Origin of the sequence: Amorphoplanes digitatis (assembly GCF_014205335.1) — a bacterium.
Taxonomy (GTDB): Bacteria; Actinomycetota; Actinomycetes; order Mycobacteriales; family Micromonosporaceae; genus Actinoplanes; species Actinoplanes digitatus.
Genome location: NZ_JACHNH010000001.1, coordinates 1541209 through 1598879, shown reverse-complemented (window position 1 = coordinate 1598879; position 57671 = coordinate 1541209). Strand labels below are relative to the sequence as shown.

Annotated in this window: 47 protein-coding genes and 1 pseudogene (2 of these 48 only partly in view); 27 read left to right on the top strand and 21 right to left on the bottom strand. The window is 71.7% G+C overall.

The window, feature by feature from the left end; genetic code table 11:
* Window positions 1–285, top strand: the 3' end of a protein-coding gene (locus tag BJ971_RS07315) for a peptidoglycan recognition protein family protein (protein WP_184990990.1). Its footprint begins 1725 nt before the window's first position; only the last 285 of its 2010 coding nucleotides appear in the window; its start codon lies off the left edge, out of view; its stop codon occupies window positions 283–285.
* Here BJ971_RS07315 and BJ971_RS07310 read toward each other — a convergent pair.
* Entirely contained in the window at window positions 273–881 is a 609-nt protein-coding gene (locus BJ971_RS07310; RefSeq protein ID WP_184990988.1) for a sigma-70 family RNA polymerase sigma factor, read from the bottom strand. The genes BJ971_RS07315 and BJ971_RS07310 overlap by 13 nt on opposite strands.
* A gap of 162 nt (window positions 882–1043) precedes the next feature.
* Between BJ971_RS07310 and BJ971_RS07305 the strand changes: the two genes are divergently transcribed.
* From BJ971_RS07305 to BJ971_RS07295, 3 genes are all read left to right on the top strand, one after another.
* Window positions 1044–1271: a DUF5999 family protein gene (locus tag BJ971_RS07305; RefSeq protein ID WP_221478744.1), complete on the top strand. Its 228-nt coding sequence runs from the start codon at window positions 1044–1046 to the stop codon at window positions 1269–1271.
* A gap of 36 nt (window positions 1272–1307) precedes the next feature.
* Window positions 1308–3695 (top strand): ATP-binding protein, encoded by a 2388-nt coding sequence (locus BJ971_RS07300; protein ID WP_184990986.1) that lies wholly within the window; start codon window positions 1308–1310, stop codon window positions 3693–3695.
* A 78-nt stretch (window positions 3696–3773) separates the two neighbouring features.
* The gene (locus BJ971_RS07295) at window positions 3774–4139 is read left to right on the top strand and encodes a VOC family protein (protein ID WP_184990984.1); all 366 of its coding nucleotides are present in this window, start codon (window positions 3774–3776) and stop codon (window positions 4137–4139) included.
* Between the two features lie 81 nt (window positions 4140–4220).
* On the opposite strand, the gene BJ971_RS07290 is transcribed toward BJ971_RS07295, so the two are convergent.
* Together BJ971_RS07290 and BJ971_RS07285 are read right to left on the bottom strand one after the other, a co-directional pair.
* Entirely contained in the window at window positions 4221–4703 is a 483-nt protein-coding gene (locus BJ971_RS07290; protein ID WP_184990982.1) for a TspO/MBR family protein, read from the bottom strand.
* Window positions 4704–4733: 30 nt separating this feature from the next.
* Window positions 4734–5360 carry a TetR/AcrR family transcriptional regulator gene (locus BJ971_RS07285; protein ID WP_203709388.1) on the bottom strand — a complete coding sequence of 209 codons (627 nt, stop codon included), beginning with the start codon at window positions 5358–5360 and terminating at the stop codon, window positions 4734–4736.
* 13 nt (window positions 5361–5373) lie between these two features.
* Here BJ971_RS07285 and BJ971_RS42465 point away from each other — a divergent pair.
* The 3 genes and pseudogenes from BJ971_RS42465 to BJ971_RS07275 all read left to right on the top strand — a co-directional run.
* Window positions 5374–6240 (top strand): annotated as a pseudogene (locus BJ971_RS42465) (CocE/NonD family hydrolase); the annotation flags it as partial.
* A gap of 163 nt (window positions 6241–6403) precedes the next feature.
* Window positions 6404–7024, top strand: coding sequence for a CocE/NonD family hydrolase (locus BJ971_RS40490; protein WP_203709382.1), 621 nt, complete (start codon window positions 6404–6406; stop codon window positions 7022–7024).
* Window positions 7025–7091: 67 nt separating this feature from the next.
* The gene (locus BJ971_RS07275) at window positions 7092–7241 is read left to right on the top strand and encodes a hypothetical protein (protein WP_184990980.1); all 150 of its coding nucleotides are present in this window, start codon (window positions 7092–7094) and stop codon (window positions 7239–7241) included.
* Here the strand turns inward: BJ971_RS07275 and BJ971_RS07270 are convergent.
* Window positions 7228–8928, bottom strand: a complete 1701-nt coding sequence (locus BJ971_RS07270) for an alpha-glucosidase (RefSeq protein WP_184990978.1) — start codon at window positions 8926–8928, stop codon at window positions 7228–7230. The two genes, BJ971_RS07275 and BJ971_RS07270, sit on opposite strands and share 14 nt — an antisense overlap.
* Window positions 8929–8969: 41 nt before the next feature.
* Here BJ971_RS07270 and BJ971_RS07265 point away from each other — a divergent pair, with 41 nt between their 5' ends.
* From BJ971_RS07265 to BJ971_RS07250, 4 genes are all read left to right on the top strand, one after another.
* Window positions 8970–9971 (top strand): glycosyltransferase family 4 protein, encoded by a 1002-nt coding sequence (locus BJ971_RS07265; RefSeq protein ID WP_184990976.1) that lies wholly within the window; start codon window positions 8970–8972, stop codon window positions 9969–9971.
* 145 nt (window positions 9972–10116) lie between these two features.
* Window positions 10117–11268 carry a glycosyltransferase gene (locus BJ971_RS07260; protein ID WP_184990974.1) on the top strand — a complete coding sequence of 384 codons (1152 nt, stop codon included), beginning with the start codon at window positions 10117–10119 and terminating at the stop codon, window positions 11266–11268.
* Window positions 11265–12347, top strand: coding sequence for a glycosyltransferase (locus tag BJ971_RS07255; RefSeq protein WP_184990972.1), 1083 nt, complete (start codon window positions 11265–11267; stop codon window positions 12345–12347). Before BJ971_RS07260 ends, BJ971_RS07255 begins: the two co-directional genes overlap by 4 nt.
* The gene (locus BJ971_RS07250; protein WP_184990970.1) at window positions 12344–13882 is read left to right on the top strand and encodes a glycoside hydrolase family 130 protein; all 1539 of its coding nucleotides are present in this window, start codon (window positions 12344–12346) and stop codon (window positions 13880–13882) included. Before BJ971_RS07255 ends, BJ971_RS07250 begins: the two co-directional genes overlap by 4 nt.
* Here the strand turns inward: BJ971_RS07250 and BJ971_RS07245 are convergent.
* Together BJ971_RS07245 and BJ971_RS07240 are read right to left on the bottom strand one after the other, a co-directional pair.
* Complete coding sequence (locus tag BJ971_RS07245) at window positions 13879–14541, bottom strand: response regulator transcription factor (RefSeq protein ID WP_184990968.1); 663 nt, start codon at window positions 14539–14541, stop codon at window positions 13879–13881. The genes BJ971_RS07250 and BJ971_RS07245 overlap by 4 nt on opposite strands.
* The gene (locus BJ971_RS07240; RefSeq protein ID WP_203709381.1) at window positions 14529–15632 is read right to left on the bottom strand and encodes a sensor histidine kinase; all 1104 of its coding nucleotides are present in this window, start codon (window positions 15630–15632) and stop codon (window positions 14529–14531) included. The genes BJ971_RS07245 and BJ971_RS07240 overlap by 13 nt, the downstream gene beginning before the upstream one ends.
* Before the next feature lie 129 nt (window positions 15633–15761).
* On the opposite strand from BJ971_RS07240, the gene BJ971_RS07235 reads away from it, so the two are divergent.
* Window positions 15762–16430, top strand: a complete 669-nt coding sequence (locus tag BJ971_RS07235) for a YqeB family protein (protein WP_184990966.1) — start codon at window positions 15762–15764, stop codon at window positions 16428–16430.
* On the opposite strand, the gene BJ971_RS07230 is transcribed toward BJ971_RS07235, so the two are convergent.
* Window positions 16427–17248, bottom strand: coding sequence for a methyltransferase domain-containing protein (locus BJ971_RS07230; RefSeq protein WP_184990964.1), 822 nt, complete (start codon window positions 17246–17248; stop codon window positions 16427–16429). The two genes, BJ971_RS07235 and BJ971_RS07230, sit on opposite strands and share 4 nt — an antisense overlap.
* Before the next feature lie 152 nt (window positions 17249–17400).
* Between BJ971_RS07230 and BJ971_RS07225 the strand changes: the two genes are divergently transcribed.
* Window positions 17401–18420 (top strand): Gfo/Idh/MocA family protein, encoded by a 1020-nt coding sequence (locus tag BJ971_RS07225; RefSeq protein WP_184990962.1) that lies wholly within the window; start codon window positions 17401–17403, stop codon window positions 18418–18420.
* Here BJ971_RS07225 and BJ971_RS07220 read toward each other — a convergent pair.
* Genes BJ971_RS07220 through BJ971_RS07205 form a run of 4 tightly spaced genes read right to left on the bottom strand, consistent with a single transcriptional unit; the run spans window position 18410 to window position 21938 of the window.
* Entirely contained in the window at window positions 18410–19384 is a 975-nt protein-coding gene (locus tag BJ971_RS07220; protein WP_239087522.1) for an amidohydrolase family protein, read from the bottom strand. The genes BJ971_RS07225 and BJ971_RS07220 overlap by 11 nt on opposite strands.
* On the bottom strand, window positions 19381–20610 hold the full coding sequence (gene kynU, locus BJ971_RS07215; protein ID WP_184990960.1) for a kynureninase: 1230 nt from the start codon (window positions 20608–20610) through the stop codon (window positions 19381–19383). The genes BJ971_RS07220 and kynU overlap by 4 nt, the downstream gene beginning before the upstream one ends.
* Complete coding sequence (gene kynA / locus BJ971_RS07210; RefSeq protein ID WP_184990958.1) at window positions 20607–21464, bottom strand: tryptophan 2,3-dioxygenase; 858 nt, start codon at window positions 21462–21464, stop codon at window positions 20607–20609. Before kynA ends, kynU begins: the two co-directional genes overlap by 4 nt.
* Window positions 21465–21512: 48 nt before the next feature.
* On the bottom strand, window positions 21513–21938 hold the full coding sequence (locus BJ971_RS07205) for a YchJ family protein (protein ID WP_184990956.1): 426 nt from the start codon (window positions 21936–21938) through the stop codon (window positions 21513–21515).
* A 136-nt stretch (window positions 21939–22074) separates the two neighbouring features.
* On the opposite strand from BJ971_RS07205, the gene BJ971_RS07200 reads away from it, so the two are divergent.
* Window positions 22075–22563, top strand: coding sequence for a hypothetical protein (locus BJ971_RS07200; protein ID WP_184990954.1), 489 nt, complete (start codon window positions 22075–22077; stop codon window positions 22561–22563).
* Here BJ971_RS07200 and BJ971_RS41975 read toward each other — a convergent pair.
* Complete coding sequence (locus BJ971_RS41975; RefSeq protein ID WP_184990952.1) at window positions 22529–23047, bottom strand: methyl-accepting chemotaxis protein; 519 nt, start codon at window positions 23045–23047, stop codon at window positions 22529–22531. The genes BJ971_RS07200 and BJ971_RS41975 overlap by 35 nt on opposite strands.
* Before the next feature lie 192 nt (window positions 23048–23239).
* Between BJ971_RS41975 and BJ971_RS07190 the strand changes: the two genes are divergently transcribed.
* From BJ971_RS07190 to BJ971_RS07160, 7 genes are all read left to right on the top strand, one after another.
* A complete protein-coding gene (locus tag BJ971_RS07190; protein WP_184990950.1) occupies window positions 23240–24250 on the top strand; it encodes a LacI family DNA-binding transcriptional regulator in 1011 nt (336 codons plus the stop codon).
* A gap of 218 nt (window positions 24251–24468) precedes the next feature.
* Window positions 24469–25830, top strand: a complete 1362-nt coding sequence (locus BJ971_RS07185; RefSeq protein WP_184990948.1) for an ABC transporter substrate-binding protein — start codon at window positions 24469–24471, stop codon at window positions 25828–25830.
* A 61-nt stretch (window positions 25831–25891) separates the two neighbouring features.
* A complete protein-coding gene (locus tag BJ971_RS07180; RefSeq protein WP_184990946.1) occupies window positions 25892–26806 on the top strand; it encodes a carbohydrate ABC transporter permease in 915 nt (304 codons plus the stop codon).
* Window positions 26807–26816: 10 nt separating this feature from the next.
* Window positions 26817–27785: a carbohydrate ABC transporter permease gene (locus BJ971_RS07175; protein WP_184990944.1), complete on the top strand. Its 969-nt coding sequence runs from the start codon at window positions 26817–26819 to the stop codon at window positions 27783–27785.
* Window positions 27786–27882: 97 nt separating this feature from the next.
* The gene (locus BJ971_RS07170) at window positions 27883–29484 is read left to right on the top strand and encodes a glycoside hydrolase family 13 protein (RefSeq protein WP_184998702.1); all 1602 of its coding nucleotides are present in this window, start codon (window positions 27883–27885) and stop codon (window positions 29482–29484) included.
* Between the two features lie 102 nt (window positions 29485–29586).
* Window positions 29587–32358: a galactose-binding domain-containing protein gene (locus BJ971_RS07165; protein WP_184990942.1), complete on the top strand. Its 2772-nt coding sequence runs from the start codon at window positions 29587–29589 to the stop codon at window positions 32356–32358.
* Between the two features lie 46 nt (window positions 32359–32404).
* Window positions 32405–36250, top strand: a complete 3846-nt coding sequence (locus BJ971_RS07160; protein WP_184990940.1) for a discoidin domain-containing protein — start codon at window positions 32405–32407, stop codon at window positions 36248–36250.
* 358 nt (window positions 36251–36608) lie between these two features.
* Here BJ971_RS07160 and BJ971_RS07155 read toward each other — a convergent pair whose 3' ends face one another.
* From BJ971_RS07155 to ppdK, 5 genes are all read right to left on the bottom strand, one after another.
* Window positions 36609–37403, bottom strand: coding sequence for an MFS transporter (locus tag BJ971_RS07155; protein ID WP_203709762.1), 795 nt, complete (start codon window positions 37401–37403; stop codon window positions 36609–36611).
* Between the two features lie 175 nt (window positions 37404–37578).
* Window positions 37579–38052, bottom strand: coding sequence for a hypothetical protein (locus BJ971_RS07150; protein WP_184990936.1), 474 nt, complete (start codon window positions 38050–38052; stop codon window positions 37579–37581).
* A 95-nt stretch (window positions 38053–38147) separates the two neighbouring features.
* Window positions 38148–40277: a SulP family inorganic anion transporter gene (locus tag BJ971_RS07145; RefSeq protein WP_184990934.1), complete on the bottom strand. Its 2130-nt coding sequence runs from the start codon at window positions 40275–40277 to the stop codon at window positions 38148–38150.
* A gap of 105 nt (window positions 40278–40382) precedes the next feature.
* Window positions 40383–41078, bottom strand: coding sequence for an SDR family NAD(P)-dependent oxidoreductase (locus BJ971_RS07140; RefSeq protein WP_184990932.1), 696 nt, complete (start codon window positions 41076–41078; stop codon window positions 40383–40385).
* Between the two features lie 54 nt (window positions 41079–41132).
* Window positions 41133–43826: a pyruvate, phosphate dikinase gene (ppdK, locus tag BJ971_RS07135; protein ID WP_184990930.1), complete on the bottom strand. Its 2694-nt coding sequence runs from the start codon at window positions 43824–43826 to the stop codon at window positions 41133–41135.
* Between the two features lie 289 nt (window positions 43827–44115).
* Here ppdK and BJ971_RS07130 point away from each other — a divergent pair, with 289 nt between their 5' ends.
* The 3 genes from BJ971_RS07130 to BJ971_RS07120 all read left to right on the top strand — a co-directional run bounded on the left by BJ971_RS07130 (window position 44116) and on the right by BJ971_RS07120 (window position 50406).
* Entirely contained in the window at window positions 44116–46737 is a 2622-nt protein-coding gene (locus tag BJ971_RS07130; RefSeq protein ID WP_260414863.1) for a carboxylate--amine ligase/circularly permuted type 2 ATP-grasp protein, read from the top strand.
* A gap of 95 nt (window positions 46738–46832) precedes the next feature.
* Complete coding sequence (locus tag BJ971_RS07125) at window positions 46833–48605, top strand: N-acetylglutaminylglutamine amidotransferase (protein ID WP_184990928.1); 1773 nt, start codon at window positions 46833–46835, stop codon at window positions 48603–48605.
* Window positions 48606–48624: 19 nt separating this feature from the next.
* On the top strand, window positions 48625–50406 hold the full coding sequence (locus tag BJ971_RS07120; RefSeq protein ID WP_184990926.1) for a S9 family peptidase: 1782 nt from the start codon (window positions 48625–48627) through the stop codon (window positions 50404–50406).
* Here the strand turns inward: BJ971_RS07120 and BJ971_RS07115 are convergent.
* The gene (locus tag BJ971_RS07115) at window positions 50396–51556 is read right to left on the bottom strand and encodes an RCC1 domain-containing protein (RefSeq protein ID WP_184990924.1); all 1161 of its coding nucleotides are present in this window, start codon (window positions 51554–51556) and stop codon (window positions 50396–50398) included. The two genes, BJ971_RS07120 and BJ971_RS07115, sit on opposite strands and share 11 nt — an antisense overlap.
* 182 nt (window positions 51557–51738) lie before the next feature.
* On the opposite strand from BJ971_RS07115, the gene BJ971_RS07110 reads away from it, so the two are divergent.
* The 3 genes from BJ971_RS07110 to BJ971_RS07100 are packed head-to-tail and all read left to right on the top strand — an operon-like array spanning window position 51739 to window position 54367.
* Window positions 51739–53064, top strand: coding sequence for an MFS transporter (locus BJ971_RS07110; protein ID WP_184990922.1), 1326 nt, complete (start codon window positions 51739–51741; stop codon window positions 53062–53064).
* A gap of 39 nt (window positions 53065–53103) precedes the next feature.
* Window positions 53104–53832 (top strand): hypothetical protein, encoded by a 729-nt coding sequence (locus BJ971_RS07105; protein WP_184990920.1) that lies wholly within the window; start codon window positions 53104–53106, stop codon window positions 53830–53832.
* A 28-nt stretch (window positions 53833–53860) separates the two neighbouring features.
* A complete protein-coding gene (locus BJ971_RS07100; RefSeq protein WP_184990918.1) occupies window positions 53861–54367 on the top strand; it encodes a mycothiol transferase in 507 nt (168 codons plus the stop codon).
* A gap of 41 nt (window positions 54368–54408) precedes the next feature.
* Here the strand turns inward: BJ971_RS07100 and BJ971_RS07095 are convergent, their stop codons facing one another.
* The 3 genes in view from BJ971_RS07095 to BJ971_RS07085 are tightly spaced (at most 11 nt apart) and all read right to left on the bottom strand, a layout consistent with a single transcriptional unit that may run on beyond the window.
* On the bottom strand, window positions 54409–55845 hold the full coding sequence (locus BJ971_RS07095; RefSeq protein ID WP_184990916.1) for an ATP-binding protein: 1437 nt from the start codon (window positions 55843–55845) through the stop codon (window positions 54409–54411).
* 2 nt (window positions 55846–55847) lie between these two features.
* Window positions 55848–57506 carry an NAD(P)/FAD-dependent oxidoreductase gene (locus BJ971_RS07090; protein ID WP_184990914.1) on the bottom strand — a complete coding sequence of 553 codons (1659 nt, stop codon included), beginning with the start codon at window positions 57504–57506 and terminating at the stop codon, window positions 55848–55850.
* 11 nt (window positions 57507–57517) lie between these two features.
* Window positions 57518–57671, bottom strand: partial view of a UBP-type zinc finger domain-containing protein gene (locus BJ971_RS07085; protein WP_184990912.1) — the 3' portion only. Its footprint extends 143 nt past the window's final position; only the last 154 of its 297 coding nucleotides appear in the window; its start codon lies beyond the right edge, outside the window; it ends in the stop codon at window positions 57518–57520.

Genomic DNA, 57671 nt, shown 5'->3' with positions numbered 1-57671 from the left:
GGCGCCCTGCGCAGCACCGCCGCGAACGCGTCGCTGAGCTGGTCTTTCACCGGCCGGTCGGCGTCGCTCGCGGTGAGCCGCACGGCGGCCTCGGGCCGGGTGCAGGTCTACGTGGACGGCCGGCCGGCCGGGATGATCGATCTCCGCTCGCCGCGGACGCTGAACCGGCGGGCGGTGTGGACCCGCGCCTGGAACGACAGCACGCGGCACACCGTGCGGATCAGGGTGGAGGGCACCGCGGGCCGGCCGGGCGTCATCGCCGACGGGCTGGTCTACCTGCGGTAGTCGTCGTCCGGGTCGTGCCCGTCGGCGAGCTGCTGATCGAGCACGACCCGCAGGGACCGCATGGCGAAGTAGAGCCGCGACTTGAGCTCCCCGACCCCGACCGCGCGGGCGGCCGCGGCGTCCTCGAGCGAGACGCCGCGGTAGAAGAGCTCGACGAGGATCTCGCGGTGCGACGCGGCGAGGTCGTCCATGGCCGCGACGATCGTCGTGGCGGGCCGGGGACCCCGGTCGGGCACGACGACCTGAGGCCTGTCGTCGTGCCCGGCCGGGGCGAACCGCTCACCGTCGCGCAGCACCTTTCTGGCGGTCAAGACGAGCCACGGACGTATCGCCGACGCACGCTGGGGGTAGCGGGCCGGATCCTGAGCGGCGCGGTAGAAGGTCTCCTTGAGCACGCTGCGGGCGGCCACCTCGTCGCCGCCGGTCAGCCGGCGCACGTACGCGGCCAGCTCCTCGCGGTGCGGCTCCACCAGCGTGTCGAACGCCGCCTCGGCACGGGCCTGCGCGTAGCGCTCGGCCGCGCTGCCCGGCGTCGGCGAGAACAGGTCGGCGTGCAACGGCGGTCGGCCCGGCCGGTCGGCCGCGTGGCGGCCCATGTGTGCCCCCCTCACTTTGTCGATCGGCGTCCATGGTGATCCACCGAATCGCCGCCGGACACGGGAGAAGTACCCGCGAGCGGCTATTCGGGTACGGGTCGGGTAGTTCCCCGGTGTCTCACGTGGCGGTTGCGACGAACTCTTGGTCGCTGGAGGACCAACATGCTGTGCATGCACGTGCCGCCCTGTCCCGCGGCTTCCCAGACCGACCACCACGCCGCGCGGGTGGTAGCCACCCACCCTGAGCAGGGCTGGAGCCTGCTCTGCAACGGCGTGGTGACCTTTGATGACGATGGCGAGCTGCTACCGGACGGCCGGGCGGTGGCACCGCGGGTCGGTGCCGGGCTCGCCCTCGTCCGCCGACTCGATGCATCGTTGGGCATCCGGTAGCCCACTTTCGGAGGTCACACCTACTAACGTGCTCCTATGAGCGCCGCCACAACCTCGCGCGGTCCCGTCGGCAACCTGCCCGCCGAAGTGACCAGCTTCGTCGGCCGGCGGCACGAGATGACCGCCGTCCGGCGAATGCTCTCCACCAGCCGGTTGGTCACCCTGACCGGCGCCGGCGGCGTCGGCAAGACCCGGCTCGGCATGCGCGTCGGGCGGGAGATGCGGCGCGCGTTCACCGACGGCGTGTGGCTTGTCGAGCTGGCCGAGCTGCGCGATCCGGACCTGGTCGCGGTCACCGTCGCCGAGGCGCTCGGGGTACGCGAGGAGGCGGTCAGCCCGGACGCGCCGGGCCTGGCCACGTTCCTCGCCGGCCGGCAGGCGCTGCTGATCCTCGACAACTGCGAGCACCTCGTCGGCGCCTGCGCGGACCTCGCCGAGACCCTGCTGCGCGCCTGCCCCGACCTGCGGATCCTGGTGACGAGCCGGCAGGCGCTGCGGATCTCGGGCGAGGCTACGCTCACCGTCCAGCCGCTCTCGGTGCCGGAGCCCGACGCCGCCTGCACCCCGGCCGACCTGCCCCGCTACGAGTCGGCCAGCCTGCTGGTCGAGCGCGCGACCGCGGTGCTGCCCGGCTTCGCGGTCACGGACGCGAACTGCGCCACGATCACCGCGCTCTGCCAGGCGCTGGAGGGCATGCCGCTGGCGATCGAGCTGGCCGTCGCCCGGCTGCGGGTGCTGTCGTTGCAGCAGATCCTGGAGCGCCTGACGGACCGGTACCGCCTGCTCACGGCGGGTGCCCGCAACGCGCCGGCGCGGCAGCAGACGCTGCGCGCGCTCATCGACTGGAGCTGGGAACTCTGCTCCGAACAGGAGCGGGTGCTCTGGTCCCGGCTGTCGGTCTTCTCGGGCGGCCTCGAACTGGACGCGGCCGAGCAGATCTGCGCGGACGAGAAGCTGTCCGCGGAGGCGATCCTCGACCTGATCGCGTCCCTGGTGGACAAGTCCGTCATCTCCCGCATCGGCGACGGCCCCCGGGCCCGCTACCGGATGCTCGAGGTGGTCCGCGAGTACGGCGCCGCCCGGCTGGCCGACGCCGGGGAGCAGCCCGCGATCGCACGCCTGCACTGCGACTGGTTCGCCGAGCTGGCCGCGTACGGCGACGCGCACTGGGCCAGCCCCGACCAGGCGGCGCTGATGCTGCGGCTGCGCCACGAGCAGGCGAACCTGCGGGTGGCGCTGGAGTTCTCCGTCACCGAGGGCCCGCCCGAGACGGCCCTGCGTTTCGCCGCGGACCTGCAGAACCACTGGTTCGTCCGCGGCTTCCTCTCCGAGGGCCGGCACTGGCTCGACCGCGCCCTGGCGATGCCGGCGCCGCGGCACTGGACCCGGGTGAAGGCGCTGCGGGTGGCGTCGTGGATCGCCTGCGTGCAGAACGACCGGCCGCGCGCCGAGGCGCTGCTGGCCGACGCCCGGTCGCTGGCCGCGCGCCTGCCGCCGTCGGCGTCGCCGTCGCCGGAGTCGGCGTTCATCCCGCTGGTCGAGGGCAACATCGCGATGTTCGGCGGCGACCACGCGCGGGCGGTGCCGCTGTTCGAGCAGGCGCAGGCCGTCTTCCGCGACATGGGCGCGCTCAGCGGGGAGATGTGGACGCTCGCGGTGCTCGGGCTCGCCCGAGGCCTGTCCACCGACGACCCGGCCCTGGGCTACCCGGACCTGATGGCCTGCCGCGACCTGGCCGCCGCCAACGGCGAGGTGTGGTGGCGCTCGTTCGCGCTGTGGGCGCTGAGCGTGCTGCGCTGGCGTGCCGGCGACACCGCGGGCGCGGCCGAGGCGGCGAAGGAGAGCCTCGAGGTCGGCAAGCTCGTCGAGGACGAGCAGTTCGGCATGGGCCTGGCGCTGGAGGCGCTGGGCTGGGCGGCCGGCAGCGAACGCCGGGACCAGCACGCGGCGCAGCTGCTCGGCGCCTCGGAGCGCGTGTGGCGGGCGATGCAGGCGTCGCTGTCGTCGTTCCGCAGCCTGCGCGACTTCCACGAGGAGTCGATCCTGGAGGTCCGCGGCCGGCTCGGCGACCGGGCGTTCGACGCGGCGTTCCGGCGCGGCGCGGAGCTGACCACGGCCGAGGCGGTGGAGCTGGCCCTGGACCGGGCGCCCCGCACCGCCGCGGCGGCGGTGCCGGCTCCCCGCGCCGAGACGCCCGCGCCGCCGCCGGCCTCCGACGCGCGCCTCGCCGACCTGGGGCTGACCCCCCGCGAGCGCGAGGTGATCAAGCTGATCGCGGAGGGCCTGAGCAACCGCGAGATCGCGGCCCGCCTGGTGGTGGCGCAGCGCACCGCGGAGGGCCACGTGGAGAACATCCTGAGCAAGCTGAGCTTCACCTCCCGGGCGCAGGTGGCGGGCTGGCTGGCGGCGCGGCGAGATACCTGACAGGAGGTGTCAGTCTCTTCCGGCAGGATCGGTGCTGACGGCGGCGATCGGCGCCGCCCTCCGGAGAGAGGTTCTGCCATGCCCGGATTCGCGTCCCTGGCAATGATCAACCTGGATGCCGAGGACCCCGCGGCCCTGGCCACGTTCTACTCGCAGGTGCTGGGCTGGGAGCTCCAGCACAGCGACGCGGAGTACGCCATGATCGGCGACGGCTCGACGACCATCGGCTTCGGCAAGGTGCCGGGCTACTCGGCGCCGGGCTGGCCGAAGGAGGCCGCGCCGAAGCGCTACCACCTGGATCTCTACGTCGACGACCTGGACAAGGCGGAGGAGCAGGCCCTGGCCCTCGGCGCGACCAAGCCGGCGGAGCATCCGACGCCGGATCGCTGGCGCGTCCTGCTCGACCCGGCCGGCCACCCGTTCGACATCTGCCTGCGCTCCTGATCAAGTCGCTGAGTGACGGAGGCCCGCCTCCGTCACTCAGCGGGATCACAGCGACCGCCCGCGACCATGTCCGGCGTGGCGTTAGTTGGCGTGCCAGATGGCGGCGTTCAGGGCGGTGGCGAAGGTGACCCACATCCAGTACGGCACCAGCAGCCACGCGGCGGTACGCGAGATCGGCCGGAACAGGTAGATCGTGGCGCCGATCAGCACCCAGAGCACGACGATGTCGGCCAGCGCCAGCCCGTAGCGGCCGAAGCCGAAGAAGATCGGCGTCCAGGCGGCGTTGAGCACGAGCTGCGCCGCGTAGACGCTGAGCGCCGACGTCCAGCCCGCGCGGCGCCACGCCAGCCAGCCGGCGACGGCGATCATCGCGTACAGAATGGTCCAGACCGGGCCGAACACCCACGACGGCGGCGCCCACGACGGCTGTTCGAGGCTCTGGTACTCGCCTGCCGTGCCCGCGACGCCGAGGCCGCCGATCAGCGCGGCGGCGAGGGTGGCGGCCGCGAACGGGATCAGGCTCCACCAGGCCGTACGGCCACCGTGCCGGGCGTGAGCGGTCATGGTCGACAGGTACCCGCGACGCCGAGGCGGCTAACCTCCGAGCAGGCCGGCGATCATCCGGGCCGCGATGGCCTCGAAGGTCGGCGGCGGCGCGGTCGTGCCCTCGCTCATCACCCGGGCGAGCTGCGGATAGGCCCCGCTCGACACCGCCGCCATCAGCCGCGCGACGTGCTCCGCCACCTGCTCGGAGTCGGTGATCCCGGCCCGGGCCTGCGCCAGCTCGTTCGTCACGTAGCTCGCCACGAACCCGGTGAGCAGCGCCAGGATCTCCATCTTCGCCGGGCCGGGCAGGCCGGTGTCCTTGAGCGCGACCAGCCCGCGTTCCAGGTAGCCGAGCGTGTTGGGGCCGCCGAGCCGGCGGTTCGGCAGCGCGGCGGGCATCCACGGATGCCGCAGCATCAGCGCACGCTGCCAGCCGACCAGGCTCAGCAGGTCGTCGCCGCCGAACGCCGGGTCGAACTCACCGACCTGCTCGACCATCAGGTCGAGCAGCTCCTCCTTGTCCCGCACGTAGGTGTAGAGCGACATCACCCCCGTGCCGAGGTCGGCCGCGAGCCGCCGCATCGTGAGGGCGTCCAGCCCGTCGGCGTCGGCGACGGCGATCGCGGCCGCGACGACCTCTGGCCGGGTGTGCGCGGGCGGGCGGCCTCTGGGCACGGGCTCCTCCGGGATGCTATTTTCAGTACAACGTACGGGAACGAGGTCGGTGATGGAACGTCTGCCATTTTTCCTTCGGCTGATGCAACGCCGCGCGCGGGCGACGGCGAAATTCGACGTCGAGTGGGAACCGGGCCTCGAGGTGCCCGCCGCCGACGGCAGCACGCTGCTCACCGACCACTACGCCCCGGTCACCGACGAGCCCTGCCCGGTGCTGCTCGTGCGCAGCCCGTACGGGCGCGGCTTCCCCTGGAACGCGCTGTTCGGCGCGGGATTCGCGGCGCAGGGCTTCCGCGTGATCGTGCAGAGCACCCGCGGCACCGGCGGCTCGGGCGGCACCTTCCACCTGTGGCGCAACGAGGCCGCCGACGGCCAGGCCGCGGTCGAGTGGCTGCGTAAGCAGGAGTGGTTCCCCGGCGCGTTCGCGACGATCGGCCCGAGCTACCTCAGCTACGTGCAGTGGTCCCTCGGGCTGGACCCGCCGCCCGAGTGGCGCGCCGCCATCCTCCAGGTCCCGGCGCACGACTTCTACCAGGGCTTCTACCCCGGCCGGCAGGGCGCCTTCCGGCTCGAACTCGCCCTGATCAGCGGCACGGCGTTCTTCCACCAGTCCGCCGGCCCGGCCGCCTACGCCCGCGCGATGCTGCGGCTCGCCGTGCACCTGCGGCGCGCCGTCCGTGGGGTGCCACTGCTCGACTCCTACCGGCGGGCGCTCGGCGGCAGGCGGCAGGAGTTCGAGGACTGGGTGAACCACCCGTACCAGGACGATCTGTTCTGGGCCTCCTCCGACGCCGGGCCGGCGGCGGACCGGATGACCGTGCCGGTGAGCCTGGTCAGCGGCTGGCACGACCTCACCCTCGAACAGACCCTCGACCAGTACGCCCGGCTGCGCGCCGCCGGGCAGGAGCCGACGCTCATGATCGGTCCGTGGACGCACACGTCGGCGTTCGACAAGGGCTGGCCGGAGCTGTTCGCGGACGCCCTCGAACACCTGCGGGTGCACCTGCTCGGCGAGGGCGAGCGGACCACCCGCGTACGGGTGCATGTCAACGACGAGTGGCGCGAGCTGCCGGAATGGCCGCCGCCGAGCACGGAGCTGCGCCTGCACCTGCGCCCGGACGGCGCGCTCGGCGAGCCGGCCGACGGCGCAACCAGCTTCGACTACGACCCCGCGGACCCGACGCCGTCGTTCGCCGGCCAGCTCCAGTCGCGCACGCAGGGCGCCCGCGACAACAAGCCCCCTCGAATCGCGCGCGGACGTCCGGACCTTCACCACCGAGCCGCTGCCCGAGGCCGTCGAGATCATGGGTACGCCGTCCGCCGACCTCTACGCGACCGGCAGCACCGGCCACTTCGACCTGTTCGTGCGGCTGTGCGACGTGGATCCCGGCGGCCGCTCGGTGAACGTGTGCGACGGCTTCGTCCGGCTCACCCCCGACCACGCGGACGAGGACCCGGTGCGCATCGCGCTCGGCGCGGCCGGCCACCGCTTCGCCGCCGGCCACCGGATCCGGCTACAGGTCAGCGGCGGTGCGCACCCGCGCTTCGCCCGCAACCCCGGCACCGGCGAGCCGCTCGGCACCGCCGTGCGGATGGTCGCCACCCGCACGACGGTGCATCACGATCCGGTGCACCCCTCGGCGCTGGTGCTGCCGATGGTTTGACGCACCTCGATCACGGGGTAACAGGCCCGCCGCCGGACTGTTCCCCCCACAGAATCGAGGCTCTCCGATGTCAGTTCAGGGAATCTTCTACCTCATCGCCGTCATCCTGCTCGTGCTCGCCGCCCTGCCGATCGGCTCGCGCGGTGTCTCCCTGGCCCTGCTCGGCGCCGCGTTCGCGCTGCTGGGGTTCTCCTGGGACGCGATCACGGCCGGCTGACCCGCCGGTAGATCACGACCTGCCAGGGTTCGAGGACCAGGTCGCGCGGTGCCGCGGCGTTGGTGAGGAGCAGTTCCGCTCCCGCCCACGCCGCGGCGTCGTCGATCTCGGCCCGGACCGTCTCTGCCGTGAAGTTGCCGATCACCAGCAGCGTCGTGCCGTCGAGCGCGCGGGTGAACGCGTACAGCCGCTCGTCATGGGGCAGCAGCATGGTGAAGTCGCCGTGCACGACCGCCGGCTCGGAGTGCCGCAGCTCGATCAGGGCGCGGTAGAAGTGGTAGACCGAGTCGGGGTCCTTCACCGCGGCGGCCGCGTTGAGCTCGGGATAGTTCGGGTTGACCGGCAGCCACGGCGTGCCGGTGCTGAAGCCGGCGTTCGGGGTGGCGTCCCACTGCATCGGGGTGCGCGCGTTGTCACGCCCCCGCGCCCGCAGCACGGTCAGCACGTCCTCCGGTGCCCGGCCCTCGTGGGTGACCGCCTGCTCGTACTGGCCGAGCGCCTCGATGTCGCGGAAGTCGGCGATGGTGGCGAACGGCGCGTTCGTCATCCCGAGCTCCTCGCCCTGATAGATGTACGGCGTGCCGCGGTGCAGGTGCAGAACCGCGCCCAGCATCTTGGCCGAGCGCTCCCGGTAACGCGGGCCGTCGTCGCCGAACCGCGAGACGACCCGCGGCTGGTCGTGGTTGTTCCAGTAGAGACTGTTCCAGCCGACCTCGGCCAGCCCGGCCTGCCAGCGGCCGAGGATGCCCTTGAGCGTGGTGAGCTTCAGCGGGTACAGCAGCCACGGATCGGCGCCGCGGTCCACCCAGACGTGGTCGAAACCGAAGACCATGTCGACCTCGCGGCGGGCCGGATCGGTGTAGAGCACCGCCTCCTGCACGGTGACGCCGGGCATCTCGGCGACGGTCAGCATGGCGTGGCGGCCGGCGAAGACCCGCTCGTTCATCTCCCGCAGGAACTCGTGGTTACGCGGCCCGTTGAGCCAGTACGGCCCGCCGTCGCCGTACGCCGAGCCGGGCCGGGGCACACCGTCCGGCAGCGACGTGTCCTTGGAGATGTGGTCGATGACGTCCATCCGGAAGCCGTCGACGCCCCGGTCCAGCCACCAGTTCATCATCGTGTGGACCGCGTCGCGGACCTCCGGGTTCTCCCAGTTGAGGTCCGGCTGCTTGCGGCTGAAGATGTGCAGGAAGTACTCGCCGCTGACCGGGTCGTACTCCCACGCGGAGCCGCCGAAGACCGAGCCCCAGTTGTTCGGCTCGGCGCCGGGCGTGCCCGGCGTCATGCCCTCGCGGGCCGGGCGCCACCAGTACCAGTCCCGCTTGGCGCTGTCCTTGCCGCCGCGGCTCTCCACGAACCACCGGTGCTCGTCGGAGCTGTGGTTGACGACCAGGTCCATTACCAGTTTCATGCCGCGCTCGTGCACGCCGGCGAGCAGCTCGTCGAAGTCCGCGAGCGTGCCGAAGACCGGCTCGATGTCCTGGTAGTCGCTGACGTCGTAGCCGTTGTCGTCCTGCGGGGACGGATAGACCGGCGACAGCCAGACCACGTCGACCCCGAGTCCCGCGATGTGGTCCAGGTGATCGATGATGCCCCGCAGGTCACCCATGCCGTCGCCGTCGGCGTCGGCGAAGCTGCGCGGATAGATCTGATAGACGACTGCACTGTGCCACCAGGGGTTCTCCATATTCACTCTCTAACACGGGAACCACATCCATACTGGGCACCATGAAGATCGCCCTGCTCGGACCGGTCGCCTGGCGGACTCCGCCGCTCCACTACGGGCCCTGGGAGCTGATCACCAGCCTGCTCGCCGAGGGCCTGACCGCGCGCGGCGTCGACGTGACGCTCTTCGCGACGCTCGACTCGGTTACCAAGGCGGCCCTCGACGGCGTCTGCCCGAGCGGGTACGAGGAGTCCCCCGAGCTCGACGGCCGGGTGTGGGAGGCGCTGCACATCGCGTACGCGCTGGAGCGCTCCGGCGACTTCGACCTCGTGCACAACCACCTCGACTGGCTGCCGCTGGCGTTCTCCGGGCACTGCCGGGCGCCGATGCTCACGACCGTGCACGGCTTCTCGGGGCAGAACATCCTGCCGGCGTACCGGCGGGCCCGGTCGCACTTCGTCTCGATCTCCGACGCCGACCGCTCACCCGACCTTGACTACGTCGGCACCGTCTACCACGGCGTCGACCTGGACGGACTGCCGTTCGACCCGGCCGGCGGCGAGGACCTGGTCTGCTTCGGACGCATCCATCCGGACAAGGGCACGCACAACGCCATCGAGATCGCGCGCAAGGCCGGGCGCCGGCTGACGCTCTGCGGCATCGTGCAGGACCGGCGCTACTTCGCCGAGCGGGTGGAACCGCACATCGACGGCGAGCGGGTGGTCTACCTGGGCTCGGTCGGCCCGGCGGACCGGGCCCGGATCCTCGGCGGCAGCGCCGCGCTGCTGCACCCGATCCTGTTCGCCGAGCCGTTCGGGCTGTCGGTGGTGGAGTCGATGGTGTGCGGCACGCCCGTCGTCGCGTACCGGAAGGGCTCGATGCCCGAGGTCGTCGACGAGGGTGTCACCGGCCACCTGGTGGACGACGTGGACCAGGCGGTCGCGGCCGTGGCGGGCATCGACCTGCTGGACCGGGCGGCGTGCCGGGCCCGCGCCCGGGCCCGGTTCGGCGCGGACCGCATGGTCGAGGACTACCTGCGGATTTACCGTGAATTGGGTAGCTGAATTGGCCGATCTTGTTAATGTCCTATTACCGAATTGCGGCATTTCCTTAGTCGCCGCTGAATAGCTGAGGTGCGCGCCACGCTGTCTGCCCACGCGCGCCGGTTCGTGCTGCGGGGAGGCAGCCGCCTGATCAGAAAGGCCCTTCATGCCCGCCACGTATGGCTTCTTGAGCACATATCCCCCCACGCAATGCGGTTTGGCGACGTTCAATGCGGCGCTCGCGAGCCACCTGACGGGTGGCGCGCCCGGCAGCGGCGTGGTCCGGCTGCTCTCGGCCGACGCGACCGGGGGCGGGCTGGAGGTCGACCGTACGGCGCCGCGGATCGTGCACACCTGGCACACGGACACGTCCGGCGGCTGGGCGGCCGCGGCCAACGCGCTGAACCGCTTCGACGTGGCGGTCCTCCAGCACGAGTACGGCATCTACCCGGGCGACGGCGGCGACGAGGTGCTGCCGCTGCTGCGCGCCCTCAAGGTGCCGACGATCGTCGTGCTGCACACGGTGCTGAGCAACCCGTCGCCGCTGCAGCGCACGGTGCTCGAACGGATCGTCGCGGCGGCCGACGCGGTCGTCACCATGACCGACACCGCGCGCCGGCGGCTGACCACCGGCTACCGGGTCGACCCGGAGAAGATCACTGTCATCCCGCACGGCGCGGGCAGCCACTCCGGCACGCCGCGGGCGGCGAGCGCCACCCCGCACCTGCTCACCTGGGGGCTGCTCGGTCCGGGCAAGGGCATCGAATGGGCGCTGCGCGCGGTGGCCCTGCTCGGTGACCTCGACCCGCATCCGCTGTACACGGTCGCCGGCCGGACCCACCCGAAGGTGCTCGAGCAGCACGGTGACGTCTACCGCGAGTCGCTGCGCAAGCTCGCCGCGGAGCTCGGCGTCACCGACCAGGTCACCTGGGACGACGTCTACCACGACCAGGCGACGCTGAGTCGGCTGATCCGCTCGGCGGACGCGGTGGTGCTGCCGTACGACTCCACCGAGCAGGTCACCTCCGGCGTGCTGATCGAGGCGGTCGGCGCGGGCGTGCCGGTGGTCGCGACCGAGTTCCCGCACGCCGTCGAGCTGCTCGCCGACGGCCCGGGTCTGCTGGTGCCGCATCAGGACCCGGAGGCGATGGCCGCCGCGATCCGGCACGTGCTGGCGTTGCGGGACTCGCCAAACCACCTTGCCGGACTCACCGGTGGGCCGACGCTGCGCTGGCCCGCCGTCGCCGCGCGCTACCAGGCGCTGACCACCCGGCTGCTACAGGACCGCACTCGCGTCGCGACGTCGGTTCCGGCGTGAGCATCTCGTTGCGGCTCGTACCGCCGCCCATCCGCCTCGTCGACGCGCCCGAGCCCAACTGGGCGCAGATCGCCCGGCTCACCGACGACACCGGCCTGCTCGAACACGCCCGCAACGCGATTCCCCGGCGCTGGCACGGCTACTGCGTGGACGACGTGTCCCGGGGCCTGCTCGTCGCCGCCCGCGAGCCGCAGCCCACCGCGCAGGTGGTCCGGCTCGCCGAGCGGTACCTGGCGTTCCTGATGCACGCGCTGGCGCCGGACGGCACCTGCCACAACCGCATGGGCTACGACCGGGTCTGGCACGACGAGCCTAGCCTCGGCGACTGGTGGGGCCGGCTGGTGTGGGGGCTCGGCACGGCCGCGGCCCGCTGCCCCGTCCCGTGGATCCGGGCCGGTGCGGCCGAGTCGTTCGCCAGGGCGGCCCGGCAGCGCTCGCCGTGGCCCCGGGCCATGGCCTTCGCCGGGCTCGGCGCGGCGGAGGTGCTGCGGGCCGACCCGCGGTCCAGCGCCGCGGCCTCCCTGCTCGGCGACGCCGCGACGGTCATCGGCCCACCCGGTCCCGATCCGGAGTGGGTCTGGCCGGAACCCGAGCTGACCTACGCGAACCCGGCGCCGGCCGAGGTGCTGATCCAGGCCGGCGATCTGCTCGGCGACGAGCCGCTGCTCGCCGACGGCCTGCGGATGCTCTCCTGGCTGTGCCGCATGCAGGAGCACCAGGGTCACCTCTCCACCGTCCCGGTCGGCGGGTGGCGTCCCGGCGTCCCGAAGCACCGGCACGACCAGCAGCCGATCGAGGCCGCCGCGACCGCCGACGCCTGCGCGACCGCGGCGGCGGTGACCGGGGACGAACGCTGGGACGCGCCGCTGTTCATGTCGATCGCCTGGTTCCTGGGCGACAACGACACCGGCACGGTGATGTACGACCCCCTGACAGGTGGTGGATTTGACGGTCTGAAGCCGGATGGCCCTAATCTGAACCAAGGCGCCGAATCCACTCTCGCGCTCGTCTCCACGTTGCAGCACGCACGCGCGTTGGCGAGCAGGAGCACGACCCGACCGTCAGGCGGACTGGCATGACCGCAATCATGGATCCCGACGACATCGATTCCACGTCGACCACCTCCCTGGCCCTGCGTCACGCGCTGACGATGCAGCCGGACGGCCGCCGGGTCGTCATCAAGCTGTTCGTGCCCGGCGAGGACGCCCAGATCGGCCAGAACCGCGCCTCCGCGATCATCGAACGGGTCCTGCTGCTCAACGAGCAGGAGACCGCCCGGCTGCTCGAGGACGTGCTGGCCCGCTTCGCCGGGCGCCATCACGACATCTGCGCGACCTTCCAGCACCACTACGACCTGGTGCACCACCGGGTGCCGCCGGACATCGAGCTGTCGCCGACGGCCCGGGCGCTGATCGGCGCCTACTTCAGCCACGAGTTCTCCGTCGAGGCGGCGGCGCTGTGCAACCCGTCGATGGTCCCGCACCCGGACCAGAGCGACCTGGCCCCGGGCGAGCTGCGCACCGCGATCAGCCTCCGGCAGATCGGCGAGGGGCACATCTCCTCGATCGGCTTCTGCTCCGCGATCCTCGGCCCGGACGACACGATCCGGCTCGAGGACCGCTCCGGCCCGCTGATGATCGGCCCGCGGGTCGGCGCCAAGCACCGGCGCGACCTGCTCGCCGCCGGCCTTGCCGAGGAGGACCTGGACAACGAGATCACCGCCACCGTGCTGTCCTCGCTGCCCGAGCGCTACGACGACGAGGCGTTCGAGGACATCCTGCACCACCTGCCCGGCGAACTGCTGGCCCGGACCAAGGCCAACGAGACGCTGGAACTGATCCGGCGCATCGTGGCCAGCGACTACGCGGTGACGTTCCCGGCCACCGCCCCGCTGCACCAGCGGGTGCTCTGGCCGGCCACCCCGGCCGAGAGCAACGGCATGGAGGACGCGCGCTTCGTGCAGGTCGAGGAGGCCGACGGGCGCACGGCCTACTACGCCACCTACACCGCGTACGACGGACGGCACATCGCCGGGCGGCAGATACACACCCGCGACCTGCGGCACTTCGAGGTGACCGCCCTGCGCGGCCCGGCCGCCCGCAACAAGGGCATGGCGCGGTTCCCGCGGCCGGTCAACGGGCGGCACCTGGCGCTGTGCCGCAGCGACGGCGAGACGCTGGGGCTGAGCGTCCGCGACGAGCAGAACCGCTGGCAGGAGGCCGTGCCGCTGCTCGTGCCGCACCGCGGCTGGGAGCTGATCCAGGTGGGCAACTGCGGGTCGCCGGTGGAGACCACCGCGGGCTGGCTGGTGCTCACCCACGGCGTCGGCCCGATGCGCCGGTACGCGATCGGCGCGATGCTGCTCGACCTCGACAACCCGGAGCTGGTCATCGCCGACCTGCCGCACGGGCTGCTGGAGCCGGACGAGATCGAGCGCGAGGGCTACGTGCCCAACGTCGTCTACTCCTGCGGCGGGCTCGTGCACGCGGGGCGGTTCTGGCTGCCGTACGGCGCCAGCGACGTCCGGGTCGGGTTCGCCAGCATCCCGCTCGACAAGCTCATCGACGCGATGGTGCCGTTCGCCGACGGCCCAGCCGAGTCATGGCGGTCCTAAGGCCGCGCGTCGTGCACCAGTAGGGCGATCTGCACCCGGTTCGTCGAGTCCAGCTTGGTGAGGATCCGGGACACGTACGCCTTGACCGTTGCCGTGCTCATCCGCAGGGCCGTACCGATCTCCTGATTGGTGCGGCCCTGCGCCACGAGCGACGCGACGTCGCGCTCGCCGGGGCTGAGCCGCAGCAGCGCCGCCCGGGCCCGGTCCCGGGACGGATCGGTGCCGGCCGCCGCGACGAAGCTCATCATCCGGCGCAGCACCTCCGGGGACAGCATCGGCTCGCCCGCCGCGACCCGCCGCACGGCCCGGGCGATCTCGGCGGGTGGTGTGTGCTTGAGCAGGAAGCCGCTTGCTCCGGCGCGCATCGCCCGGAGCACGTGCGCGTCGGTGTCGAACGTGGTCAGCACGATCACCTCGGGCGGATCCCGGCGGGCGCGCAACGCCTCGGTCGCGGTCAGCCCGTCCATGCCCGGCATCCGGATGTCCATCAGCACGACGTCCGGGCGGTGCTCGGCGACCGCGGCGGCGACCTCGGTGCCGTCGGCGACCGCGCCGGCCACCTCGATGCCGTCGAACTCGCCGAGCATCATGGTCAGCCCGGCGCGGACGAGGGCGTCGTCGTCGACGAGCAGCACCCGCACGGGCGCTAGGGCGTCCATGGCAGCCAGGCCCGGAGCCGGAACTCGCCGGCCGTCGTCGGTCCGTGCTCGAGGCGGCCGCCGGCGAGCTGCACCCGCTCGCCGATGCCGACCAGCCCGGCCCCGGCGCCCGGCAGCGTCGGCCCGCCGGCCACCAGGGCGTTGTCGACCTCCACGACCAGGCCCCGCTCGGCGTGGCCGGTGACCGCCACCCGCACGCTCGCGCCCGGCGCGTGCTTGCGGGCGTTGGTCAGCGCCTCCTGCACGATCCGGTACGCGTGCCGGCCCAGCCCGGCCGGCACCGGCCCGGCGGCGCCCAGCTCCAGCTCCACCCGCGCACCGGCCTCCCGGGACTGCTCGATCAGCGCCGGCACGTCCGCGAGGGTCGGCTGAGGCCGGTCGTCGGCGGGCTCGCGCAGCATCCCGATGACCTGCCGCAGATCCTCCAGCGCCTCGTACGCGCTCTGCCGGATCACCCCGGCGGCCGCCCGCTCGCCCTCCGGCGCCTCCCGGCGCACCTCCAGCGCGCCGGCGTGCACCGCCAGCAGCGAGATCCGGTGTGCGAGCACGTCGTGCATCTCGCGCGCGATCCGCTCCCGCTCGCCCAGCCGTGCCTGCTCGAGGCGCAGCTGCTGGCCCTGCTCGGCCTGCCGGGCCCGCTCGGCGAACGAGCGCACGAGCTGCCGCTGCGAGCGGACCAGCATCGCGATCGCGACGACGATGACGTCCAGCAGCACCATGAACGTCACCGACTCCCAGTAGACCCGGGTCGGGCCGAGCGCGATCAGATAGACGCCGGCCAGCGAGACCGCGTGCACCGCGGCGACCCCGACGGCGACCCGGGCCGGCCGGTACAGCGCGACGGCGAAGAGCGCGATCGGCGCGGCGCCCATCGGCATGCCGAAGAGCAGCCCGAACGGGATGAGGACGAGCGTCAGCGCGACCGGCCGGCTCCGCCGGAACAGGACCAGGCCGGCGATCGCGACCAGGCCGGCGGCCAGCTCCGCCCACAGCGGCCAGGCGTCGCCCTCACTGAGGGTCGTCGCGAGGAAGAAGGAGCCCAGCAGCAGCGCGACGACCGCCAGGGCACCCTCGATCAGCCAGCGCCGCATGCCTGGACGGTACTGCGCCGCGGCCCCCGCGCGCAGTGGCCGGGTGGCGGTCGCCACGTCGACTTTGGTCGACGCGGTCTCGACCTCCGCCGGTATCCGCGGCCCGGCGCGCGCCGGAGACTCTGCGGCGTGACCGACGACTCGACGACCGTGGCCACTCCGGCATGGGCCCGCGCGGCGGCGTGGGCGGCGCTGCCCGCCGGCGGTGCCGGGCTGGGCTGGGTGGTGCACCAGCTACCCGACTGGATCCTGCGTGTCCCGTTCGCACCGATGCGCGGGCCGCTGCGGCTGGCCGCCCGGCTGCCCGAGCCCGAGGCGACGATCGGCGCCCTGCTGCTCGGCGCGCTCGCCGGCCTGGTGCTGGCGTTCCTGGCCGACCGGGAGTCGCTGACCGTGCGGATGTCGCACACCGAGGTGACGCTGAAGCGGCCCGGCACCGTCCGGACGGTCCCGCGCGGGGAGGTGGCGGTGGCCTACCGCGAGCGCGACCGGCTGGTGCTGCTCGGACGGACCGGGCGCGAGCTGGCCCGTGAGCCGTCACACCTGGCGTCCGCGCGGCTGGCGAGGTTGTTCGGCCCGGTCTGGTCCGAGCGGGACCCGTACGCGGACGCATACCGGCGCTGGGTGCCGGGCCTGCCGGACGTACCGGCGGAGGCGGAGGCGCTGTTCCTGGCCCGGCAGCGCGCGCTGGACCGCGGCGACGGGGACGACGCCACGGAGCTGCGCGGCGAGCTGGCCCGGCTCGGCCTCGTGGTGCGCGACGAGAAGAAGCGCCAGCACTTCCGCGTAACGGGCTAGACCGTCGCGGCTACAACCCAGATGGTCAGAACGGCGAGGAAGTCGCCGTCCTCGCCGGCCCGGTCGACCTGGTCGAACCAGCGCTCGCGCAGGCCGTCCGGTGTCATCCAGGACTCCTGCGGCACCTGCGGGTTGACCATCGGCAGGACCACGGCCGCCGAGGCGGGGTCCGGGAAGTAGCAGGTGACCGGGGTCGCGCTGATGTCGTGCAGCCCGTAGCCGACCAGCCGGCGGCGCAGCGTGCGGCCCATGTCCACCTGGCGCGGGGTGAGCCGGCCGTGCATGTGCTCGACGATCGTCTGCGCCAGCGCGGTGTCCACGCCGTCGAAGGCGAGCGAGCCCCAGTCGGTGTCGAGCAGGCAGACCCGGCCGCCGGGACGGGTCACCCGGATCAGCTCGCCGATCGCCACGTCCGCGTCGTCGACGTGCTGAAGGACGCGCTCGCACCACACGCCGTCGAAGCTGTCGTCGGCCAGGTCGAGGGCGGAGACGTCGCCGGTGACGTACCGGATCTCGCCGCCGTCGTGCCGCTTGCGGGCCGCGGCCAGGGTCGCCGACGAGTGGTCGAGCGCCACCACCTCGCCGCCGGGAGCCACCGCGGCCGCCAGCGCGCGGGACACGTCACCGGCGCCGCAGCCCGCGTCGAGCAGGCGCTGCCCGGGTGCCGGGCGCAGCTCCCGCCACGCGGTGTCGCGCACGCGGCGGATCTCGGGGTGCCGGGACATCGCCTCGAGCGCCGCGACCAGCATCGCGATCATTTCCGGCGGCATCGAGTCGAGGTCCGCGAAGGGGGTGCGGTCCAGCTGTGCGGGCTCCATGGCACCGATAGTGGCTCGGTGAGCGCGCCATCGTGACGGGCCGTCAACCTTCCGACACGGAACTTCGCTCTTTCGAGGTATCAGGGTTCAGGTGTGTTCCTGGACACCGTCCCACCCGTTGGCAACGATCGTGGGCCGTAAGATCCCGAAACATGACGGCAACACGGATGGGTCTGGTCGGGTACGGCTCCGGGGGGCGGATCTTCCACGCGCCCCTGCTCGCTGGGGCGGACGGCGTCGAGTTCGCGGGCGTGGTGACCCGCTCGGAACAGCGCCGCGAGGAGCTGGCGAAGGGGCACCCCGGCGTACCCGCGTACGGCTCGATCGCCGAGCTCGCCGCCGCGGGCGTGCAGGCCGTCACGATCTCCACGCCGGCCGCGACGCACGCCGCGCTGGCCCGCGAGGCGATCGAACTGGGTCTCGCCGTGGTGGTGGACAAGCCGTTCGCGCTGGACGCCGAGGCGGCCCGCGAGGTGACCACCCTTGCCGCCGAGGCGGGCGTCCTGCTCAGCGTCTACCAGAACCGGCGCTGGGACTCCGACCTGCTGACCCTGCGCCGGCTCATCGGCGAGGGCGCGCTGGGCGAGGTCCGCCGCTTCGAGTCCCGCTTCGAGCGCTGGGCGCCGGACCGCGAGCCGCCCGCCGCCGGCGGCGGCACGCTCCTCGACTTCGGCGCGCACCTGGTCGACCAGGCGCACCTGCTCTTCGGCCCGGTCTCCCGGGTGTACGCGGAGATGCGCGGCGACGGCGACCTGGACGACGACGTCTTCGTTGCCCTGCACCACGAGAGCGGCGTCGAGTCGCACCTGTGGGGCAGCTGGCGCCAGGCCGCGCCCGGCCCCCGCTTCCGGGTCAGCGGCACGACGGGCACCTACATCATCGACGGCATCGACGGCCAGGAGGCCGCGCTGAAGGCGGGCCGCTCCCCCGGCGACCTGGGCGAGCGCTGGGGCGTCGAGCCGGAGCACGCCTGGGGCCGGCTGTACCGCGGCGCGACGGGCGCGCCCGTGCGCAGCGAGCGTGGCCGCTGGGACAGCTACTACCCGGCGTTCGCGGCGGCGGTCCGGGGCGAGGCACCCCTGCCGGTCGACCCGTGGGACTCGGTCCGCAACATGGACGTCCTGGACACGGCCCGGATCAGCGCGGCGACCGGCGAGACGGTCAAGCTGTAACGACCCGGGCCCGCGCCAGCGACTCCGCGAAGGTCGCCGGATCCAGGTCGAGGCCGGACGGCAGCCACGTCGGCTCGGCCAGGTCGGGCTCGGTCATCGCGGCGAGGATCCCGGCCGGGTCCATGCCCGCCCGCAGCAGCGCACCGAGCTCCCGCGGGTTGACCCCGGGCGGCAGCGGCCCGTTGCCCAGGTCGGTGCCGTAGCGCACGGTCCCGCCGTGCTCCAGGAAGCGCCGCAGGTTGCCGATCGCGGTGTCCTGCTCCGGCGTCGGCCGGCCCCAGCCGTGTATGTCCAGGGTGCTGATCCAGGTCATCCGGGCGGCGACGGCGCGCACCAGGGCGTCGTCGAGCTCCTCGGTCCACGGCGTGTGCGCGAGCAGCTCCACGCCGGCCTCGTAGGCCGCGGCGACCGTGCCCGGGCCCTCCGCGTGCGCGACAACCGGCAGGCCGCCGGCCCGCGCGGCGCGGACCAGCGCGGCAAGCGTCGCGGGCGGCAGCATCGGGCCGCCGGCGTGCGCGGTCACCTTGATCAGCGTCGCTCCCGCGGCCCGGGCCTCGCCGACCGCGGCGGCCGCGTCGTCCGCCGAGCGCACCTCGCGGCAGCAGCCGGCCGGCGCCCACGAGCGGTCGCTGGGATATCCGCCGGGGGCGATCATGAAGGGCCCGGCGTAGCGCACCCCGGGTGCACCCCGCGCGGCCAGCGCGGCGACCTTCTCCGGTACGCCGCCAAGGTCCCACACGTACGCGATCCCGCCGTCCCGCACCGTCGTCAGGTCGACGAGCGCGGAGTGCACGTGCGCGTCGCACAGGCCCGGCAGCACCGCGCCGGGCAGCCGGCGCGGCACCGCGCCGGCCGGGATATCGGCGACCGGCACGACCGCCCGCGGCCCGGGGCCGAGGCGCAGCGCGGCACCGGCGTGCGACCGCCCGCCCCACCAGATCGTGTCGGCGACCAGCCAGGTCACGGCTGCTTCTCGAGCAGGGTCCGCAGCATCGTCAGCCCGCGGTGCACCTCCACGAAGCTGGTGCTCAGCGGCGCCGGGCCGATCCGGATGCCGTTCGGGTTGCGGAAGTCGGGCAGCACGCCGTTCTCCCAGAGGGTGGCCAGCAGCCGCTCGAACGCGGGGTGCTGGAGCGTCACGTGCCCGCCGCGGTGCGCGGCGTCGCGCGGGCCGGCCACCTGGACGCCGAGCGGCGCCAGCCAGCGGTCGGCCAGCTCGAGGACGTACCCGGTGAGCAGCGTCGACTTGGCGCGGACCGCCTCGATGCCGGCCTGGGCGAGCATGTCCAGGTTGGCGTGCAGCGGGACCATGGCCAGGATCGGCGGGGTGCCGCTGAGCAGCGCCCGCACGCCCTCGGCCGGCTCGTGGCCGGGGCCCATCTCGAACGACGCCCGGTGCCCCATCCAGCCCTGGATCGGCTGGCGCAGCTCGCCCTGCAGGCCGCGCCGCAGGTAGGCGAACGCGGGCGCGCCCGGGCCGCCGTTGAGGTACTTGTACGTGCAGCCGACGGCCAGGTCCGCGCCCCAGTCGTCAAGGTGCAGGTCGACCGAGCCGACCGAGTGGCTCAGGTCCCAGAGCGTCAGCGCGCCGGCCGCGTGCGCGATCCGGTTGATCTCCGCCGCGGGCGCGATCCAGCCCGACCGGTACGCGACGTGGCTGAACAGCACCAGCGCGGTGTCCTCGTCCACCACGTCGGCGACCTGCTCGGCGGTGATGCCCCCGGCCGGGTCGGTCTCGATCCACACCAGGGACAGGCCGCGCTCGGCGGCGATGCCCTCCAGCACGTACCGGTCGGTGGGGAAGTTGTCGGTGTCCAGCACGATCTTGCGGCGGCCGGGGCGTGCGTCGACGGCCGCCCGCGACATCTTGTAGAGCAGGACCGTGGTGGAGTCGGCGACCACCACCTGGCCGGGCGCGGCGCCCAGCGCCACCGTGCCGAGCCGGTCGCCGAGCTCCAGCGGCCACTGCATCCAGCCCTCGGTCCAGCCGCGGATGAGCCGGCCGGCCCACTGCTCGCGGACGAAGTCGTCGAGCAGCCGCGCGGTCTCCCGCAGCGGGCGGCCGAGCGAGTTGCCGTCCAGGTAGGAGACGACGTCGAAGCCGTCCGGGGTGATGAAGTGGTCGCGCAGGTGCGCCAGCGGATCGGCGGCGTCCAGCGCCTCGGCCCGCGCCAGCAGGTCGTCGGTCATGCGTGTGCTACTCCGATTTCGGTCCGGACGGCGTACAGCTCGGGGAAGAACGTCAGGTCGAGGGCCTTGCGCAGGAAGTCGACGCCGCTGGAGCCGCCGGTGCCGCGCTTGAAGCCGATGGTCCGCTCCACGGTCTTGAGGTGCCGGAAGCGCCAGAGCTGGAAGTTCTCCTCGAGGTCGACGAGCTCCTCGCAGGCCTCGTACGCCTCCCAGTTCGCGTCCGCGTTCTCGTAGATCTTCACGAACACCGGCACCAGGTCCGCGTTGTAGCGGTACGGCAGGGTCACGTCGCGCTGCAACAGCTCGGCCGGCACCTGATGACCGGCCCGGGCCAGGTAGCGCAGGAACTCGTCGTAGACGCTCGGCGCCTCCAGCGCGGAGACCAGCATCTCCTTCGCGCCCGGGTCGTCGTCGAAGATCGACAGCATCCGCTTGTCCTTGTTGCCGAGCATGAACTCGACCGCGCGGTACTGGTACGACTGGAAGCCCGATGAGGTGCCGAGGAAGCTACGGAACTCGGCGTACTCCGACGGGGTCAGGGTGGCCAGCACCGACCACTGCTCGGTGAGGCAGCGCTGGATGTGCTTGACCCGGGCGAGGCCCTTGAGCGCCGGCCGCAGGTCGTCGGCGGCCAGTTGCCGCTGCACCGCGCGCAGCTCGTGCCGGATCAGCTTGAGCCAGAGCTCCGAGGTCTGGTGCTGGAGGATGAAGAGCAGCTCGTCGTGGTGCTCGGGGACGCTGACGGGGTGCTGCGCGGTCAGGACCTCGTCGAGGTGAAGGTACCGCCCGTACGACAAATTGACCTTGAAGTCACGGACGATGCCGGCCTCAAGAGGCCGCTGGTTCGACGACACTCTCCTACCCTCCTCAGATGATCAACCTGAAGGAGATCACACTAGCCGTCAGGTAAGGATCGGACCCCAGTACACCCACTGACCGTCGTGGCGCACGAAGCGGCTGCGCTCGCGCATCTCGCCGGGGGTGCCGCCGTCGCGGTAGTGCGCCCGGAACTCCACAACGCCCTCGGCGTCGAAGAGCCCGCCCTGGGTCGACCCGAGCACGTCGAGGCCGGTCCAGCGCAGGTTCGGGTCGGGATCGACGCCGGCCGGCCGGGTCGTGTGATGCCACGAGCGGAGCAGGTAGGCCGAGTCGTCGAGCGCGAAGGCCGCGTACCGGGAGCGCATCAGCGCCTCGGCCGTGGCCGGCGCCTGACCGCGGTGCGCCGGGCCGCAGCACTCGCCGTACGGCCGGCCGAGCCCGCACGGGCAGGCGCTGGCGTCGTCGAGGCCTTTCGGCGTCGCGGTGCGGCGGGGTGTGCGTCGGGCCATGGCTGCCATTGTCCCCCTACCCGGCGGTCCCCGCCGCCGGTAGTGGCGGATCTTCGCCGACTACGTCGCCCTGCGTACGGCCGGCTGCGCCGTCCGGGGCATGACCGGGGCCGCCGGGCTTGGCACGCTCGTCGGCATGGTCCTTCCACCGCGCTGGCGCAAATTCGTCTTGACCGTTCACGTGATCACCGCGGTCGGCTGGCTCGGCGTCGACCTGGTCCTGCTGACGTTCGGCATCGCCGGGCTGGCCGGTGCGGATCCCGAGATCGTCTATCCGGCGCAGAGCATGATCGGCCGGCTGCTCTTCACCCCGCTGAGCGTGCTGGTCTGGCTGGTCGGGGTGGCCAACGCGGTCCTCACGCCGTGGCGCCTGTTCCGGCACTGGTGGGTGCTGGTCAAGCTGGTGCTCACGACGGTGATGCTGTGCCTGGTGCTGTTCCTGCTCTACCCCGGGCTGGTCGAGGCCGGCGACCTCGCCGGCGCGCTGCCGCGACCCGACCGGATCAACATGGTGGTGGCGCCGACGGTCTCCAGCAGCCTGCTGATCTTCGCGACGGTGATCTCCACCTACAAGCCCTGGGGGCGCACGCCTAGCCGGCCTGTTGCTCGATCACGATCTCACTGATCACCCGCTGGCAGCGGTCCAGCTCCTCGATCAGGCCCTGCATCTCCTCGATCGCCGAGACGGCGTTCTGGGTGTCGCTGCGGATGCCGCCCACCTGGCCGCCGATCTCGTTGGTCGCCGTCGCGGTCTCGTTGGCCAGGTCCTTGACCTCGCTGGCGACGACCGCGAAGCCGCGCCCCGCCTCGCCGGCCCGGGCCGCCTCGATGGTGGCGTTCAGCGCGAGCAGGTTCGTCTGCTTCGCGATCGTCGCGATGAGCTCGACGACCTTGCCGATCTCGGTGCTGCTGGCCTCCAGCCGCTGGATCACCGCGACGGCGGTCTGCGCGGCGCGCACCGCGGACTGCGTGGCCGTCGCCATGTCGCTGCTGACGTTCGCCAGCCGGTGCACGGAGTTGTGCGGGCTCTCGTCCTGGAAACGGACCGTCTCCGCCTCCCGGCCCTGATCCTGATCCTGGTAGCCGTCCCCAGATTCCCAGTCGGTCATCGCGCTCCACCCATAGCCGTCGTCCCCATACCCCAAGATTCGCATCCTTCAAGGGCGGTTTCCGGCGATTCCGGATGATTAGGACCAGAAGCGGCGGCGGCTCGACGGCGATTCGCAAGACCGGTCAGCGATTCGTCCTGCGCTGCAAACGCCTGTACAACTCTTGCAATTGGTTGACGTAAGATTCCGTTCGTGACCAAACGTCTCGCCGAGGTGGCGAAGAAGGCCGGCGTCAGCGAGGCCACCGTCAGCCGGGTGCTCAACGGCCGCAGCGGCGTCTCCGAGGCGACCCGCGCGTCCGTGCTGACGGCCCTTGACGTCATGGGCTACGAGAGACCGACGAAGCTGCGCGGTGAGCGCGGGCGGCTGGTCGGCCTGGTACTGCCCGAGTTGCAGAACCCGATCTTCCCGGCGCTGGCCGAGGTGGTGACCGCGTCGCTCGCGCAGCGCGGCTTCACGCCGGCACTCTGCGCCCGCACGATCGGCGGCGTGCCCGAGCGCGACTACATCGAGATGCTGCTGGACCATCAGGTGTCCGGCGTGGTCTTCGCCGGCGGCTCGTACGCCCTCGCCGACGCCGAGCACGGGCACTACCGGCAGCTGCTCGACCGGCGGATGCCGGTCGTGATGGTCAACGGCGGCGTCGACGGCCTCGGCTTCCCGCACATCTCGACCGACGACGCCGTCGCCGTCGAGCAGGCGTACGGCCACCTGCGCTCGCTCGGCCACGAGATGATCGGCCTGGTGATGGGCCCGGAGGACCACGTGCCGTCGCGCCGCAAGCTGGCCGCCGTCAAGGTCGCCGCGGGCTGGTCCGGGCCCGAGTCACAGTGGCCGGTCGAGCGCACCAACTTCTCCATGGAGAGCGCCCGGCTGGCCGCCACCCGGCTGATCCAGCGCGGCGTCACCGCGATGATCTGCGCCAGCGACGTGCTGGCCCTCGGCTCGATCCGGGCGGCACGCCGCCTGGGCCTCGAGGTGCCGCGCGACGTGTCCGTCGTCGGCTACGACGACAGCGCGCTGATGACGTGCACCGACCCGCCGCTGACCACCGTCCGGCAGCCGATCGAGCTGATGGGGCAGGCCGCGGTCGACGTCCTGGTCAACCAGATCGAGGGCGCCGCGGCGACCACCGACGAGCTGCTCTTCGAACCGGAACTGGTGGTACGCGGATCCACCGCACCGGCGCCGAGCCGCGACTGAGCAGGACATTCACCACCTTCACCGGGCGGGCCCCTCGTGGGCCCGCCCTTCTTTGTGCCCCCGATCACGATGGTCGAGTTTTTTCGACTGTTGGTTCACTTCTTGCGTGACGCGGTTTGACTTTGTATCGTCACTGCCACGAAACACGGCATCGAGAACCCGTCACATTTCGGACTTACCCATAGGCGCGCACCCACCCAGGAAGGGCGTAATCCCCCATGTTCAAATCCAGGCTGCGCAGTGCCCTCGGGCTCCTGCTCGTCGCCGGAGTCGCCATGTCCGCCGCCGCGTGCGGCGACGACGGCGACGCGGCGACGACATCGAAGGACGGCAAGGTCACGCTGGTGATCAACGGCCTTCCGCCCGCCACCGAGAAGGCGACGCACGACCGCTTCCTCGCCAACGTCGCCGAGTTCGAGAAGGCGAACCCGAACATCAAGATCGACGCCCGCGAGGGCAAGATGGACCCGCAGACCTTCCCGGCGAAGCTCGCCGGCGGCCAGCTCGAGGACGTCTTCTACGTCTACTTCACCGACCCGGCCAGCCTGATCGCCAAGCGCCAGGTGTCGGACATCAGCAAGTACCTCAAGGACTACCCGATCACCTCGCAGCTCAAGCCCGAGGTACTGCGGGTCTTCCAGGACGACAAGGGCGCGACGTACGGCCTGCCGTACAAGAACTACTCGATGGGGCTGCTCTACAACCGGGCCCTGTTCACCAAGGCCGGCCTCGACCCGAACAACCCGCCGAAGACCTGGGCCGAGCTGCGCACGGCCGCCAAGAAGATCGCCGACCTCGGCGACGGCACGGTCGGCTACGGCGACTACAGCAAGAGCAACACCGGCGGCTGGCACTTCACCACCGAGCTCTACTCCCTCGGCGGCGACGTCGCCGTCAACAACGGCGGCACCTGGAAGGCCGCCTTCAACAGCCCGCAGGGCAAGCAGGTACTCCAGCAGCTCAAGGACATGCGCTGGGTCGACAACTCGATGGGCCAGAAGCAGCTCCTCGAATGGGCCGACCTGCTGCAACAGATGGGCTCGGGCAAGCTCGGCATGTACCTCGCCACCGCCGACAACATCCCGACGATCGTCAACCAGTACAAGGGCAAGTACGAGACCTACGGCCTCGGCCAGATCCCGGACGGCAAGGGCACGCTGGGTGGCGGCGAGGGCTACATGTTCAAGGCCGGCCTGAGCCCCGAGAAGATCAACGCCGGCCTCAAGTGGCTGACCTTCTGGTTCACCTCGGCCGACCGCTACGAGGCCGAGAACAAGTGGGCGAGCGAGACCGACCAGCCCGTCGGCCTGCCCGAGCCGGCGATCTTCACCGGCGCGGCGGCCGAGACGCAGGCCGCGGCCGACAAGAAGTACGCCAACGTGCCGCAGGAGAACTACGCGCCGTTCGTCGCGGCGATGAGCGGCATCCCGGTCAAGCTCGAGCCGCCGAACGCCCAGCAGATCTACGCGGCCCTCGACGTCGCGATGCAGAAGGTCCTGACCGACAAGAACGCGGACATCGACAAGCTCCTCGCCGATGCCGAGACCCAGACCAACAGCATCCTGGCCAGCGTCAAGTAACCGGCCCGGCCGCCGGCGGGCATCCACCGCCGGCGGCCGCCCCTTGAGAAAAGGAACGACAATGGCGGTAGTCACGGCGGTACCGGGGCGCGGATCCCGCGTACACCGCCTGCGCCGGAGGATTCAGGACAACCTGCTGGCATACGCGTTCATGGCGGCGGGCCTGGCGTGTTTCGCCTTCTTCTCCTGGTATCCGCTGGTGCGGGGCGTGATCCTGAGCTTCCAGCAGGACAACTTCGTCGCCCCGCCGTACTGGGTCGGCCTGGACAACTACCGCGCGCTGTTCGCCGACCCGCTCTTCTACACGGCCTGGCGCAACAGCCTGCTGTTCACCGGGCTGGCCCTGGTCTTCGGCTTCGTGCTGCCGTTCTTCATCGCCGTGCTGCTCAACGAGTTCCGGCACTTCAGCGGGTTCTTCCGGGTCCTGGTCTACCTGCCGGTGATGCTGCCCCCGATCGTGGCGGTGCTGCTCTGGCGCTACTTCTACGACCCGGGCAACGGCCTGTTCAACACGGTGCTGCGCGGCGTCGGGCTGCCGGAGTCACAGTGGACGCAGTCCTCGAACACCGCCATGATCTCGCTGGTCCTCGTGTCCACCTGGGCCAACCTCGGCGGCGCGACGCTGATCTACCTCGCCGCCCTCCAGGGCATACCCGGTGAGCTGTACGAGGCCGCCGAGCTGGACGGCGCGAGCATCTGGCAGCGGCTGCGGCACGTCACGCTGCCACAGATGCGGTTCATCATGCTGGTCCTGCTGCTGCTACAGATCGTCGCGACGATGCAGGTCTTCATCGAGCCGTTCGCGCTGACCGGGACGTCGAATCCGGACACCATCACCGTGCTCATCCTGGTCTACCGCTACGCCTTCACCGTCAACCAGGACTTCGGCCTCGCCGCCGCGATGAGCGTGCTGCTCTTCGTGGTGCTGGGCGCCTTCTCCGCGCTGTACCTGTGGCTCACCCGGACCGGGGACTGAGGAGACTGCCATGACCCTTATCGCCCCGCCACAGGCCCCGGCCGGCGGCGCCACGCCGGCACCGGCGGCACCGCGCCGCAAGCGCGGGCTGGTCGGCACCAGCCCGGCGACCCGTACCCTCGTCTCCACGGTCGACCTGCAACGGCACCGCGGCCTGTACTTCACCGTGCTCGGCCTGACGATCACCGTGTTCGTGCTGGTCTTCCTCGTGCCGCTGTACTGGATGTTCTCCAGCGCGGTGAAGTCACCGGCCGAGTACGCGCTGAGCACCCCGACGTTCATCCCGCACTCCTGGCACCCGGACACGTTCGCGACCGCGTGGTCGAACATGCGCATCGCCAAGTACTTCACCAACACGGTGCTCTACGCGGCCGGCGGCTGGCTCATCGTGCTGACCTTCGACGTCGCCCTCGCGTACGGGCTCAGCAAGCTCAAGCCGGTCTTCGGCAAGATCCTGCTCGGCGCGATCCTGGCCAGCCTGATGCTGCCGGCCTCCGCGCTGCTGGTGCCCGCCTACCTGACCGTCGTCGACGTGCCGCTGCTGCATGTCAACCTGCTGAACACGCCCTGGGCGCTCTGGTTGCCGGCCGCCGCGACCGCGTTCAACGTCTACGTCCTCAAGCGCTTCTTCGACCAGATCCCCGACGACCTGCTGGACGCCGCCTCGATCGACGGCGCGGGCCGGCTGCGCCAGCTCTGGTCGATCATCCTGCCGCTGTCCCGGCCCGTCCTGGGCGTCGTGTCGATCTTCATCATCATCGCGCTCTGGAAGGACTTCCTCTGGCCGCTGCTGGTGCTGCCGGACCCCGAGTCGCAGACGCTCAGCGTGGCCCTGCACCGGCTCGCCAACACCAGCCAGGTGCCGCCGACCGACTTCATGGCCGGCCTCGCCATCGCCAGCATTCCCATGATCGTCGTGTTCCTGATCTTCCAGCGCAGCATCATCGGCGGACTCTCCGCGGGCTCGATGAAGGGCTAGCACGCACCGGCTCGGCCGGGCGGTCAGCGTCGACCGCCGGGACCCGTGCGCCCGAAAAATCCTCGTCGAGACTTCAAGAAAGCAGGCAATCGTGGCTATTTCCGACCAGGATCCCTGGTGGCGAGACGCCGTCATCTACCAGGTGTACCCGCGCAGCTTCGCCGACAGCGACGGCGACGGCATCGGGGACATCGACGGCATCCGCGGCCGCCTGGACCACCTGTCGGACCTCGGCGTCGACGCGATCTGGATGAGCCCCTGGTACCCGTCCCCGATGGCCGACGCGGGCTACGACGTCGCGGACTTCCGCGACATCGACCCGGTGTTCGGCGATCTGGCCGGCGCGGAGGCGCTGATCACCGAGGCGCACGCCAAGGGCATCCGGATGATCGTCGACATCGTGCCGAACCACGTCTCCAGCGAGCACGTGTGGTTCCGCAGGGCCCTGGCCGACCCGGACGCGCCGGAGCGCGAGCTCTTCTGGTTCCGCCCCGGGCGGGGGCCGGACGGCGCCGAGATGCCCACCGACTGGGCCGGCGAGTTCGGCGGCACCACCTGGACCCGGACCACGAACCCCGACGGCACACCCGGCGACTGGTACCTGCACCTGTTCACCCCGGAGCAGCCCGACCTGAACTGGGACCACCCGGCCGTGCGCGCCGAGTTCGAGGACATCCTGCGATTCTGGTTCGACCGCGGCGTCGACGGCATCCGGATCGACTCGGCCGCGCTGCTCTTCAAGGACCGCGACCTGCCGGCCGTGGTCGACGGGCGGCCGCACCCGTTCCACGACCTCGACGAGGTGCACGAGGTGTACCGCGCCTGGCGCCGGATCTCCGACAGCTACCCGGGCCGGGCGCTGATCGGCGAGGTCTGGATGCCGGAGGTCGACCGGTTCGCCAACTACCTGCGCCCCGACGAGCTGCACGCCGCGTTCAACTTCGACTTCCTCGGCTGTGCGTGGGACCCGCGGCTGATGCGCGAGTGCATCGACCGCACCCTGCACGCGCACGCCGCCATCGGCGCGCCCGCCACCTGGGTGCTGTCCAATCACGACGTCACCCGCCACGTCACCCGGTACGGCCGGGAGATGACAACGTTCAGCTTCGAGAACAACCTCGACGGCAGCCCGGTCGACCTGGAGCTCGGCACCCGCCGGGCACGCGCCGCCGCGCTGCTCTCCCTGTCGCTGCCCGGCGCCACCTACGTCTACCAGGGCGAGGAGCTCGGCCTCTGGGAGAACGAGAACATCCCGGTCGACCAGATGCAGGACCCGATGTACGCCCGCCGCGGGCACAGCCGCGACGGCTGCCGGGTGCCGCTGCCGTGGACCGGCGACGAGGCGCCGTTCGGCTTCACCACCGCCGAACCGTGGCTGCCCCAGCCCGCGGAGTGGAAGGACCGCACGGTGCAGGCGCAGACCGGCGACCCGAACTCGATGCTCGAGCTCTACCGGTCCGCGATCGGCGTCCGGCGGGCCGAGGCGGGGCTGCATCAGGACGCGATCGGGTGGCTCCCCGCCGGACCCGAGGTCCTCGCGTACACCCGCGGGCGGGACTTCGCCTGCGTGCTCAACATGTCCGGCGCCGCGGTAGCGCTGCCGGACCACGAACTCTGCCTGCTCAGCAGCGGTCCGCTCGACGGTGACCTCCTCCCCCGGGACACCGCCGTCTGGCTGCGCCTGCGAACCGACGGCTGATCACCCGCGGACCCGCGCCGGATTCACCGCCGGCGCCGGGCCCGCCGTCACGAAGGGAGACGCACCACCCGGGGGCTTGGCCACCTGACGAAAGGGATCCCCATGGCCAACCGCACCGCTCACAGATACCTGGCCGTCCTCACCACCACCGCCGCGGTGGTGGCCGCGTCCGTCGCCGCGGTCACCTGGACCGCGTCCCCGGCCGGCGCCGCCGGCCTGTCACCGTTCGACATCGCCGGCCGCGGCGCGACCGTGCCGTTCGTCGAGACCGAGGCCGAGAACGCCGCCACCAACGGCACCCGGACCGGCACCAGCCGCTACTACGGCCAGCTCTCGTCGGAGGCGTCCGGCCGCGAGGCCGTCACCCTGGACGCCGTCGGCGAGTACGTCGAGTTCACCCTGACCAGGCCCGCGAACGCGGTCACCTTCCGCTACAGCCTGCCCGACGGCAACAACGGCGCCGGCCGGGACGCGACGATCGACGTGCGGGTGAACAACGCCGTCGTGCGCTCCGTGCCCGTCACGTCGCGGTACAGCTGGTTCTACGGCGGCTACCCGTTCAACAACAACCCGGGCGACTCCAACCCGCACCACTTCTACGACGAGGCACGCACCCTCCTCGGCACCACCTACGCGGAAGGCACCAAGATCCGGCTGCAGGTCAGCTCGACCGCGCAGTCGCCGTCCTTCACCGTCGACCTGGCCGACTTCGAGAACGTGCCGGGCGCGATCGGCAAGCCGGCGAACGCCATCGACGCGGTCGCCGACTACGGCGCGGACCCGACCGGCGCGACCGACTCGACCGCGAAGATCCAGGCGGCGGTCAACGCCGGCAGCGCGCAGGGCCGGACCGTCTACCTCCCGCAGGGCAACTACACGCTCTACAGCCACGTGATCGTGGACCGGGTCACGCTGGTCGGCGCCGGGCCCTGGTACACGGTGCTCGGCGGGCGGCATCCCACCCAGCGCAACCTGGCCGCGGGCATCTACGGCAAGTACAACAACCAGGGCGGCCCCTCGCAGAACGTCACCGTCCGGGACCTCGCGATCATCGGCGACATCCGCGAGCGGGTGGACGACGACCAGGTCAACGCGTTCGGCGGGGCCATGTCCAACTCGGTGATCGACAACGTGTGGATGCAGCACACCAAGGTCGGCGCCTGGATGGACGGCCCGATGGACCGGTTCACCATCCGCAACAGCCGGATCCTCGACCAGACCGCGGACGGGGTGAACTTCCACATCGGCGTCACCAACTCCACGGTCACCAACACGTTCGTCCGCAACACCGGCGACGACGGCCTGGCGATGTGGGCCGAGAGCGTCCCGAACGTCGCCAACTCGTTCACGCACAACACCGTCGTCGCGCCGATCCTGGCGAACAACCTGGTCAGCTACGGCGGCCGGGACATCGTGATGACCGACAACGTGGTCTCCGACACGGTCACCAACGGCGGCGGCATCCATGTCGCCAACCGCTATCCCGGCGTCAACGGGGCGACCGGCGTGCAGGGCACCTGGACGCTGGCCCGCAACACCCTGATCCGGGCCGGCAACTCCGACTACAACTGGCAGTTCGGCGTCGGCGCGATCTGGTTCTCGGCGCTCAACGAGGCGTTCCAGAACCCGACGATCAACATCACCGACACCGACATCCTGGACAGCTCGTACGCGGCGCTGATGTGGATCGAGGGCCAGACCAACGGCATCCACCTGGACAACGTCAACATCCAGGGCGCGGGCACGTACGCGCTCCAGGTGCAGGCGGCCAGCCAGGTCAGCTTCAACAACGTGCGGGCCAGCGGGATCGCGCAGGCCAAGCCGATTCACAACTGCGTCGGGCCGTCGTTCCAGATCACCCGGACCGGCACCAACACGGGCTGGTACACCGACACGCCGGACTGCGGGCCGTGGCCGGCGCCGCAGTGGGGCAACAGCACGACGACGCCCCCGACCAACCCGCCGACGACGCCGCCGACCACCCCGCCCACAGGTGGAAACCTGGCGCAGGGCAAGGCCGTCACCACCTCCAGCAACTCCGGGCCGTACGTCGGCGCGAACGGGGTGGACGGCAACGCGGCCACGTACTGGGAGAGCGCCAACGGCTCGTTCCCGCAGACGTACACGGTGGATCTGGGTTCCGCACAGAACGTCGGCCGCCTGGTCCTGAAGCTGCCGCCCGGCTGGGAGACCCGGTCGCAGACCGTGGCGGTCTCGGCCTCCACCGACGGCGGGTCCTACTCCTCGCTCGTGGGTGCGACCGGCTACACGTTCAACCCCTCCGGCGGCAACACCGCGACGATCAACCTGCCCGCCGGCAGCCGTCGCTACCTGCGCCTGACCTTCTCGGCAAACACGGGGTGGCCGGCCGGTCAGCTCTCAGAGCTGGAGGCGTACGCCGACGGCGGCACGACGCCACCGACGACGCCGCCACCGACGACCACGCCGCCGCCCTCGGGCAACCTCGCCGCGGGCCGGCCGGTCACCGCGACCAGCCAGGTCGACGTCTACACGCCGGCCAACACGGTCGACGGCAACGCGGGCACCTACTGGGAGAGCGCCGGCAACGCGTTCCCGCAGTCGCTGACCGTCGACCTCGGCCAGGCCCGCGCGGTCTCCCGCGTCGTGCTCAAGCTGCCGCCCGCGGCCGCCTGGGCCACCCGGACACAGACGCTGTCCGTGCTGGGCTCGGCCGACGGCTCGTCCTTCGGCACCGTCAAGGCATCCGCCGGCTACACGTTCAACCCGTCCTCCGGTAACACCGCGACCGTCTCGTTCACCGCGACGACGCAGCGCTACCTGCGGCTGACGTTCACCGGCAACACCGGCTGGCCCGCGGGCCAGCTCTCCGAGTTCGAGGTCTACGCCTCCTAGCAAGGCCGGCTCCCCCGCTCCCTCACGGAAGAAGGCGCGCATCCCCATGTCCAGATCAGTCAGAAAGATACTGTCCGCGGCCGTCGCCGCCGGACTCGTCACCGCGCTCGTCCAGCTCGTAGCCCCCGCCGCACCCGCCGCGGCGGCCGGCCCCAACCTCGCCGCCGGCAAGGCCTTCAGCGCCAGCAGCTTCACCGACGTGTACGGCGCCGGCAACGCGGGCGACGGCAACGCCAGCAGCTACTGGGAGAGCCAGAACAACGCGTTCCCGCAGTGGCTACAGGTCGACCTCGGCGCCTCGGTCAGCGTCAACCAGACCGTCCTCAAGCTCCCGCCGGCCGCCGCCTGGGCCACCCGCACGCAGACCCTCTCCGTGCAGGGCAGCACCACCGGCTCGAACTTCGCGGACCTCAAGGCGAGCGCCGGCTACACGTTCAACCCGTCCTCGGGCAACACCGTGACGATCGACTTCGGCGCCGCCACCACCCGCTACCTGCGGCTGAACATCACCGGCAACACCGGCTGGCCGGCCGGCCAGATCTCCGAGCTCGAGGTGTACGGCCCCGCGACCGGCGACACCCAGGCACCGACCGCGCCGACCGGGCTGGCCTACTCCCAGCCCGCCGCCGGCCAGATCCGGCTCACCTGGAACGCCTCGACCGACAACGTCGGCGTCACCGGGTACGAGGTCTACGCCAACGGCGCGCTGCGCACCACCGTCGCCGGCACCGTCCTGACCTACCTGGACAACCAGCCGGACAGCGCGACGGTCACGTACTACGTGCGGGCCCGGGACGCCGCCGGCAACGCGTCCGGCAACAGCAACACGGTCACCCGTACCGGTCAGGGCGGCGACACCACCGCGCCGACAACGCCCGGAACGCTGACGTACACCCAGCCGGCCGCCGGGCAGATCCGGCTCGCCTGGGGCGCCTCGTCCGACAACGTCGGCGTCACCGGGTACGAGGTCTACGCCAACGGCGCGCTGCGCACCACCGTCGCCGGCACCGCGCTGACCTACACCGACAACCAGCCGGCGAGCGCGACCGTCTCCTACTACGTCAAGGCGAGGGACGCGGCGGGCAACCTGTCCGCGGCGAGCAACACGGTCACCCGGACCGGGACGGTCACCGACGGCACCAACCTCGCCGTCGGCAAGCCGATCACCGCCTCCTCGACCGTCTTCACCTTCGTCGCCGCCAACGCCAACGACAACGACACGGCGACCTACTGGGAGGGCAGCGCCTACCCCGCGACGCTGACCGTCTCGCTCGGCGCCAACGCCACCACCAGCTCCGTCGTGGTCAAGCTCAACCCCGCGACCGAGTGGGGTACCCGCACACAGACGTTCTCGATCCTGGGCCGCGAGCAGAGCGCCTCCGGCTTCACCACGCTCGTGCCGTCCGCGACGTACACGTTCAACCCGGCGACCGGCAACACGGTGACCGTCCCGGTCAGCGCGACCGCCGCCGACGTCCGGCTGAGCTTCACCGCCAACACCGGCGCGCCCAGCGGCCAGGTCGCGGAGTTCCAGGTCATCGGCGTACCCGCGCCGAACCCGGACCTGACCATCTCGGCCATGTCGTTCTCCCCGGCCGCGCCGGTCGAGACCGACACGGTGACCCTGTCGGCGACCGTGCGCAACGCCGGCAACGCGGGCAGCCCGGCCACCGACGTCAACTTCTACCTGGGTACGGCGAAAGTCGGCACCGCCGCCGTTTCCGCGCTCGCGGCCGGCGCCTCCGCGACGGTCACGGCGAGCATCGGTGCGCGCGACGCCGGCACGTACGTGGTCAGCGCCAAGGTCGACGAGGCCGGCACGGTCATCGAGCAGAACGACGCCAACAACTCCTACACCAGCCCCACCAGCCTCGTGGTGGCCCCGGTCAGCAGCTCGGACCTGGTCGCCTCCGTGGTCAGCTGGTCGCCGGGCAACCCGTCCGCCGGCCAGACGGTCACCTTCTCGGTCACCATCAGGAACCAGGGCACCCAGGCCTCGGCCGCCGGCGCGCACGGCGTCACGCTCACCGTGCTGTCCGACTCGGGCGCCACGATCCGGACCCTGACCGGCTCCTACTCGGGCACCCTGGCACCCGGCGCGTCCTCGCCGGCGATCAACCTGGGCACCTGGACCGCCGTCAACGGCAAGTACACGGTCCGGACCGTCATCGCCGACGACGCCAACGAGTTGCCGGTGAAGCGGGCCAACAACACCAGCGAGAAGCCGTTCTTCGTCGGTCGCGGCGCGAACATGCCGTACGACATGTACGAGGCCGAGGACGGACAGACCGGCGGCGGCGCCGCCGTCGTCGGCCCGAACCGGACCGTCGGCGACCTCGCGGGCGAGGCCTCCGGCCGCCGGGCCGTCACCCTCAACTCGACCGGCAGCTACGTGCAGTGGACGACCCGGGCGAGCACGAACACGCTCGTCGCCCGCTTCTCCATCCCGGACAACACCACAAGCTCCATCAACGTCTACGTCAACGGCACCCTGAACCGCACGCTGCCGCTCACCTCGAAGTACGCGTGGCTCTACGGCGACGAGAAGGCGCCGCAGAACTCGGGCACCGGCCCGCGCCACATCTACGACGAGGCGAACATCCTGCTCAACGGCACGGTGAACGCCGGCAGCGTCATCAAGCTGCAGAAGGACTCCGGCAACGGCGGCAACATCGCGATCGACTTCATCAACACCGAGCAGGTCGCGCCGGTCGCCAACCCGAACCCGGCGACCTACGTCGTACCGGCGGGCTTCGACCAGCAGTCGGTGCAGGCGGCGTTCGACGCGGCCCGGATGGACAGCGGCAAGGTCGGCGTCTACCTCCCGGCGGGCGACTACCAGACCTCCAACAAGTTCCAGGTGTACGGCAAGGCGCTCCAGGTGGTCGGCGCCGGACCCTGGTACACGAGGTTCTTCACCCCGCAGACGCAGTCCGAGACCGACGCCGGCTTCCGGGCCGACGCCACCGCCAACGGCTCGACGTTCAAGAACTTCGCGTTCTTCGGCAACTACACGATCCGCATCGACGGCCCGGGCAAGGTCTTCGACCTGGCCAACGTCTCGAACATCACCATCGACAACGTCTGGGCCGAACACACGGTCTGCCTCTACTGGGGCGCGAACACCGACCACATGACGATCAAGAACTCCCGGATCCGCAACCTGTTCGCCGACGGCGTCAACATGACGAACGGCAGCACCGACAACCTGGTCGACAACAACGACGCCCGGGCCACCGGCGACGACAGCTTCGCGCTCTTCTCGGCGATCGACGCGGGCGGCTCCGACGAGATCAACAACGTCTACTCGAACCTCTCCTCCACGCTGACCTGGCGCGCCGCGGGCATCGCGGTCTACGGCGGGTACGCCAACACGTTCAAGAACATCTACATCGCGGACACCCTGGTCTACTCGGGCATCACGATCAGCTCGCTGGACTTCGGCTACCCGATGAACGGCTTCGGCGCGAACCCGCCGACCGTGTTCGACAACATCTCGATCGTCCGGGCGGGTGGCCACTTCTGGGGCGACCAGGTCTTCCCGGCGATCTGGGTCTTCTCCGCGTCGAAGGTCTTCCAGGGCATCCGGGTGAGCAACGTCGACATCGTCGACCCGACCTACTCCGGGATCATGTTCCAGACCAACTATGTGGGCGGCCAGCCGCAGTTCCCGGTCAAGGACACCGTCTTCACCAACGTCTCGATCAGCGGGGCGCGTAAGAGCGGTGACGCGTACGACGCGAAGTCGGGTTACGGGGTCTGGGCGAACCCGCTGCCGGAGCCGGGCCAGGGTCCGGCGGTCGGCTCGGTGACGTTCAACAACCTGCAGCTGAGCAACAACTTCAAGGACATCGAGAACCCGACGACGACCTTCACCATCATCCGCAACTGACGTACGGATACCAGGCGGGGCTCGCACCCACGGTGCGGGCCCCGCGCCATGTGGTTGCGCTTTGACGGGTGGGGCCGGGGGTGACCACGCACGGCGGGTGGATCGTTTCTATGCCGTGCGTGGTCACCCCCGGCCCCACCCTTGCATTGGATCCTGTTGCGGCAGGTTGTGGTTGCTCGCTGCTGGGTGCTTGGGCGGGCTCGGTGGTCACCGTGCGGTGGGTGGTCTGGCTGCCGCGGTGGTGGGTGCGGTTTGGGATTTTGTTGGGCAGGCCGGGGTGGGTGGTGGGTCAGGCGAATTGACCGCGCCGGTTCCGGTTAGTGACTTGATCGCATGGCTGATGTCCGTCAGACGGCGATCAGGCGGCTGGTACCAGCACTGTGTTCGGCTTGGCCGGGTCGGTGTCGTCGCTGTGGGGGTCGGGGCGTGCTTTTCTCGGGAAGGCGAAGGTGAGGGCGAGGAACGCGACTAGCAGGGCGGCCAGGACGGTCAGGGTGTGCTGGTAGGCCTGTTCGGCGGTGCCGGTGGTGATGGCGTCGAAGAAGACGGATCCGGAGATGGCTACGCCGATCGAGCTCGCGATGGACTGCACGGCGGTGAGTACGCCTGACGCGGAGCCGATCTCGTCGTCGCGGACTGCGGCCGGGATGACGCTGAACAGGGCGGCTATTACTGCGCCCGAGCCGGCGCCGGCCAAGGCGATGCCGGGCACGACGTGCCAGATCGAGAAGGCGCCGTCGTGTTCTAGTTCGGTCCAGAGCAGCGCGGCTCCGGCGAGTTGGACGGCGGCGCCCAGCTGCAGGATCATCCGGCCTAGTTTCTCGGCGAGGATCGCGCCGCTGAGGGCGCCGCCGATGGCGGTGCCGATCGCGACCGGCAGGTTTCCCAGGCCGGCTTGACCGGCGGTGAAACCGTGGCCGATCTGGAGGAACAGGGTGAGCACCAGTTGGGTGCCGATGAGCGCACAGAAGAACAGGGCGATGCCGGCAAGCCCGATCGTGTAGGCGCCGCGTCCGAAGATCGTCGGGAGGACCAGCGGGGTGCGTCCGCGGCCGAGGACTCCGCCGACGAGGCGAACCGGCTGGTGGCACCACTGATCGAGGGTGTCGAGAGCCTCAAATTCCTGGACGCCCTGGTCCAGGCCTACGACCACGGCGCACCGTGACAACACCGCTCGTTACCTCAACGTGAGCCCTGTAGGGCGGCGCCGTTGGAGATCCGGCTGGTGCGGTCGGTGGTCTGGCTTTCGCGGTGGTGGCTGGGGTGGGGATTTTGTCGGGCAGGCCGGGTGGGTGGCGGGTCAGGCAAACCGACCGCGCCGGTCCTGGTCAAAGTTTGACGGAGACCGCCACATCGTCAAGTTCTGCCCATTCGACGGTCCCGTGGTAGTAGTCGTCGTTCTTCGCCCACAGGAACCCGGCCGGGATGGTGTGGGCGGCGTCGTTGTTCGGGCCGCGCCACCAGATCGCTCGGACATCGTCGCCATCGCGGGCCATCAGCTCCAGGACGCCGCCGCCCCGGTGGCGGGCGGTCGTGGTGAAGGAGACGGCCAGCGCGACCTGTTCGTGGGGCACCAGGACAGTCCAGAAACCGGGGAAATCCTCGCTGGCGCCGGGGCTCTCGGCGTCCGCCGCCACGTTCACGCCCTGCGGGCGCCTCGATCCGTACGCCTCCCGCAGCAACTCCCCGTCGACCAGCACATACCTGCCGGACAGCACACCGTCGCGTGCGGCGGCGCGGGCCTGCGCCGCGAGGAAATCGGGGCGGCCGGCTGCCGACCCTGCCGCGCCACCCGCACTCATGGGATCATGCTAGCGACCGCGCGCAGCCCGGCGGGCCGGCTCCATTTCTCCGGTCAATATTCAGGGCAGTTCGGGAGATCAGGTTCTTTTCTGGATCAGAGTGAAGATGCGGCGCCGCTGGTAAGACGGCTGCGTACGCCGTCGGTCACGGCGTACATGCGGGCCTCGGCCAGGTCGAAGTAGAGGCCGACCACGGTGAGGCGGCCCGCGTCGGCGGCGCGGCGGACGCTCGGGTAGGTGTGCAGGTTCGCCAGTTGTTGTTCGACGTTGGCGATGATGCATTCCTCCTGGTGTTCGCGGCCCGCCAGGTCGATGCCGGCCGAGCCGAGCCAGCCTCCCAGCGCCGACTGCGCGTCCGCGGCGCCGGCCATCATCGCGCCGACCGCGCCGCAGCCGGAGTGGCCGCAGATCGTGATGGTCGCGACGCCGAGGACGTCGACCGCGTACTCGATGCCGGCGCCGATCGAGGTGTCGGCGGCGCCGTACGCGGGGACGATGTTGCCGACGTTGCGCATGCAGAACAGGTCGCCCGGGCCGCTCGTGGTGATCAGGCTGGGCACCAGGCGTGAGTCGGCGCAGGTGATGAAGAGCTGTTCGGGGCGTTGGCCGTCGCGGGCCAGGCCGGCCAGGTGCGGGCGGACCAGCGGCGCGATGCTGCGCTCGAACTCGTCGATGCCCGCGGCCATCGCGTCGCGGCGCTGGTCGTTGAGGGAGATCCACTGTGACCAGGAGCCGAGGAAGCGCGGCACCCGGCCGGGATGGGAGCGGGCCGAGCCGAGCCGGCCGGACGTCGCCCGGTGGAACCAGCTGTCCTGCACCTCCTGGATGTCGACCCGGCCGCCGGCGCGCTGGTACGCGTCGCGCCACTCCTGGATGGTCTCGAACGCGCCGTGGTCGAGGTAGTCGAGGTGCAGTTCGAGCTCGACCACCTCGCCCGCGGGGATGCTCGCCAGCTCCCGGGCGACCCGGCTGGAGCCGACGAAGGCCAGCGTGCCGGTGATGACCACGAGCCAGCGGCCCGGGCCCGGCGAGGAGCGGTGTATCTCGCAGCGGGCCAGCCGGCAGAGCATGAACAGGACCGCGGTGGCCATGCCGAGCGCCACGCCGGTCAGCAGGTCGGTGAAGATCACCCCGAGCGCGGTGACCAGGTACGTCGGCAGCTCACGGTGCCGCACGTACTCTTTGATCTGCGCCAGGCTGACCAGCCGCAGGCCGACGACGACAAGAACGGCGGCGAGCGCGGCGAGCGGGATCTGTTCGAGCAGCCCGCCGAAGGCCAGCACGCACACCGCGATCCACACGCCGTGCAGCACGGCGGAGGCGCGGGTCCTGGCGCCGGCCGCGACGTTCGTGGAGCTGCGCACGATGACGCCGGTGACCGGCAGCCCGCCGAGCGCCCCCGACACCGTGTTGGCGGCGCCCTGTGCGAGCAGTTCGCGGTTGAGGTTGGCCCGCGGGCCGCTGTGCAGCCGGTCGACGGCGACCGCGGAGAGCAGCGACTCGACGCTGCCGACCAGGGCGATGGTCAGCACGGCGACGAGGATCTCGCCGGCTCCGGCGTCGGGCCAGCGGGGGAAGGTGAGCTCGCCGAGGGGGTTCTCCGGCAGGTCGACGCGGGCCACCTCGAGGCCCGCCAGCGCGGCCACCGCGGTCGCGACGGCCACCGCGACAAGCGCCCCGGGCAACAGGGACACCTTCACGAGGCGGGGCCAGATCAGCAGGATCCCGGTGGTGAGCAGGCCGATGAGGATCGAGACGCCGTGGTTGCCGGCGATCTGTGCGGGCAGTTCGCGGAGGTTCTGCCAGGCACCGCTCTGCGGTGCGCCGCCGAACACGACGTGCACCTGGCTGAGCGCGATGACGATGCCGATGCCGGCGAGCATGCCGTGCACGACGGCCGGCGACAGGGAGAGCGCGGCCCGGCCGAGCCGGGAGACGCCGAGCACGATCTGGACGAGCCCGGCCATGGCGAAGAGCGCGGTCGTCTCGGCCCAGCCGAAGTCGGCGACGACGCCGGCGACGACCACGGTCAGGCCGGCGGCCGGGCCGCTGACCTGTAGCGGGGCCCCGCTGAGCGCGCCCGCCACGATTCCGCCGACGACCGCGGCGATCAGGCCGGCGAGCAGCGGCGCGCCCGAGGCGGCGGCGATGCCGAGGGACAGCGGGATCGCGATGAGGAAGACGACAACGGAGGCGGGTACGTCGTGCCGCAACAGAGTGCGCATCGGCGTGGCGGTCCTTCCCGGCTTAACTCACAAGTGGGATATTTCGGACACCATAGCCACTGCGGATGAACACTCGGTTACATAACGTGGGCGACGGCCGTATTCTCAGCGGCTTCCCAGCCGGGCCCGCGCCCGGGCGACGGGTCCCAGCGCCGCGGTCAGCACCGCCATCCGCCGGGGATACGACACCACCGCCGCCCTGGTACGCACGCAGCGCATCAGCACGTCGACCGCCCGGTCCACGGTGATCATCATGGGCCGCACGGGCGCCTTGGCCATCTTGGTGTCCACGAATCCGAACCGGACCGTGCTGACGTGCACCCCCCGCGGCCGCAGCGCGGCGCCCAGCGCGATCAGATAGGACGACAGCCCGGCCTTCGACGCGGCGTACCCCGGCGCGACGGGCGTGATCAGCGTGTCCGCGAGGCTGGACAGCCCGATGAAGTGCCCGCCGCCCGCCGCCAGCATCCGCGGCACCACGACCTCGACGGCGCGGGCCGCGCCGATCAGGTTCACCTCGAGGACCCGGGTCTGCGCCGCGAGGTCGTCCGGGTCGAGCAGGTCACCGACGCCGGCGGCGTACACGCAGAGGTCCACGCCGCCCGCCGCGTCCAGGGCCCGGGCCAGGCTCGGCGGGAACTCGGGCGTGGCGACGTCCGCCGCCACGTGAACGTACCGGTCGTGCTCGACCGCGGCCGGCCGCCGGGACATGCCGGTGACCGCCCAGCCCTCCGCCAGCAGCCGCCGGGTCAGGGCCAGGCCGATGCCGTCGGTGTTGCCGATGACGAACCCATGTCGCACGGCACGGGAGCCTACCGCCGGAGGGCCCGGCGCGGGCCTCCGGCGGACGGGTGGTCAGCGGCTGTCGGAGTCCTCGCCGGTGATGGCGGCCCGGCCGGCCTCCAGGCGCGCGACCGGCACCCGGAACGGCGAGCAGGAGACGTAGTCGAGGCCGACCTCGTGGAAGAAGTGCACCGACTCCGGGTCGCCGCCGTGCTCGCCGCAGACGCCGAGCTTCAGCTCCGGGCGCACCGCGCGCCCCTCCTCGGCGGCGATCCGGATGAGCCGCCCGACGCCCTCGCGGTCGATCGACTCGAACGGCGAGATGCCGAAGATGCCCAGCTCCAGGTAGCGCCAGAAGAACGCGCCCTCGACGTCGTCGCGGGAGAAGCCCCAGCCCATCTGGGTCAGGTCGTTGGTGCCGAACGAGAAGAAGTCGGCGGCCTCGGCGATCTGCCCGGCGGTCAGCGCGGCCCGCGGCACCTCGATCATCGTGCCGATCAGCACGTTGACGCCGCTGTCCGCGACGACCTCGGCGACGATCTGCTCGCACTCCTGCCGGACCATCTCCAGCTCCTGCACGGCGCCGACCAGCGGCACCATGATCTCCGGGTGCGGGTCGAGGCCCTCGCCGGCCAGCTGCACGGCGGCCTCGGTGATCGCCCGGACCTGCATCGCGAACAGGCCGGGAATGACCAGGCCCAGGCGTACGCCGCGCAGGCCCAGCATCGGGTTCTGCTCGTGCATCCGGCGTACGGCGTCCAGCAGCTCGGCGTCCTCGGCGTGGTCCTCGCCGCGCTCGCGGGCAACCGCGACGTTGACCGCCAGCTCCTCCAGCGACGGCAGGAACTCGTGCAGCGGCGGGTCGATGAGCCGGACCGTCACCGGCAGGCCGTCCATGGCCCGGAACAGGTCGACGAAGTCCGCGCGCTGGAGCGGGAGCAGCGCCGCCAGGGCGTCCGAGCGCTCGCCGGGTGTCGCCGCGAGGATCAGCCGCTCGACCAGCTCGCGCCGGTCGCCGAGGAACATGTGCTCGGTGCGGCACAGGCCGATGCCCTCGGCGCCGAAGCGCCGGGCCCGGGCCGCGTCGTCGGCGGTGTCGGCGTTGGTGCGCACGGCCAGGTCGCGGGTGGCGTCGGCGTGCGACATGATCTTGTGTACGGCGTCGACGAGCGGAACCTCGGCCTCCGCGCTCGACAGCGTGCCCTCGAAGTACTGCACCACCTCCGACGGGCGCACCGGGACGGCGTCGAGGTACACGCAGCCGGTGGTGCCGTCGATCGAGATCACATCGCCCTCGTTGACGGTCCGGCCGGCGACGGTGAAGCGGTCGGCCGCGATCTCGAGCTGGTCGGCGCCGCAGACGCAGGTGCGGCCCATGCCCCGGGCGACGACCGCCGCGTGACTGGTCTTGCCGCCCCGGGCGGTGAGGATGCCCTGCGCGGCGATCATGCCGGCCAGGTCCTCGGGGTTGGTCTCCCGGCGCACCAGGATGACCTGCTCGCCGGCCGCGGCCAGCTCGACGGCGCGCGGCGCGCTGAACACGACCTTGCCGACCGCGGCACCCGGCGAGGCGCCGATGCCCTTGGTCAGCGCGACCGGGTCCGCGGCGAGGTCGAAGCGCGGGAACATCAGCTGGGCGAGCTGGGCGCCGGACACCCGGCGCAGCGCCTCGTCGAGGCTGATCATGCCCTCGCCGACAAGCTGCGCGGCGATCCGGAACGCGGCGCCGGCGGTGCGCTTGCCGACCCGGGTCTGCAACATCCAGAGCTTGCCGCGCTCGATGGTGAACTCGATGTCGCAGAGGTCGCGGTAGTGCCCCTCGAGCTTCGCCATGATCGTCAACAGCTCGTCGTACGAGCGCCGGTCGAGGGTCCTGAGCTCGTCGAGCGGGATCGTGTTGCGGATGCCGGCGACGACGTCCTCACCCTGGGCGTTCTGCAGGTAGTCGCCGTAGATGCCCTGTGCGCCGCTCGCCGGGTCCCGCGTGAACGCCACGCCCGTACCGGAGTCCGGGCCGAGGTTCCCGAAGACCATCGCGACGACGTTCACCGCGGTGCCGAGATCCGCCGGAATGCGTTCCTGGCGGCGGTAGAGGACGGCGCGTTCCGCATTCCAGGAGCGGAAGACGGCCTCCATCGCCAGGCGCAACTGCTCCTTCGGATCCTGCGGGAAGTCGTGCCCGGTGTTTTTGGCGAAAATGCGCTTGAAGCGATCCACGAGGGCCTGCAGGTCAGCGGCGTCGAGATGCAGATCATCGGTGGCGCCGCGGGCGGTTTTCGCCTCTTCCAGCGCGTTCGAGAATTCCTCGCCGGGCACGTCGCAGACGGTCTTTCCGAACATCTGAATGAGCCGCCGGTACGAGTCCCAGGCGAAGCGCTCGTTGCCGCCGGCCTGTGCCGCGAGGCCCGCGACGCTCTCGTCGTTGAGCCCGACGTTGAGCACGGTCTCCATCATGCCGGGCATCGAGAAGGCGGCACCCGAACGCACCGAGACCAGCAGCGGGTCGCTCGCGTCACCCAGCCGGCGGCCCATCGCGGACTCCAGCGCGGCGAGATGGGAGTCGATCTCCTCGGCCAGCCCGGCGGGGTTGTCGCCGGTGGCCAGGTAGGCCTGGCAGGCGCGGGTCGTGACGGTGAATCCGGCCGGCACCGGAAGACCCATGCGGGTCATCTCGGCGAGGTTCGCACCTTTGCCACCGAGCAACTCCTTGAGGCCCTTGTGACCTTCCGAAAAATCGTAGACGTACTTCTCGCCGGCATTTCCCACGACTGCCTCCCCACAGGTGATGCGTCATCGACCTAATACCTGAACGCTCTTTCAAGGGTGTCCGGAGAGTAGGGGTCGCGCCAGTCGTGGCCCTAGGCCTCGTGAGTAATTGCACAAGCGCAGGCGTGGTTGGGCTCGAAAGAGCATGACTTCGAGCAGCCCCGAGCATCAGCGCGCACGCGGCCCTCCGGCGCCACCCGCCCGGGTGGTGCCGGGCTGCCCATGCTTGGCAGCCGCCGGAAATGGGCACGTCACAGGTTCGGCACATGGGCTGGTAAGGCTCCGGACGATGGACGACGACATAGGCGGTCTTGGCATGACGGAGTCACTCAAGGTCTCTGAGGACGACGGAACGGAGGGTGCGCGCGCCGCCATCGGCACCGACCTGACGCTCGGCGTCGAGGAGGAGCTGCACGTGGTCGACCTGCGGACCCGGGAGCTCGTGCCCAGGGCGCCGGAGGTGCTCGATCAGCTCGACGCGGCGAACTTCTCCGCCGAGCTGCACCGCTCGGTGGTCGAGACCAACACCGAGGTCGCGGCAACCCTCGACGACCTGCGCGACGGGATCGTCACGCTGCGCCGGCGGGCCATCGGGGTCGCCGAGTCGCTCGGGCTCGGCCTGGTCGCCGCGGGCACGGTCCCGGTGGTCGACCTGGACTCGCTGCCGGTCACCCCGACCTCGCGGTTCCGCCAGATGCTCGACGAGTACCAGATGCTCGCCCGCGAACAGCTCATCTGCGGCGCACAGGTGCACGTCGGCATCCCCGACCGGGACGAGGCCGTCTCGATCGCCCAGCGGGTCGCCCCGGCCCTGCCGGTGCTGCTCGGCATCTCGGCGAGCTCGCCGTACTGGATGGGCGAGGACAGCGGCTACGCCAGCGTGCGCTCGCTGGTCTGGCTGCGCTGGCCGACGGCCGGCGACAGCGGCGTCGTGACCTCCGCCGAGGACCACGACGCGCTGGTCGCGGACCTGATCGCGTCCGGCACGATCACCGACCCCAAGATGGTCTACTTCGATGTACGCCCGTCCGCGCACGTGCCGACCGTCGAGCTGCGGGTCACCGACTCCAGCCCCGACGCCGACACCGTGGTGCTGCTGGCCGGCCTGTTCCGCGCCCTCGTGCTGCGGGCACGCCAGGACTACCGCGCGGGCCTGCCGATGGTGCCCACCCGGCCGCCGCTGCACCGGGCCGCCATGTGGCGGGCCGCCCGCTCCGGGCTCGAGGGCGACCTGCTCGACCTGCCCCGCTCGCCGGTGCCCGTACCCGCCGCGGTCGCCGTCGAGCGCCTCGTCGGCGACCTGCGGCCACAGCTTGAGGAGCTCGGCGACTGGGACCAGGTCTTCGACCTCTCCGTGCAGATGCTCAGCCGGGGCAGTTCGGCGGCACGGCAGCGCCGGGCCATGGGCCGCCGTGGGCGCATCTCCGACGTCGTCGACCTGCTGGTCGCCGACACCCGGGGCGGCGCGACCGGCATCGGCCCGGACGGCCGGACGGTGCCGGCCGGGCTCACCCCGTACGCGGCCAGCGGCGACGAGGCTTTCCCGGGCGGCGACGCCCTGCCGGCGTACCAGGGGATCGTCAACGTCCTCAGCGCGCTCGGCCCCGCCGGGCTGCGCCGCCGCGAGGACGCGCGCGACGACGAGCAGCGCGCCCGCGGAATCACGTTCAGCGTGGCCGGCGAGGCCGCGACCCGGCTGTTCCCCTTCGACCTGGTGCCCCGCATCGTGCCGGCCACCGACTGGCGGGAGTTGCAGGCCGGGCTGATCCAGCGGGTCCGCGCGCTGGACGCGTTCGTCAACGACGTCTACGGCGAGCGGGCCGTGGTCCGCGACGGCGTGGTGCCCGGCTGGGTCATCGACGGCTCACCCGAGCTGCGGCCCAGCGGCGCCCTGGTACACCGGCCCGGGGTACGCGCGCAGGTCGCCGGCGTCGACCTGGTCCGCGACGCCGACGGCGGCTGGTTCGTCCTCGAGGACAACCTGCGGGTGCCGTCCGGCATCGGCTACGCGATGCAGAACCGCCGGCTCACCGAGAGCGTGCTGCCGGAGCTGCCCCACCCCGACGGGCTCAACGGCATCGAGGAGACGCCGCGGCTGCTGCTGCGCACGCTGATCGAGGCGGCCGGGCCGGCCGCGAGCGACGATCCGGCCGTGGTCGTGCTCAGCCAGGGCCCCGACGACTCGGCCTGGTTCGAGCACCGGCTGCTCGCCGAGGAGATGGGCGTCCCGCTGGTGCGCAGCACCGACCTGCTGGTCGAGGACGGCCGCGTGCGGCGCATCCGGAACGGGCGCCGTTACGCCGTCGACGTGATCTACCTGCGGATGGGCGAGGACAGCCTGGTGCACTCGCCCGGCGCCGACGGGATGCCGCTCGGCCCCAGCCTGGTCGCGGCCCTGCACGCCGACACGATCGTGCTCGCCAACGCGCTCGGCAACGGCATCGGCGACGACAAGGCCGTGTACGCGTACGTGTCCCGGCTGATCGGGTACTACCTCGGCGAGAAGCCGCTGCTGGCGGACGTGCCCACGCACCTGTGCGGCATCCCGGAGCAGCGGGCCGAGGTGCTCGACCGGCTGGACGAGCTGGTCTGCAAGCCGGTCGACGGGTACGGCGGCGACCGGATCGTCATCGGCCCGCACGCCTCCGCCGAGGACCTCGCCGCGGTGCGCCGGCAGATCAACGCGGCGCCGCACCGCTGGGTGGCGCAGGAGGTCGTGGCCCTCTCCACCCACCCGGTCTTCGACGGCCACCAGCTGGCGCCGCGCCACGTCGACCTGCGCGCGTTCGTCTTCACCGGCGACACGTCGGTGGTGGCGCCGGTCGCCCTGACCAGGGTCGCGCCGGCCGACAGCATGATCGTCAATTCGTCCCGCGGTGGCGGCTCGAAGGACACCTGGCTGCTCGGCTGAATCGGTAACGGCCCCGACACGAGATCGCAACGGGCGGCGCCCACCCTGAGGAACCCCGGGTGGGCGCCTCCTGACCCCCCAAGGAGGTTCTGGCCATGTGTGGAATCGGCGGCGAACTGCGGTACGACGACCGGGCGGCGGACTGCGACGCCGTCCGGCGCATGCTGCCCTGCCTGGAGTCCCGGGGACCCGACGGCGAGGGCCTCTGGCAACGTGGCCCGATCGCCTTCGGCCACCGCAGACTCAAGATCATCGACCTGTCGGAGTCCGGCGCCCAGCCGATGACCGACGAACAGCTCGGCCTGACTCTGGTCTTCAACGGCTGCATCTACAACTACCGGCAGCTGCGCGAGGAGCTGCGCGGCTACGGCTACCGGTTCACCTCCACCTCCGACACCGAGGTGATCCTCAAGGCGTACCACCGCTGGGGCGCCGGCTGCGTGCGGCGCCTGCTGGGCATGTTCGCGTTCGCCGTCGCCGAGCACGCCACCGGCACGGTGATGCTGGCCCGCGACCGGCTCGGCATCAAGCCGATGTACCTGGCCGAGACGCCCGGGCGGCTGCGCTTCGCGTCGACCCTTCCGGCGCTGCTCGCGGCCGGCGACGTCGACACGTCGATCGACAAGGTGGCGCTACAGCACTACATGACGTTCCACTCGGTGGTCCCGGCGCCGCGCACGCTGGTCGCCGGCATCCGCAAGCTGCCGCCGGCCACGGTCCGGATCATCAAGGCCGACGGCACGTCCACCTCAGACGTGTACTGGGAGGCCTCGCACACCCGCACCGGCACCAGGTCGCCGGCCGAGTGGGCCGAGGCCGTGCACGACGCGCTGCGCACCGCCGTCGAGCGGCGGATGGTCGCCGACGTGCCGGTCGGGGTGCTGCTCTCCGGCGGGCTGGACTCCAGCTACATCGTGGCCCTGCTCGCCGAGCAGGGCCAGCGAGGCCTGAGCACGTTCAGCATCGGCTTCGAGTCGGCGGCTGGGGAGAGCGGCGACGAGTTCGCCTATTCGGACCTCATCGCCAAGCAGTTCGACACAGACCACCACCAGATCCGGATCGGCCGGGACCGCTTCCTGCCCGCGGTGGCGCGCACGGTCGCGGCGATGAGCGAGCCGATGGTCAGCCACGACTGCATCGCCTTCAACCTGCTCAGCGAGGACGTGTCGCGGCAGGTCACGGTCGTCCAGTCGGGACAGGGCGCGGACGAGATCCTGGCCGGCTACAGCTGGTACCCGCCGCTGCGGGACGTACCGCGGGACCGGGCCGTCGACGCGTACGCGAAAGAGTTCTTCGACCGTCCACACGCCGAGCTGGCCCGCCAGCTCGCGCCGGAGTGGTTGCTCGACACCGACGTCAGCCGCGAGTTCGTCACGGCGAGCTTCGCCCGGCCGGGCGCGACCACCGCCGTCGACGCGGCGTTGCGGCTGGACTCACAGGTCATGCTCGTCGACGATCCCGTCAAGCGGGTCGACAACATGACGATGGCGTGGGGGCTCGAGGCGCGCGTGCCGTTCCTCGACCACGAACTGGTGGAGCTGGCGGCGGCCTGCCCGCCCGAGCTCAAACTGGCGCAGGGCGGCAAGGGCGTCCTCAAGGACGCGGCCCGGGGGGTCGTGCCCGACGAGGTGATCGACCGCACCAAGGGATACTTCCCGGTTCCGGGGATTCGGCACCTCGAAGGACCGATGCTGGAAATGGTGCGGGACGCGCTGCACGCACCGGCGGCGCGGGCGCGCGGGCTGTTCCCGCCGGAGTACGTTGACGCGCTGCTGGCCGACCCGAACACTGCTCGTACGACGCTCGGGGCGAACCAGTTGTGGCAGCTCGCGCTGCTGGAGATGTGGCTACAGGACAAGGGGATCTAGCAGACGAGGGAGGACCCGGATGACCGGTCAGCTCAACCGTGTCGACGTCACCGTGCTGCCCGCGGGGTGGACCGACAGGAGGTCGGGTCCCCTCCCCTCGGAGGTGTCGGGCAGCTGGTCGGCGGCGCTCTCGCCGGACGGCCGGCACGCGGCGTACGTCTGCGACCGCAGCGGCTCACCCAAGGTCTGGGTGCAGCCGGTCGGCAGCGAGCTGACCTTCCTGGTCGACACGGGCGAGCACTCCGTCGTCTCGGTGCACTGGTCCACCGGCGGCGGCTGGCTCGCCTGCGTGCTGTCCCCCGGCGGCGCGCCCCGCACCGAGGTGTGGCTGGTCCGCCCTGACGGCTCCGCGCTGCACCAGGTGGCGGGCTTCGGCGCGGACAGCGCGGAGAACCCGCGCTGGCTGCCGGGCCGCCCGCTGCTGGCGGTGACGGAGAACCTGACCACCGCCCTGCTGGTGGACGCCGAGCACGGCACCCGGGAGACCATCGCCACCGGCGAGCTGATCTCGCTGCTCGACGTCACCGCGGACCGCGGCCGGGCGCTGCTGCGCCACGGCCCGCGCGGCGGCCGGTACGTGGCCGTCCGCGACCTCGCCACCGGGGCCGACGAGTACGTCACGAGCGGCGAGCAGGCCTGCTTCGGCCCGGACGGCTCGGTGTACGCCCGGGGCGACACCGGCGAACTGCCGGTGCTGATCCGGGTGGCCGACGGCGCGGCCGAGGTGCTGGGCGCCTCCGAGACCGCCGAGGTGGAGTCGTTCGCGCTTACCGCCGACGGCACGTCGATCGCCGTGCTGTGGAACGTCCGCGGCGGCGAGTCCGAACTGAGCGTGCTGACGGCGGACGGCTCGAAACAGGTCGACCTCCCCGGCAGCGTCGCGGGAGGGATCTCCTGGTGCCACGACGGCAGCACCCTGGCCTTCACCGCCGAGGCGCCCGGACAACCGCACGGCGTGTGGACCTACGACGGTGACCTGCACCCGGTCTCGGTGGAGGAGGCGGCACCGCACGCGGTCCGCCCGACGCTGCACCGCTTCGGTTCGCACGACGGCCTCGAGATCAGCGGCTGGCTCTTCGAACCGGCCGGCGAGGGCCCGCACCCGGCGGTGGTATGGCTGCACGGCGGCCCGGAGGCGCAGGAACGCCCGGGGCACGGCGCGCTGTTCCAGTCCCTGGTGGACCGCGGCATCGCGGTCTTCGCGGCCAACGTCCGGGGCTCGTCGGGCTTCGGCCGCGCCTTCGTCAACGCGGACAACGGCGCCCTGCGCTACGCGGCGATCGCCGACGTGGCCTCCTGCGTCTCCTACCTGGTCTCCGCGCGCGTCGCCGACCCGGCCCGGGTCGGATGCATGGGCCGCTCGTACGGCGGCTACCTGACACTGGCGGCCCTGACCACGTACCCGTCGCTGTTCGCGGTCGGCATCGACGTGTGCGGCATGTCGAACTTCGCCACGTTCTACGAGCACACCGAGCCGTGGATCGCCGCGGCCGCCGTCTCGAAGTACGGCGACCCGGTCGCCGACGCCGACCTGCTGCGCGACCTGTCCCCGATCACCCGCATCGACCGCCTGCGGACGCCGCTGATGATCGTGCACGGCGAGAACGACACGAACGTCCCGGTGATCGAGGCCGAGCAGGTGGTGGCGGCGCTGGCCGAACTCGGCGTGCCGCACCGGTACCTGCTCTTCCCGGGCGAGGGCCACGAGCTCCAGCACAGGTCGTCCCGGACGAGGTACCTGCACGAGACGGTCGCGTGGCTGACCACACACCTCGCCCCCGCACCCGCGCTCACCGCTTAGGGAACCGGACCGCCACCGGAGTCAGGTGGGTCCTGATGTCGCCGTGCCCCAACTGGTGGTAGCGGTTGGCGCCCCAGCAGTAGGTCCGGGCATCGCTGCCCAGCCCACACGTGAAGCCGCTACCGGCGCTGACCCGGGTGAAAGTCACCCCCGGCGCGGGCGCGGTCACCGCAACCGGTGTCGGCCGGTTAATGGTGTCGCCGTCGCCCAGCTGACCGCTGCTGCCGTCGCCCCAGCAGTAGGCCCGGGCGTCGCCGCCCAGCCCGCAGGTGTGGTGGACACCGGGGCTGATCTGGGTGAACGTCACCGGGGATTGCACCGCGACCGGGGTCGACCGGTCCCTGCTCGCGCCGTCGCCCAGCTGACCGAAGCCGCCGGAGCCCCAGCAGTAGGCCCGGGCGTCGCTGCCCAGCCCGCACGCGTTGCTGAAACCGGCGGCGATCCGGGTGAACGTCACCCCGGGGGCCGGCGCGCTCACCGCCACCGGGGTCGACCGGATCCTGGTGTCGCCGTTGCCCAGCTCACCGCTGAGGCCGACGCCCCAGCAGTACGCCCGGGCGTCGCCGCCCAGCCCGCACGTGTGGCTGATGCCGGCGCTGACCTGGGTGAAGCTCACCCGGGATTTCACCGCGACCGGGGTCGACCGGCTCGTACTTGACCCGTCACCCAGCTCACCGAGGCTGCCGGCGCCCCAGCAGTAGGCCCGGGCGTCGCCGCCCAGCCCGCAGGTGTGGCTGTAACCGGCGGTGAGCTGAGTAAAGCCCACCCCAGGGGCCGGGGACTTCACCGCCACCGGGGTCGGCCGGTCCGTGTTGTCGCCGTTGCCCAGCTCGCCGCTGTAGTTGGAGCCCCAGCAGTAGGCCCTGGCATCGCTGCCCAGCCCGCACGTCTGGCGGTAGCCGGCGGTGAGCTGGGTGAAGCTCACCCCGGCCGCCGGTGCGGTCACCGCAACCGGGCTCGAGTGCCGCACGACGTCGCCGTTGCCCAGCTGACCACTGCTGCCGTCGCCCCAGCAGTAGGCCCGGCCGTCGCGGCCGCGCGCACAGGTGTGTGAGTCACCGGCGTCGACCTGGATCGTGGCGCCGCCCGCCGGCCGCGCCGCGGCGGGCACGCCGGTCACCGCCGCCAGCGCCCCCAGGGTTCCGATCATCGCAAAGGTCCTTTTCGGCACAGAACCGACACCATCACAGCACCGCGGACCGCCGATCGCTATCCCACAAGATTCGACATATCCGGTGACCGGACGCACGTGCCCGTTGTGACCCCGGTCGTTGTCGATGCCCCCCGCCGCGGAGTTGGCTGGAGGCGACGCGAGCGGACGGAGACCTTTTCATGCAAGGCGGAGCCCGGGCCTGGGCAGTATGGGCCGTTGGGCTGTCGGCCTACGTGGTCGCGGTGCTGCATCGCACGTCGCTCGGGGTCGCCGGGCTGGACGCGCAGGCACGGTTCGACATCGGTGCCGGTGCGCTCGGCTCGTTCGCCGTCCTGCAACTGCTTGTCTACGCCGGCCTCCAGGTGCCCGTCGGGCTGCTGTTGGACCGGTTCGGTTCGCTGCGGCTGATCGTGACCGGTGGCCTGGTCATGGCGGCGGGGCAGGCGCTTATGGCGTTCGCGGACGGGGTCACCGGCGCGGTCCTCGCGCGGGTCCTGGTGGGTGCCGGCGACGCGATGACGTTCATCAGCGTGCTGCGGCTGGTGCCGCGGTGGTTCCCGGCCCGGCGTGTGCCGGTCGTCACCCAGCTCTCCGGCCTCGTCGGGCAGCTGGGGCAGGTGCTCAGCGCCGTACCGCTGGCCGCGCTGCTGGCCGGCGCGGGCTGGACCGCGGCCTTCGTCTCGGCGTCGGCCGCCGGGGTCTTCGTGGCGATCGTCGCGCTGGTGGCCCTGCACGACGCCCCGGACCGGCGGGTCGACTCGGGCGAGGCGGTCACGCTTCGCCAGCTCGGCGACGACCTGGCCGGCGCCTGGCGGCATCCGGGCACCCGGCTCGGGTTGTGGACGCACTTCACCACCCAGTTTCCGGGCACGGTCTTCGCGCTGATCTGGGGCTATCCGTTCCTGGTCGCGGGCGAGGGCCTGCGGCGGGGCGAGGCGAGCGCGCTGCTCACCCTGTTCGTCCTGACCGGCATGGCCGCCGGGCCGGTGGTCGGCGTGCTAGTGCAGCGGCATCCGCTGCGCCGCTCGTGGCTGGTGCTCGGGGTGATCGGCGCGAATGCCGTCGGCTGGGGTCTGGTCATCGGGTGGCCGGGGCGGGCGCCGCTGCCGGTGCTGACGCTGCTCGTGCTGGCGCTGGGCCTGGGCGGCCCGGGCTCGATGATCGGGTTCGAGTTCGCCCGCACCTTCAATCCGCCGAGCCGGCTCGGCACGGCCACCGGCATCGTGAACGTCGGGGGCTTCGTCGCGTCGCTGGTGTCGATCCTGCTCGTCGGGCTGATTCTCGACGCCCGCACGGGCGGGCGGGCCGATTACGACATTGTGGACTTCAGGGTCGCCATGTCGGTGCAGTACGTGATCGGCGCCATCGGCCTGATCGGCATTCTGCGCACCCGCAGGCTGGCCAGAGCCCGGATGGCCGCCGACCACGGCGTGATCGTCCGGCCGGTGCGCGAGGTGCTCGCGGAGCGGGGCTGGTTTAGCGGGGAACGTATCGGTAAAGGTTGAGTCTTTGCCCGGATTTCTGAAGTGGCAAGTGAGGAGGACATGAGCGAGCACGCAACGGACCGTTTCTGGTCCGGCATCGAGGTTTCCAAGGTCATCGCGGGCACGCTCGCGGCGGTCACCGCGGCGGTCGTCGGCTCCTTTCTCGGAGTCGCCGGCACGCTGGCCGGTGCGGCCGTCGCCAGCGTCGTCGGCTCGTTAGGGACGGAGATTTACCACAGGTCGCTGAACCGGGGCGCGAAGCGCATCGGCGCGATCGCACCGACGTTCGTGAAGGTGCCGTCGGCCGTCGGCACGCCACCGGTCGCCGCCGCCACGAAACAGGAGAACCCGTCGCGCACCGTGCCGCCGCGCCGGAACATCCGCTGGCGACACGTCGCCGTGGCGTCGGCGGCGTTGTTCGTGCTGGCCATCGGCGCGCTTACGATGTTCGAGCTGATGACGGGCAGGTCGATGGCGTCGACCGTCGGCACCACGTCGTCGTCGACCACCTCGGTCGGCAGCCTCTTCGGTGGCGGATCGGGCAAGCCGGCGGTGACGCCGACGCCGGAGAACTCCGAGGCGCCGGCCGTCGACGAGACGCCGACCGGCCCGGCCGGCGAGGCACCGGCCACCGAACCGGCACCGGCGGCGACGACGGAGCCGACCGCGGAGCCCACCACCGGGCCCACCGCCGAGGTCCCGCAGCAGACCCCGCCGGCCGACACCCAGGAGCAGCAGCCGATGAACCAGGACGGGCAGGTGCCGGACGGGACCGATCCGGCGGAGTGACCCGATCCGAGCGAAGGAGCGCGCCACCGTGAACGTCAACGAATTGCTCGCCGAGGCCTTCGGCCGCCTGCCCGGTCTGGTGCGGACCGCGGTCGAGGGCCTGAGCCCGGAGCAGCTGCGCACCCCACCGGCCGAGGGCGCCAACACGGTCGCCTGGCTGGTGTGGCACCTCACCCGGATACAGGACGGGCACCTCGCCGAGCTGACCGGTGCCGAGCAGGTGTACACGAGCGGCGACTGGGCCGGCCGCCTCGGCCTGAAGCCGGACCCGGACGACAACGGCTACGGGCACACGTCCGCGCAGGTGCTGGCCGTGCGCCCGGAGAGCTCGAACGTGCTGGTCGACTACTACCAGGCGGTGCACGAGCAGACCCTGAGCTACCTCGCCGGGCTGTCCGCCGGCGACCTGGACAAGGTCGTGGACCGGTCCTGGGATCCGCCGGTCACCCTGGGCGTGCGGCTGGTGAGCGTCCTGAACGACGACATTCAGCACGCGGGCCAGGCCGCGTACGTCCGGGGGCTGCTCGGCGGCTGAGCCGACGGTGCTCCCGCGGCCACGGCCGCGGGAGCGCCCGCTCAGCGCGAGGCCGGCTCCGTCATCGGCAGGCTCACCACGAACCGGGTGTCGCCCGGCCGGGAGTCCAGGACGATGTCGCCGCCGTGGCCGCTGACCACGATCCGGTACGAGATGTCGAGGCCGAGCCCCGTGCCCTCGCCCACCGCCTTCGTGGTGAAGAACGGCTCGAAGACCCGCTTGCGCAGCTCCTCCGGTACGCCGGGACCGGTGTCGCCGATCGAGACCACGACGTGGTCGTCGCGGCGGTAGGTCCTGACGGTCAGCGTGCCGGCGCCCTGCATGGCCTGCACCGCGTTGTCGATGATGTTGGTCCAGACCTGGTTGAGCTCGGCCGGGTGGGCCGGCACCTGCGGCAGGTCGCGGTCGTACTCCTTGACCACCTCGACGCCCGTACCGATCTTGTGGGCGAGCATCACCAGGGTGCTGTCCAGCCCGGTGTGCACGTCGATCCACTGGTGCGCGGCGCGGTCCAGGTGCGAGTACTGCTTCGCCGAGGTGACCAGCGAGGAGACCCGGCCGGTGGCCTCCTCGATGTCGCTCATCAGCTGCTCGGTCTCGAGCGCGTACCCGATCCAGTGGATGGCCTGGTCGAGCAGGCCCGGCTCGACCACCTTGGCCTTGATCAGCTCCAGGCAGTCGAGGTCGAGCCCGCCTTGGGCGAAGACCGGGGCGAGGTCCCAGCCGCCCGTGACGTCGTTGCGCTCCATCCAGTCGCCGAGCTCGTCCTCGCGGTCGGAGGCCTGGAGGGCGGTCAGCACGGGCGCCTTCGCGGCCCGCTCGATGACGTCCTCCTGAAGCTCGACGAGCGCGTCGAGCCGTTCCGGCGCGACCTTGCCGGCGGCGAGCATGCCCAGCTTGTGCCGCATGCCGGCGACCCGCTGGCGCAGCGCCCCGGTGGCACGCGACGCGGCGGCCGCGGGGTTGTTGAGCTCGTGCATGAGGCCCGCGGAGAGCGCGCCGAGCGCCATCAGCCGCTGCCGCTCGCCGATCGCCGCCTGGGTGTTGCGCATGCCGAGGGTCAGGCCCTCCAGCAGGTGCAGCGCCATCGGGAACCACTCGCGCATCAGGGCGCCGAAGTCCTCGGCGCTCAGCACGAAGAAGTCGCTGTCGTCGAGCGCGCGCATGGACGCCTGGTACCGGCGCTGCACGCCCTCGTCGCGCAGGTACGCCTGGGTCGCGCCCATGTAGACGCCGCGCTGCTCGGTACGGATGGTCTCCACGTCGTCCTGGCCGACCCTGCGGGTGAGCGAGACGGTGCCGCTGAGCAGGACGAAGAACTCCTCGGCCGGCTCACCCTCCTGGATCACCAGCTGCCCGGCCGCGACGCGCCGCGTGCGGCCGTGCGCGGCGAGCCAGGCCAGCTGCTCGTCGGTCAGCTTCTCGAAAAGGAACAGGGTGCGCAGCTCGTCGACGGCGAGCCTGCCGGGTTCGGTCATCACTACGCCTCCAGGTAGCGGTGGACCAGCGTGACGGCCATCGCGCCCTCGCCGACCGCCGAGGCCACCCGCTTGACCGAGTTGGCCCGGACGTCGCCGGCGGCGAAGATGCCGGGAACGCTGCACTCCAGATAGAACGGATCCCGGTCCCGATCCCATCCCCGCGGCCGGCCCCCATTCGGCGAGAGCAGGTCGGGGCCCGTGTAGACGAAGCCCTTCTCGTCGCGGGCCACCGCGTCGCCGAGCCAGTCGGTGCGCGGCTCGGCGCCGATGAAGACGAACAGGTAGCCGCACTCGACGCTGGTCACCGTGTTGTTCTTGCTGTCGCAGATGGTGATCGCCTGTAGGTGGCCGCCGCCCTGCGCGCCGACCACCTCGCAGCGGGTGCGCACGTGCACGTTCTCGACGCTGTTGAGCTGCTGGATCAGGTAGTACGACATGGACGCCTCGAGGGAGTCGCCGCGCACCAGCAGGGTCACGCTCCGGGCGTACCGGGAGAAGAAGAGCGCGGCCTGGCCGGCGGAGTTCGCGCCGCCGATGATGTAGACGTCGCTGCCCGCGCAGGACGGCCCCTCCGTCGCGGCCGAGCCGTAGTAGACGCCGGCGCCGGTCAGCTCGGCGATGCCGTCAGCGATCAGCGGCCGGTAGGCCACGCCGGTGGCCAGCACAATCGAGTGCGCCGAGACCTCCGCGCCGTCCGCGAAACGCAGCGTCCGTGCGGAGCCGTCGGTGTGCAGGCCGACCACCTCGCGGGTGTTGAGCACCTCGGCGTCGAACTTGCCGGCCTGCCGGCGCGCCCGGTCGGTGAGCTGCGCGCCGGAGATGCCGTCCGGGAAGCCCAGGTAGTTCTCGATCCGGGAGCTCTGCCCCGCCTGCCCGCCGACGGCCTGCCGCTCGACGAGCAGCGTCCGGAGGCCCTCGGACGCGCCGTAGACGGCGGCGCCGAGCCCGGCCGGGCCGCCGCCCACGATGATCAGGTCGTAGAAGTCGCGTTCCGGGGCCGTCGACAGCCCGGCCGCCTCGGCGACCTCCGACGTGCTCGGCTGCGCCATCGCCCGGCCGTCCGCGGTGACCACCAGCGGGATCGACTCCGGGCCGACACCCGCGGCGTCCAGCAGGCGGCGCCCCTCGGGGTCGTCGGCGGCGAGCCACCGGTACGGGACCAGGTTGCGCGCCAGGAAGTCCCGGATCTGGTACGACGGCTCGCTCCACCGGTGCCCGACGACGCGGATGTCCTCGATCTCCCGGTCGCCGGTGGCCTGCCAGGCGTCGAGCAGCTCGTCGATGACCGGGTAGAGCTTCTCCTCCGGCGGGTCCCAGGGCTTGAGCAGGTAGTGGTCGACGTCGACCACGTTGATGGCCTGTATCGCCGCGTCGGTGTCCGCGTACGCGGTGAGCAGGGCGCGGCGGGCGTTCGGGAACAGGTCCATCGCCTGCTCCAGGAACTCGATGCCGTTCATCTGCGGCATCCGGTAGTCGGCCAGCAGGACGGCGACCCGGCCGCCGCGCAGCTTGAGCTCGCGCAGCGCCTCGAGCGCCTCCGCTGCCGAAGCCGCCCGGATGATCCGGTACGCCTCGCCGTAGCGCCGCCGCAGGTCACGGGCGATGGCCCGGGAGACCGAAGGGTCGTCGTCGACGGTCAGGATGGCGGGTTGGCCCATGGCGGAAGTCCTTACGGATGCGTGAACGAGCGGGCGTCGTCCGCGACCTCGAAGGCCACGTTGTCCAGGTAGCACCACCACCAGTCCTCGCCCGGCTCGTACGACTGCACGATCGGGTGGCCGGCGGCGTGGAAGTGGGCGGTCGCGTGCCGGCCGGGCGACGAG

Excerpts from the sequence above, each read along its gene's own strand:
- BJ971_RS07310 (WP_184990988.1), bottom strand. The coding sequence starts at position 881 with ATGGGCCGCCACGCGGCCGACCGGCCGGGCCGACCGCCGTTGCACGCC.
- BJ971_RS07305 (WP_221478744.1), top strand. The coding sequence starts at position 1,044 with ATGCTGTGCATGCACGTGCCGCCCTGTCCCGCGGCTTCCCAGACCGAC.
- BJ971_RS07300 (WP_184990986.1), top strand. The coding sequence starts at position 1,308 with ATGAGCGCCGCCACAACCTCGCGCGGTCCCGTCGGCAACCTGCCCGCC.
- BJ971_RS07295 (WP_184990984.1), top strand. The coding sequence starts at position 3,774 with ATGCCCGGATTCGCGTCCCTGGCAATGATCAACCTGGATGCCGAGGAC.
- BJ971_RS07290 (WP_184990982.1), bottom strand. The coding sequence starts at position 4,703 with ATGACCGCTCACGCCCGGCACGGTGGCCGTACGGCCTGGTGGAGCCTG.
- BJ971_RS40490 (WP_203709382.1), top strand. The coding sequence starts at position 6,404 with ATGTCAACGACGAGTGGCGCGAGCTGCCGGAATGGCCGCCGCCGAGCA.
- BJ971_RS07275 (WP_184990980.1), top strand. The coding sequence starts at position 7,092 with ATGTCAGTTCAGGGAATCTTCTACCTCATCGCCGTCATCCTGCTCGTG.
- BJ971_RS07270 (WP_184990978.1), bottom strand. The coding sequence starts at position 8,928 with ATGGAGAACCCCTGGTGGCACAGTGCAGTCGTCTATCAGATCTATCCG.
- BJ971_RS07265 (WP_184990976.1), top strand. The coding sequence starts at position 8,970 with ATGAAGATCGCCCTGCTCGGACCGGTCGCCTGGCGGACTCCGCCGCTC.
- BJ971_RS07260 (WP_184990974.1), top strand. The coding sequence starts at position 10,117 with ATGCCCGCCACGTATGGCTTCTTGAGCACATATCCCCCCACGCAATGC.
- BJ971_RS07250 (WP_184990970.1), top strand. The coding sequence starts at position 12,344 with ATGACCGCAATCATGGATCCCGACGACATCGATTCCACGTCGACCACC.
- BJ971_RS07245 (WP_184990968.1), bottom strand. The coding sequence starts at position 14,541 with ATGGACGCCCTAGCGCCCGTGCGGGTGCTGCTCGTCGACGACGACGCC.
- BJ971_RS07240 (WP_203709381.1), bottom strand. The coding sequence starts at position 15,632 with ATGCGGCGCTGGCTGATCGAGGGTGCCCTGGCGGTCGTCGCGCTGCTG.
- BJ971_RS07230 (WP_184990964.1), bottom strand. The coding sequence starts at position 17,248 with ATGGAGCCCGCACAGCTGGACCGCACCCCCTTCGCGGACCTCGACTCG.
- BJ971_RS07225 (WP_184990962.1), top strand. The coding sequence starts at position 17,401 with ATGACGGCAACACGGATGGGTCTGGTCGGGTACGGCTCCGGGGGGCGG.
- kynU (WP_184990960.1), bottom strand. The coding sequence starts at position 20,610 with ATGACCGACGACCTGCTGGCGCGGGCCGAGGCGCTGGACGCCGCCGAT.
- BJ971_RS07205 (WP_184990956.1), bottom strand. The coding sequence starts at position 21,938 with ATGGCCCGACGCACACCCCGCCGCACCGCGACGCCGAAAGGCCTCGAC.
- BJ971_RS07200 (WP_184990954.1), top strand. The coding sequence starts at position 22,075 with ATGGTCCTTCCACCGCGCTGGCGCAAATTCGTCTTGACCGTTCACGTG.
- BJ971_RS41975 (WP_184990952.1), bottom strand. The coding sequence starts at position 23,047 with ATGACCGACTGGGAATCTGGGGACGGCTACCAGGATCAGGATCAGGGC.
- BJ971_RS07185 (WP_184990948.1), top strand. The coding sequence starts at position 24,469 with ATGTTCAAATCCAGGCTGCGCAGTGCCCTCGGGCTCCTGCTCGTCGCC.
- BJ971_RS07180 (WP_184990946.1), top strand. The coding sequence starts at position 25,892 with ATGGCGGTAGTCACGGCGGTACCGGGGCGCGGATCCCGCGTACACCGC.
- BJ971_RS07175 (WP_184990944.1), top strand. The coding sequence starts at position 26,817 with ATGACCCTTATCGCCCCGCCACAGGCCCCGGCCGGCGGCGCCACGCCG.
- BJ971_RS07165 (WP_184990942.1), top strand. The coding sequence starts at position 29,587 with ATGGCCAACCGCACCGCTCACAGATACCTGGCCGTCCTCACCACCACC.
- BJ971_RS07160 (WP_184990940.1), top strand. The coding sequence starts at position 32,405 with ATGTCCAGATCAGTCAGAAAGATACTGTCCGCGGCCGTCGCCGCCGGA.
- BJ971_RS07150 (WP_184990936.1), bottom strand. The coding sequence starts at position 38,052 with ATGAGTGCGGGTGGCGCGGCAGGGTCGGCAGCCGGCCGCCCCGATTTC.
- BJ971_RS07145 (WP_184990934.1), bottom strand. The coding sequence starts at position 40,277 with ATGCGCACTCTGTTGCGGCACGACGTACCCGCCTCCGTTGTCGTCTTC.
- BJ971_RS07130 (WP_260414863.1), top strand. The coding sequence starts at position 44,116 with ATGGACGACGACATAGGCGGTCTTGGCATGACGGAGTCACTCAAGGTC.
- BJ971_RS07125 (WP_184990928.1), top strand. The coding sequence starts at position 46,833 with ATGTGTGGAATCGGCGGCGAACTGCGGTACGACGACCGGGCGGCGGAC.
- BJ971_RS07120 (WP_184990926.1), top strand. The coding sequence starts at position 48,625 with ATGACCGGTCAGCTCAACCGTGTCGACGTCACCGTGCTGCCCGCGGGG.
- BJ971_RS07115 (WP_184990924.1), bottom strand. The coding sequence starts at position 51,556 with ATGATCGGAACCCTGGGGGCGCTGGCGGCGGTGACCGGCGTGCCCGCC.
- BJ971_RS07110 (WP_184990922.1), top strand. The coding sequence starts at position 51,739 with ATGCAAGGCGGAGCCCGGGCCTGGGCAGTATGGGCCGTTGGGCTGTCG.
- BJ971_RS07105 (WP_184990920.1), top strand. The coding sequence starts at position 53,104 with ATGAGCGAGCACGCAACGGACCGTTTCTGGTCCGGCATCGAGGTTTCC.
- BJ971_RS07095 (WP_184990916.1), bottom strand. The coding sequence starts at position 55,845 with ATGACCGAACCCGGCAGGCTCGCCGTCGACGAGCTGCGCACCCTGTTC.
- BJ971_RS07090 (WP_184990914.1), bottom strand. The coding sequence starts at position 57,506 with ATGGGCCAACCCGCCATCCTGACCGTCGACGACGACCCTTCGGTCTCC.